The organism is Pseudomonas sp. NFACC56-3 (genome assembly GCF_900100025.1).
Classification (GTDB): Bacteria; Pseudomonadota; Gammaproteobacteria; order Pseudomonadales; family Pseudomonadaceae; genus Aquipseudomonas; species Aquipseudomonas fluorescens_AA.
Genome location: NZ_FMTK01000001.1, coordinates 340,335 through 398,005 on the forward strand (window position 1 = coordinate 340,335; position 57,671 = coordinate 398,005).

General features: G+C 62.5%; 42 protein-coding genes (1 of these 42 only partly in view). 27 read left to right on the forward strand and 15 right to left on the reverse strand.

What is annotated here, in order from left to right; genetic code table 11:
- Positions 1-42 precede the first annotated feature (42 nt).
- From BLO80_RS01405 to BLO80_RS01420, 4 genes are all read left to right on the forward strand, one after another.
- Positions 43-924, forward strand: a complete 882-nt coding sequence (locus tag BLO80_RS01405; RefSeq protein WP_072410122.1) for a branched-chain amino acid ABC transporter permease — start codon at positions 43-45, stop codon at positions 922-924.
- Positions 925-936: 12 nt separating this feature from the next.
- A complete protein-coding gene (locus BLO80_RS01410; RefSeq protein ID WP_092326270.1) occupies positions 937-2,004 on the forward strand; it encodes a branched-chain amino acid ABC transporter permease in 1,068 nt (355 codons plus the stop codon).
- Between the two features lie 72 nt (positions 2,005-2,076).
- Positions 2,077-3,402 carry an ABC transporter substrate-binding protein gene (locus BLO80_RS01415; protein WP_060742660.1) on the forward strand — a complete coding sequence of 442 codons (1,326 nt, stop codon included), beginning with the start codon at positions 2,077-2,079 and terminating at the stop codon, positions 3,400-3,402.
- Between the two features lie 56 nt (positions 3,403-3,458).
- A complete protein-coding gene (locus BLO80_RS01420) occupies positions 3,459-4,256 on the forward strand; it encodes an ABC transporter ATP-binding protein (RefSeq protein ID WP_092326272.1) in 798 nt (265 codons plus the stop codon).
- Here BLO80_RS01420 and BLO80_RS01425 read toward each other — a convergent pair.
- The gene (locus BLO80_RS01425; protein WP_092326274.1) at positions 4,248-5,351 is read right to left on the reverse strand and encodes a sigma-54 interaction domain-containing protein; all 1,104 of its coding nucleotides are present in this window, start codon (positions 5,349-5,351) and stop codon (positions 4,248-4,250) included. The two genes, BLO80_RS01420 and BLO80_RS01425, sit on opposite strands and share 9 nt — an antisense overlap.
- 317 nt (positions 5,352-5,668) lie before the next feature.
- Between BLO80_RS01425 and BLO80_RS01430 the strand changes: the two genes are divergently transcribed.
- The 3 genes from BLO80_RS01430 (at position 5,669) to BLO80_RS01440 (ending at position 9,527) form a co-directional block, all read left to right on the forward strand.
- Positions 5,669-6,931 (forward strand): serine hydrolase domain-containing protein, encoded by a 1,263-nt coding sequence (locus tag BLO80_RS01430; protein ID WP_092326275.1) that lies wholly within the window; start codon positions 5,669-5,671, stop codon positions 6,929-6,931.
- 115 nt (positions 6,932-7,046) lie between these two features.
- Positions 7,047-8,384, forward strand: coding sequence for an alginate export family protein (locus BLO80_RS01435; protein WP_092326277.1), 1,338 nt, complete (start codon positions 7,047-7,049; stop codon positions 8,382-8,384).
- 39 nt (positions 8,385-8,423) lie between these two features.
- On the forward strand, positions 8,424-9,527 hold the full coding sequence (locus BLO80_RS01440; RefSeq protein WP_092326278.1) for a polyamine ABC transporter substrate-binding protein: 1,104 nt from the start codon (positions 8,424-8,426) through the stop codon (positions 9,525-9,527).
- A gap of 51 nt (positions 9,528-9,578) precedes the next feature.
- Here BLO80_RS01440 and BLO80_RS01445 read toward each other — a convergent pair whose 3' ends face one another.
- Positions 9,579-10,190: a TetR/AcrR family transcriptional regulator gene (locus BLO80_RS01445; protein WP_072410139.1), complete on the reverse strand. Its 612-nt coding sequence runs from the start codon at positions 10,188-10,190 to the stop codon at positions 9,579-9,581.
- A gap of 504 nt (positions 10,191-10,694) precedes the next feature.
- On the opposite strand from BLO80_RS01445, the gene gabP reads away from it, so the two are divergent.
- From gabP to BLO80_RS01465, 4 genes are all read left to right on the forward strand, one after another.
- The gene (gabP, locus tag BLO80_RS01450) at positions 10,695-12,095 is read left to right on the forward strand and encodes a GABA permease (RefSeq protein ID WP_092258975.1); all 1,401 of its coding nucleotides are present in this window, start codon (positions 10,695-10,697) and stop codon (positions 12,093-12,095) included.
- A gap of 307 nt (positions 12,096-12,402) precedes the next feature.
- Positions 12,403-14,124, forward strand: coding sequence for a type I secretion system permease/ATPase (locus BLO80_RS01455; RefSeq protein ID WP_092326280.1), 1,722 nt, complete (start codon positions 12,403-12,405; stop codon positions 14,122-14,124).
- Positions 14,117-15,487, forward strand: coding sequence for an HlyD family type I secretion periplasmic adaptor subunit (locus tag BLO80_RS01460; protein WP_092326281.1), 1,371 nt, complete (start codon positions 14,117-14,119; stop codon positions 15,485-15,487). The genes BLO80_RS01455 and BLO80_RS01460 overlap by 8 nt, the downstream gene beginning before the upstream one ends.
- A 2-nt stretch (positions 15,488-15,489) precedes the next feature.
- Complete coding sequence (locus tag BLO80_RS01465; protein WP_092326283.1) at positions 15,490-16,839, forward strand: TolC family outer membrane protein; 1,350 nt, start codon at positions 15,490-15,492, stop codon at positions 16,837-16,839.
- Positions 16,840-17,046: 207 nt separating this feature from the next.
- On the opposite strand, the gene BLO80_RS01470 is transcribed toward BLO80_RS01465, so the two are convergent.
- Positions 17,047-22,659: a putative Ig domain-containing protein gene (locus tag BLO80_RS01470; RefSeq protein ID WP_092326284.1), complete on the reverse strand. Its 5,613-nt coding sequence runs from the start codon at positions 22,657-22,659 to the stop codon at positions 17,047-17,049.
- 612 nt (positions 22,660-23,271) lie between these two features.
- Between BLO80_RS01470 and BLO80_RS01475 the strand changes: the two genes are divergently transcribed.
- Positions 23,272-23,871, forward strand: coding sequence for a LysE family translocator (locus BLO80_RS01475; protein WP_092326286.1), 600 nt, complete (start codon positions 23,272-23,274; stop codon positions 23,869-23,871).
- Between the two features lie 60 nt (positions 23,872-23,931).
- On the opposite strand, the gene BLO80_RS01480 is transcribed toward BLO80_RS01475, so the two are convergent.
- Positions 23,932-26,589: an excinuclease ABC subunit UvrA gene (locus tag BLO80_RS01480; protein WP_092326287.1), complete on the reverse strand. Its 2,658-nt coding sequence runs from the start codon at positions 26,587-26,589 to the stop codon at positions 23,932-23,934.
- Between the two features lie 449 nt (positions 26,590-27,038).
- Here BLO80_RS01480 and nosP point away from each other — a divergent pair, with 449 nt between their 5' ends.
- A complete protein-coding gene (gene nosP / locus BLO80_RS01485; RefSeq protein ID WP_092326289.1) occupies positions 27,039-28,202 on the forward strand; it encodes a nitric oxide-sensing protein NosP in 1,164 nt (387 codons plus the stop codon).
- Entirely contained in the window at positions 28,132-30,771 is a 2,640-nt protein-coding gene (nahK, locus tag BLO80_RS01490; RefSeq protein ID WP_092326290.1) for a hybrid sensor histidine kinase/response regulator NahK/ErcS', read from the forward strand. Before nosP ends, nahK begins: the two co-directional genes overlap by 71 nt.
- Before the next feature lie 163 nt (positions 30,772-30,934).
- Here the strand turns inward: nahK and BLO80_RS01495 are convergent, their stop codons facing one another.
- The 6 genes from BLO80_RS01495 to BLO80_RS01520 form a co-directional block, all read right to left on the reverse strand.
- Entirely contained in the window at positions 30,935-31,600 is a 666-nt protein-coding gene (locus BLO80_RS01495) for a response regulator transcription factor (protein ID WP_072405723.1), read from the reverse strand.
- 60 nt (positions 31,601-31,660) lie between these two features.
- On the reverse strand, positions 31,661-32,194 hold the full coding sequence (locus BLO80_RS01500) for a PQQ-dependent catabolism-associated CXXCW motif protein (protein ID WP_092326292.1): 534 nt from the start codon (positions 32,192-32,194) through the stop codon (positions 31,661-31,663).
- A gap of 251 nt (positions 32,195-32,445) precedes the next feature.
- Positions 32,446-33,237, reverse strand: a complete 792-nt coding sequence (locus tag BLO80_RS01505) for an ABC transporter permease (protein WP_092326293.1) — start codon at positions 33,235-33,237, stop codon at positions 32,446-32,448.
- The gene (locus BLO80_RS01510) at positions 33,234-33,965 is read right to left on the reverse strand and encodes an ABC transporter ATP-binding protein (protein WP_092326295.1); all 732 of its coding nucleotides are present in this window, start codon (positions 33,963-33,965) and stop codon (positions 33,234-33,236) included. The genes BLO80_RS01505 and BLO80_RS01510 overlap by 4 nt, the downstream gene beginning before the upstream one ends.
- Complete coding sequence (locus BLO80_RS01515) at positions 33,962-34,951, reverse strand: YVTN family beta-propeller repeat protein (protein WP_092326296.1); 990 nt, start codon at positions 34,949-34,951, stop codon at positions 33,962-33,964. The genes BLO80_RS01510 and BLO80_RS01515 overlap by 4 nt, the downstream gene beginning before the upstream one ends.
- Before the next feature lie 27 nt (positions 34,952-34,978).
- On the reverse strand, positions 34,979-36,145 hold the full coding sequence (locus BLO80_RS01520) for an ABC transporter substrate-binding protein (protein WP_092326298.1): 1,167 nt from the start codon (positions 36,143-36,145) through the stop codon (positions 34,979-34,981).
- A 377-nt stretch (positions 36,146-36,522) separates the two neighbouring features.
- Between BLO80_RS01520 and BLO80_RS01530 the strand changes: the two genes are divergently transcribed.
- On the forward strand, positions 36,523-37,797 hold the full coding sequence (locus BLO80_RS01530) for a HAMP domain-containing sensor histidine kinase (RefSeq protein ID WP_092326300.1): 1,275 nt from the start codon (positions 36,523-36,525) through the stop codon (positions 37,795-37,797).
- A complete protein-coding gene (locus BLO80_RS01535) occupies positions 37,775-38,413 on the forward strand; it encodes a response regulator (protein WP_092326302.1) in 639 nt (212 codons plus the stop codon). Before BLO80_RS01530 ends, BLO80_RS01535 begins: the two co-directional genes overlap by 23 nt.
- 162 nt (positions 38,414-38,575) lie before the next feature.
- On the opposite strand, the gene BLO80_RS01540 is transcribed toward BLO80_RS01535, so the two are convergent.
- Together BLO80_RS01540 and exaA are read right to left on the reverse strand one after the other, a co-directional pair.
- The gene (locus BLO80_RS01540; RefSeq protein WP_092326303.1) at positions 38,576-39,220 is read right to left on the reverse strand and encodes a pentapeptide repeat-containing protein; all 645 of its coding nucleotides are present in this window, start codon (positions 39,218-39,220) and stop codon (positions 38,576-38,578) included.
- Positions 39,221-39,367: 147 nt separating this feature from the next.
- Positions 39,368-41,233, reverse strand: a complete 1,866-nt coding sequence (gene exaA / locus BLO80_RS01545; RefSeq protein WP_092326305.1) for a quinoprotein ethanol dehydrogenase — start codon at positions 41,231-41,233, stop codon at positions 39,368-39,370.
- A 253-nt stretch (positions 41,234-41,486) separates the two neighbouring features.
- Between exaA and pedF the strand changes: the two genes are divergently transcribed.
- The 10 genes from pedF to mqo all read left to right on the forward strand — a co-directional run bounded on the left by pedF (position 41,487) and on the right by mqo (position 53,449).
- Complete coding sequence (gene pedF / locus BLO80_RS01550) at positions 41,487-41,948, forward strand: cytochrome c-550 PedF (RefSeq protein WP_092326306.1); 462 nt, start codon at positions 41,487-41,489, stop codon at positions 41,946-41,948.
- 5 nt (positions 41,949-41,953) lie between these two features.
- Entirely contained in the window at positions 41,954-42,829 is an 876-nt protein-coding gene (locus BLO80_RS01555; protein ID WP_092326308.1) for a substrate-binding periplasmic protein, read from the forward strand.
- 10 nt (positions 42,830-42,839) lie between these two features.
- Positions 42,840-43,610 carry a quinoprotein dehydrogenase-associated SoxYZ-like carrier gene (locus tag BLO80_RS01560; protein WP_092326309.1) on the forward strand — a complete coding sequence of 257 codons (771 nt, stop codon included), beginning with the start codon at positions 42,840-42,842 and terminating at the stop codon, positions 43,608-43,610.
- A gap of 16 nt (positions 43,611-43,626) precedes the next feature.
- On the forward strand, positions 43,627-44,562 hold the full coding sequence (locus tag BLO80_RS01565) for a quinoprotein relay system zinc metallohydrolase 1 (protein WP_092326311.1): 936 nt from the start codon (positions 43,627-43,629) through the stop codon (positions 44,560-44,562).
- A 290-nt stretch (positions 44,563-44,852) separates the two neighbouring features.
- The gene (locus BLO80_RS01570; RefSeq protein ID WP_092326312.1) at positions 44,853-46,628 is read left to right on the forward strand and encodes a PQQ-dependent methanol/ethanol family dehydrogenase; all 1,776 of its coding nucleotides are present in this window, start codon (positions 44,853-44,855) and stop codon (positions 46,626-46,628) included.
- Positions 46,629-46,896: 268 nt separating this feature from the next.
- Entirely contained in the window at positions 46,897-48,417 is a 1,521-nt protein-coding gene (locus tag BLO80_RS01575; protein WP_092326314.1) for an acetaldehyde dehydrogenase ExaC, read from the forward strand.
- Between the two features lie 247 nt (positions 48,418-48,664).
- Positions 48,665-48,736: a pyrroloquinoline quinone precursor peptide PqqA gene (gene pqqA / locus BLO80_RS01580; protein WP_003243383.1), complete on the forward strand. Its 72-nt coding sequence runs from the start codon at positions 48,665-48,667 to the stop codon at positions 48,734-48,736.
- A 132-nt stretch (positions 48,737-48,868) separates the two neighbouring features.
- Positions 48,869-50,026 (forward strand): alcohol dehydrogenase-like regulatory protein ErcA, encoded by a 1,158-nt coding sequence (gene ercA, locus BLO80_RS01585; RefSeq protein WP_092164851.1) that lies wholly within the window; start codon positions 48,869-48,871, stop codon positions 50,024-50,026.
- Entirely contained in the window at positions 50,010-51,401 is a 1,392-nt protein-coding gene (locus tag BLO80_RS01590; RefSeq protein ID WP_092326315.1) for a hybrid sensor histidine kinase/response regulator, read from the forward strand. The genes ercA and BLO80_RS01590 overlap by 17 nt, the downstream gene beginning before the upstream one ends.
- A gap of 404 nt (positions 51,402-51,805) precedes the next feature.
- Complete coding sequence (gene mqo / locus BLO80_RS01595) at positions 51,806-53,449, forward strand: malate dehydrogenase (quinone) (RefSeq protein WP_092326317.1); 1,644 nt, start codon at positions 51,806-51,808, stop codon at positions 53,447-53,449.
- A 240-nt stretch (positions 53,450-53,689) separates the two neighbouring features.
- Here the strand turns inward: mqo and BLO80_RS01600 are convergent, their stop codons facing one another.
- Positions 53,690-54,541: a CAP domain-containing protein gene (locus BLO80_RS01600; RefSeq protein WP_092326318.1), complete on the reverse strand. Its 852-nt coding sequence runs from the start codon at positions 54,539-54,541 to the stop codon at positions 53,690-53,692.
- A 194-nt stretch (positions 54,542-54,735) separates the two neighbouring features.
- A complete protein-coding gene (locus BLO80_RS01605) occupies positions 54,736-55,509 on the reverse strand; it encodes an L-iditol 2-dehydrogenase (RefSeq protein WP_092326320.1) in 774 nt (257 codons plus the stop codon).
- 254 nt (positions 55,510-55,763) lie between these two features.
- Here BLO80_RS01605 and BLO80_RS01610 point away from each other — a divergent pair, with 254 nt between their 5' ends.
- The gene (locus BLO80_RS01610) at positions 55,764-56,684 is read left to right on the forward strand and encodes an AraC family transcriptional regulator (protein ID WP_092326322.1); all 921 of its coding nucleotides are present in this window, start codon (positions 55,764-55,766) and stop codon (positions 56,682-56,684) included.
- A 609-nt stretch (positions 56,685-57,293) separates the two neighbouring features.
- On the opposite strand, the gene BLO80_RS01620 is transcribed toward BLO80_RS01610, so the two are convergent.
- On the reverse strand, positions 57,294-57,671 hold the 3' portion of the coding sequence (locus tag BLO80_RS01620) for a sigma-54-dependent Fis family transcriptional regulator (protein ID WP_092326325.1). It continues 1,398 nt past the right edge of the window; only the last 378 of its 1,776 coding nucleotides appear in the window; its start codon lies off the right edge, out of view — the gene reads right to left on this strand; its stop codon occupies positions 57,294-57,296.

Here is a 57,671-nt window from a genome sequence, read left to right on the forward strand (position 1 = left end):
CAGGGAGGGCAGGCCAGTTGCGTCCGCAGAATAGGAGCGGCGATGGAATTTTTCTTTGAAGTATTGATTGGCGGGTTGTTGGCGGGGGTGATGTACGCCTTGGTGGCCATCGGTTTCGTGCTGATCTACAAGGCCTCCGGGGTGTTCAATTTTGCTCAGGGCGCGATGGTGCTGTTCTCGGCGCTGACCTTCGTCAGCCTGGTGGAGCGCGGTGTGCCGTTCTGGCTGGCGTTCGTCATCAGCCTGGCGGCCATGGTGCTGATCGCCGTGGCGGTGGAGCGGGTGGTGCTGCGGCCCTTGGTCAACCGTTCGCCGATCACGCTGTTCATGGCCACCCTCGGGCTGTCCTACGTCATCGAAGGTTTCGCCCAGGCACTGTGGGGCGCCCAGGTGCATGGCCTGGAACTGGGTATCAGCGATGAGCCGCTGGAGTTGGGCGGGATGTTGTTGTCGCAGTTCGACATTTTTGCCGCAGTGACCGCGGCGTTCCTGGTGCTGCTGTTGTCCTGGCTGTTCAACAAGACCCGGCTCGGATTGTCGTTGCGGGCGGTGGCCGATGACCCGCTGGCGGCGTTGGCCGTGGGCATTCGTTTGCAGCGGGTCTGGGTGGTGGTGTGGGCAGTGGCGGGGTTTGTCGGGCTGGTCGCCGGCCTGCTCTGGGGCGCGCGCCTGGGCGTGCAGTTCTCGCTTTCGCTGGTGGTGCTCAAGGCCTTGCCGGTGCTGATCATCGGTGGGTTCACCTCCATCAGCGGGGCGATTGTCGGTGGCCTGATCATCGGGGCTTCGGAGAAGCTGGCGGAGGTTTACCTCGGGCCCTTCATCGGCAGTGGCATCGAGAACTGGTTTCCCTACGTGCTGGCGCTGTTGTTTCTGCTGGTGCGTCCGGCGGGGTTGTTTGGCGAACGGGCCATCGAACGGGTTTAGGGGGGAACACTCATGTTTTATCGAGAAGCAGGCCAGTTCAACACCCGCTATGCCCAGGACCGGCGGGTCTTCGCCCTGCGCCAGGACCGTCACGGGCTGGCCGCCTTGTTGCTGTTCGCCTTCGTCGTGGTGCCCTGGCTGGGCAACGACTACTGGTTCAGCGCGATCCTGATTCCGTTCCTGGTGCTGTCCCTGGCCGGGTTGGGGCTCAATTTGCTCACCGGTTATGCCGGGCAACTGTCCCTCGGTTCGGCGGCGTTCATGGCGGTGGGAGCCTTCGCCACCTACAACCTTGAAATACGGGTCGCCGGCTTGCCGTTGTTGGTCAGTATCGCCCTGGGCGGGTTGACGGCGGCGCTGGTGGCGGTGCTGTTCGGCTTGCCGAGCCTGCGCATCAAAGGCTTCTACCTGCTGGTCTCGACCCTGGCGGCGCAGTTCTTCGTGACTTGGGCATTGACCCGGTTCAGTTGGTTTTCCAACAACAGCGCCTCGGGCGTGATCAGTGCGCCACGCCTGGAGGTCTTCGGGGTGAACCTCGACGCGCCGGCCGGCCGCTATCTATTGACCCTGAGCGTGGTGGTAGCGCTGTTCTGGCTGGGCAAGAACCTGGTGCGCAGTGAGTTGGGGCGCAACTGGATGGCGGTGCGCGACATGGACACCGCCGCTGCGATCATCGGTATTCCCCTGGCGAAGACCAAGCTGCTGGCGTTCGCCATCAGTGGATTTTTCCTCGGCGTGGCCGGTGCCCTGTGGGCCTTCGCTTACCTGGGCACCGTGGAGCCCCACGGCTTCGATCTGAACCGGTCGTTCCAGATCCTGTTCATCATCATTATCGGCGGCCTCGGCAGCCTGCTGGGCAACTTCCTCGGCGCGGCTTTCATCGTGCTGTTTCCGGTGTTGCTTTCGAACCTGGTGTCGCTGCTGCCCGGCGGGCTGGTGGACGCCGGCCAGGTGGAGAACCTGCAGAAGATGATATTCGGCGCCCTGATCATCCTGTTCCTGATCAAGGAGCCAGAGGGCCTTGCGCGCCTCTGGCAGAGATTTCGCCAGCGCGCACGGCTGTGGCCGTTGCGCTACTGAGCGAACCGCACAACGCGGGTTTGCAGTTCCATTTTGTTGGCTTATCCATGGCTTCATAACAAGGAAAACTCGATGTTCAAACGATCATTCGCCAGCAGCCTGGCACTGGCCCTGAGCCTCACCGCCGCGGCGTTCACCGTCCAGGCGGACAACGAGCAATACTTCCCGCTGCAAAGCTATCGCGTCGGCCCGTATGCAGCCGGCGGCACCGGTTTTTTCGGCGGCTTCATCGACTACCTCAAGTACGTCAACGCCAATGGCGGCGTGAACGGCGTCAAGCTGACCTGGAGCGAGTGTGAGACCGAATACGTGGTCGAGAAAGGCGTGGAGTGCTACGAACGCCTGAAGAAAGGCTTGAACGGCGCGCCGGCGGCTGCCACCAATCCGCTGTCGGTGGGCATCGCCTACGCCACGCTGGAGCGCTCGACGGCCGACAAACTGCCGCTGATCACCATCAACCATGGGCGCACGGATTCCACCGATGGCAGCGTGTTCCCCTACGTTTTCCCGTTGCAGTTGAACCCGTATTCCGAGGTCTCGGCGATCATCAATTACATCGGCCAGCGCGCCGGCGGGTTGGACAAGCTCAAGGGCTTGAAGATCGTCACCCTGTATCACGGTTCGCCCTATGGCAAGGAAACCAATGAGGTCCTGCAAACCCTGGCCGACAAATACGGTTTTGCGTTGACCTTGCTGGAGGTGCCGCACCCAGGCAACGAGCAGCAGTCGCAGTGGCTGAATATCCGCCGGGAAAAACCCGATTGGGTGATCCTGCGCGGTTGGGGGGTGATGAACCCGGTGGCGCTGAAAACCGCGCAGAAAGTCGGTTTCCCGGCCGACCACATCATCGGCAACATCTGGAGCAACTCCGAAGATGATGCCGCGCCGGCCGGTGCCGCGGCCAAGGGCTTCATCGCCATCACCACGCACCCTTCAGGTACTGATTTCCCGGTGTTGCAGGGCATCAAGCAGCAAGTGGTCGACGCTGGCCATGGCGACCTGGCCGATCCCAAGCGGTTCGGCACCGTGTACTACAACCTCGGCGTGGTCAACGGCATCCTCAACGTAGAAGCGCTGCGCATTGCCCAGCAGAAATTCGGCAAGCAACCCCTGACGGGTGAGCAGGTGCGTTGGGGCTTCGAGAACCTCAAGCTCGACGACGCCCGGCTCAAGGAACTGGGGGCGTTGGGCCTGGTGCAGCCGTTGCAATTGTCCTGCTCGGACCATGAAGGCGGCGGTGCGGTGCGTTTCCAGCAATGGGACGGTACCCAGTGGAAGCTGATCAGTGACTGGGTGCAGGCCGACCGCGCCCTGTTGCGGCCGATCATCGAAGCGTCTTCGCACCAGTACGCCCGGGAAAAAGGCATTACCCCGCGTGATTGCAGCAAGGAATCCTGAGGCTTCGCGGCAACCGGGCGCACGCGTCCGGTCGCTGTCTGAAAAGGCGAAACAGCATGGCGACGAACGTGCCGATCCTGCAGATCGACGATATTGAAGTGTTCTACGAACAGACCATCCTGGCGGTGCGCAGTGTGTCGCTGGAGGTGGAAAAAGGGCAGGTCGTGGTGCTGCTGGGCGCCAATGGCGCGGGTAAAAGCACCACGCTGAAGGCGGCCTCCAACCTGGTGCGCGCCGAACGGGGCGAGGTAGTGCGGGGGCGGATTGTCTACCAGGGGCAAGACGTGACCCGCAGCGCGCCTCACACCTTGGCGGCGAGCGGCCTGGTGCAAGTGCTGGAAGGTCGGCATTGCTTTGCCCAGTTGACCGTGGAGGAAAACCTGCTAGCCGGTGCCCTAGCGCGCCAGGTGCCGCGGCGCCAATTGCTGGCTGACCTGGAATTGGTCTATGGCCATTTCCCCCGGCTGAAACTGCGGCGCAAAAGCCTGGCCGGCTACACCTCGGGCGGTGAGCAACAGATGATCGCGATAGGCCGCGCGCTGATGGCCAGGCCGCAACTGGTCTTGCTGGACGAACCGTCGATGGGCCTGGCGCCGCAGATCGTCGAGGAAATCTTCGAGATCGTCCGGCAACTCAATCAGCGTGATGGTGTGAGCTTCTTGATCGCCGAGCAGAACATCAATGTCGCCCTGCGTTACGCCCACCATGGCTACGTGTTGGAAAGCGGTCGGGTGGTCAGCGAAGGCAGCGCCGAACAACTGGCGGCCCGCAGCGATCTCCAGGACTTCTACCTGGGTGCGCGGGCCGGGGCGAGGGCTGAGGAGCCCTTGAGCGTCGGGGCGCGATCAAGTTGAAAGATTGACCACCTGGCCGTCCCGCGTGCTGAGCGTGGGACGGCGTTTGTTGACCACCAGTTCGCCAATCCTGATTAGCAACGTGCGGGTGACGTTGCGACTCAGGCCCAGCAGGCTGGCGGTGTGAACCTGATTGCAATTGGCGTATCGGTAGGCGGTGCGTAACAACTCGGCCTCGACCTTTTCATACACATCGCCATGCTCCTGCTCGAGCAGTTTCTCGAAGGCTTTCTGCAAGAGTTCCTCCGCACTTTGAGGGGCTGCTGGCGGTGGGTTGTCCTGGCGCTCGATACGAAAGTTCGACAGGTGCAGGTCCTGCACACCAATCACTTTGTCGCGGCAAATCAGCAGCGTGTGGTGGATGACGTTTTCCAGTTCGCGGATGTTCCCCGGCCAGGAATAGTCGAGCAACTTGCGTTGCGCCTGAGCATCCAGCGTCACCTCGCCGTGGCCGAGCCTGTGGCTGTACTGCGCGATGAAGTGGCGTATCAGCGGCAGGATGTCGCCGGGACGTTCGCGCAGCGGCTTGAGCGCCAGGCTGACCACGTTCAGGCGGTAATAGAGGTCTTCGCGAAAGTGCCCGGCATTGATGGCTTTTTCCAGCTGTACGTTGGTGGCCGCCAATACACGCACATCGATCTTGATGCTCTTGCGCGAACCGAGTCGAACCACTTCCCGCTCCTGCAATACCCGGAGCAACTTGACCTGGATCGGCAGCGGCAAATCACCGATTTCATCGAGGAACAGGGTGCCGCCATCGGCTTCCTCGAACCAGCCGGCCTTGGCCGTCAACGCGCCGGTAAAGGCGCCTTTTTCATGGCCGAACAGCTCGGCCTCCACCAGGGTCTCGGAAAACGCCCCGCAGTTGACCGCAACGAACGGCTTGTGGCGACGGGCGCTGAGGTTGTGCACGTGGCGCGCCACCAGTTCCTTGCCGGTGCCGGTCTGGCCGATGATCAATACGCTGGCATCACTGGGCGCTACTTGTTGCAGGTGTTCCAGCAAGGCGCGGGAGGTGGGGTCTTCGAAGACCTGGGCCGTGGCACGAATCGAGGTGGCCAGGCCGGGGGAGGGAGGTAGCGTTAGAAGCTGCATGACGGTGGCCCGTTAATGAGATTGCCGTGACGGAAGGTGGGTGAGCGCCAACGCTCCTTGATGGCATCACCGCGGGAAGCCATTGGGCTTAAGACTTAATCTAAATGATCTAAAAAAATGATAATAAATAACTTTAAGTTATTTGCTTAGGACTGGGCCGACGGTAAGAGCCAAGCCTGCTCCCACGGGCACGGCGGGTCAGGACATTCAGATCGGCAAGCAATGTCGGTAAAAAGTTTTATTGACTAAAAAATTACATCGAGTAATTATTCTCCTGCATCTGCTTCCACGCAGAGTCATTTCGCAGGGGCAACCCAATGAATCAGAACACCGTGCCTTCACTGGCCAGTCTCTACGTCGAGACTCACGAGTCGCCCTCCGACGCACGCCTGGCGCCTTCACTCATGCAAGGCTTTCCCGCCGAACCCCAGCGCCGCGTCACCTGGCACAACTGGATGAGCCCGCCGTACAGCCAATGGGGCTTTCGCAACCTGGCGCGCTTGCGTCCTTCCATCGATGTGCGGGCCGGGGCCGGGCCGGTCAGCGCGTTCAAGCAGGCACTCCAGCCGCTGGATGAGCTGCACTTCGACAGCGAGTGTGGCTTGAGCATCAGTGTGATCGACCACCTGATCGCCAGCCAGACCGATGGGTTTCTGGTCCTCAAGGGCGACACCGTGCTGTTCGAGCGCTACTTCAATGGCCAGTGCCCCCAGGACCGGCACATCATGTTTTCGGTGACCAAGTCGCTGATCGGTGCCCTGGGCGAGCAACTGGTTTGCGAAGGCCTGTTGGACCCGACGCTGCCGGCCGCCCATTACGTACCGGAACTGACGGGCAGCGCGTTCGGCGATGCGACCGTGCGCCAGCTGTTCGACATGGCCGTGGCCGTCGATTACAGCGAGGTCTATGAGGACCCGGATTCAGAGAGTTCCCAATACGGCTACGCCTGCGGTTTCCAGCCGGCGCCAGCGCAGTACACGACGTTCGAATCCCTGTACCAGTACTTGCCGTCATTGAGAAAACGCGGCAATCACGGCGGTTTTTTCCATTACGTGACGGCCACCACCGAGGCGCTGGCCTGGGTCATGGAGCGGGCGTCTGGCAAGGCCTGTCATCAATTGCTGCAGGAGGTCTGGAGCCAGTTGGGCTGTGAACGTGACGGCTACTTTCTGGCCGATCCCTGGGGCCGCAGCGTGGCCGGTGCCGGGTTCAGCGCGACCTTGCGTGACATGGCGCGCTTCGGCCGCCTGCTGGCCAACGATGGCCGCCAGCAGGGGAGGCAGTTGCTCTCGGCCGAGGCGCTCGCCGGCATCGCCGCTGGAGCCGACCCCGCCATCTATGCCGCCTGCGCCGACTTTTCGAGCTGGACCCCTGGCGCGTCCTACCGCAGCCAGTGGTATGTCTTCAACGACCACAGCCAGGCGCTCATGGCCGGTGGCATCCATGGCCAATACCTGTTCATCGACAAACCGTCCGGCGTGGTGATCGTCAAGCAGTCGTCCCTGGGCGACGCCGTCAGCCCCTTCGACGGCGACAGCGTGCGCATGCTGCGTGCCATCGCGGCGCAACTGACGCCCTGACTTCATCCGATAACCACAAGAGTTTCGTTCCGCTCACCCGGCCCAGCCAGGTGTTGGCGCGGGTTTGCGCCGCCATTCACTGCCCTGTAACAACAATAATCAACAGGAGCTCCATATGGTTTCCATGATGCGTTTGTCCCGAACGTTCCTCGTGCTCGGGTTACCCTTGACCGCCCAGGCTGCCTGGGCGGGCTACACCTTCGAGGAGGGCAATCTCAAGGGCGAGGTCAACTTAACGGCCGGTGGCGCGGTCCTGTCCACCCGCAACGTCAATTTTGGCGGCGGCGTGGTGGACATGCGCAGCGGCAAGAATCGCGGCACGAAAATCGACTGGCAGGAGTTCTACGTCAAGCCGGGCGTCAAGTTGGAGTATGCCGTGCAGCCGGATTTCAGCCTGCTGGCCGGCGGCTCCCTGGTGGGGGCGACCACCTTCGGTGATGGCGATGCCGGTGGCTTCACCCGCAGTTCCGACGGCAAGGTGTCGACCGAAGAGTTCTATGGCGGTTTCCGCGCCGGGGAGTGGACGGTCACGGGCGGTCGCCAGAACTACATGATCGGCAACGGTTTCATCGTGATGGATGGCAACCTCGACCAGTTGAACGACGGCGCCTATTGGCTCGCCCCACGCACCGCCTTCAAGGATTCGGCGGTGGTCGCCTGGGACCATGGCGCATTGAAGGTCCAGGGCTTCAGCCTGGGGACCGACAGCGACCTGGGGGACTTCCGCATGAGCGGGGTGAACCTGGACTACAACCTCGACGACCAGGTGACGCTGGGCGCCACCGCATTGAAGGTCAAGGCCATGGGCCCCAAGGGCAGTACCTTGCCGCGGCGCCGTGATGGCATGTTGGTGTATAACGTCAGGGCCTTGAACGCCAGGCATCCGGCTATCCCGGACCTGACCCTCAATGCCGAATATGCCCTGGAACGGGGTAGCGGCGAAGGCGTGGACTACGATGCCAAGGCCTGGTATGGCCAGGCGGACTACACCTTCAGCACGCTGCCGTTGACCCCGGTGATCGGCTACCGTTATGCGAGTTTTTCCGGCGACGACAACCTCACCGACAACCGACAGAAAGCCTGGGATCCGTTGAGCAAGGGCTTCGTCGACTGGAGCACCTGGCTGATCGGCGATGTCGTCGGCAACTACCTGATGTTCAACAGCAACGAAAACGTCCAGCAGTTCTCCCTCAAGACCCACCTCAACGAAACCCTCACCCTCGGTGCGATCCACTATCAGTTCTGGCTCGACGAAAAAAACTACATGGGCACCGCCGTCAGCGACCGGCGTTTTGCCGACGAGAGTGTCGTCTTCCTGGATTGGGCGCCGTCGAAGTCGTTGTCCACCTCGCTGTCGTATAACTGGGTCAAGCCCATGGCGGCGGCCAAACAGGTCTTCGGCGACGACCGGAAATTCAGCGCGCTGGAACTCTACTTCACCTACCGCTATTAAGTGCCGCGAGCCTTCGCGGCCGCGCTGGAGTGTTTGATCATGAACATGCTTTTGCGCAACACCTTGCTGGGCGCTGTCGTTTCGATGCTGGTCAGTGGCGCGAGCCTGGCCGAAGAGCGGACAGTGCGGATCTACAACTGGATCGAGTACCTGCCGCCTGAAATCCTCAAGAGTTTCGAAGAGGAAACCGGCATCCGTCCCATCTATGACGTCTTCGACAGTGTCGAGACATTGGAGTCCAAGCTGCTGACCGGCAACTCCGGGTATGACGTGGTCTACCCGAGCAGCACCAACGTCAGTCACCTGATTGCCGCCGGCGCCGTCGAACCCCTGGACCGCAGCCAGTTGTCGAACTGGCAGCACCTGGACCCCGAGTTCATGAAGTCCCTGGAGGCGGTGGGCGATCCGGGCAACCGCTATGCAGCGCCGTACCTGTGGGGCACGACCCTGATCGGCTACAACGTCGACAAGGTGCGCCAGGTATTGGGTGCCGATGTGCAGATGAACACCTGGGATATCCTTTTCAAGGAAGAGAACATGGCCAAGCTGGCCAGTTGTGGCGTCGGTCTGCTGGACGCCGCCAACGAGATCGTGCCCATTGCCTTGCACTACGAAGGGCTGGACCCCAACAGCCAGAAACGTGAGGACTACGCAAAGGCGCAGGCGGCCATGCTCAAGGTCCGGCCTTACATCACCTACTTCAATTCGTCACGCTATGGCATGGACCTGGCCAACGGTGAGATCTGCGTAGGGGTGGGTTGGTCCGGTGGGGTGGCCCTGGCCAAGCGACTGGCCGAAGACGCAGGGAAGGGGGTCAAGGTGGAAATGGTGCTGCCCAAGGAAGGTGCGCCGATGTGGTCGGACGTGATGATGGTCCCCGCCAACGCCCCTCATGCCAAGGAAGCCTACGCATTCATCAATTACATCTTGCGTCCGGATGTCATCGCGCGGATCAGCAACAAGATCGGTTATCCCAACCCGAACAAGGACGCCACGGCGTTGGTCAATGCCGACATTCGCAACAACCCCGCCATGTATGTGCCGGACGAGGCGCGCAAGACCCTGTTCGCCCTGGAGCCGGTGCCGGCCGCCGTGGAGCGGATCCGCACCCGCACCTGGATCGGCATCAAGACCCATCACTGATCAGCGTGACCCGGCGCTGCGGCGCCGGGTTCGTATCAGTGGGGGCCTCCCTCAGGCGCGCATGCCCAGGAAGAGCAATTCGGTGATTCGCCGGACCTGGGTGGAGTGTGCCTCGATATCCGGTTGTTCCTGGTTGACCAGCCTGAACAGCTGCAAGTGCGAATAGTCGTTCAACAGGAACGCGGCGAGGTCGACGTCCAGGTCGGCGCGTAATTTGCCGGCCTGTTGCAATTCCCTGATCAGCCCACTGATTTCGGCCCTGAGCGCATCGTTCATGGCGCGATACCCCTCGGGCAGCCCGTTATCGCCACCAAACAGGATCAGCGGCAGCAACTCGCGCCACAGGCTCGGGTGCATGACCTCCAGTGCGTAACCGGTCAACAGCCGCTCCAGATAACACAGCGCTTGGACCGGGTCCTCGATTTCAGGCATCCGGCTGCGGGTGTCCGTGAGCGCGCGCTGGTCGGCGTCGTGCAGGATTTCCAGGATGATCTCCTGCTTGTTGCCGAAGTACTTGAACACCGTGGGAGCCGATACGCCGGCCTGGCTGGCGATCTGTTCGATGGTGGTGTTCTGGAAACCCTGGCGCTCGAACAGTTCGACCGCCGCCTTGCTGATGGCTTGCCGGCGTTCGGCTTTTTGACGTTCACGCAGTCCGCTCACGGGAGGGGTCCTTGTCGTAAAGAAGAGGTTGAAGACCTCGGCGCACCAATCCTGTGGGAGCGAGCTTGCTCGCGATAGCAGTGGATCAGCCGCATTCAAGTCGACTGAAACACCGCCATCGCGAGCAAGCTCGCTCCCACAGGTTTGCGGTTAGCGACAGGCCGGGCATAGGCATGCAAAATACTTAACCCAGTAAAGTTTTTAAAGGGTTTATTTCGTTGCCGCTCCTCGGCGACTTAGCTGAATGCCACGGTCCAGACGCCTGGCAAGAGGCAAAACGCCATGCCTCCACGTGGCGAAATCAGGCACAGAGATGGCGCGTTCAGGTAGCTGACTCGAGAGGGAAGGCAGGTAACGTGGCGCGACTTTTCACCGCGAGTGCGCACGTTCGCCCAAGGTGGATCAACACAGCCAAACGGTGCCGCTTCCAGGAGGGGCGGGAAAACCAGCACCACCGACTTTCCCTGCGCGCGTCTCAATGTTCGATCACAAGAGAATAAGAAAATGACCAGCCCCAGCTTCAAGGACTCGAACGGCCATCTGGCACAGGGCTTCAAGCCTCGTCACGTCACCATGCTGTCCATCGCCGGAATCATCGGCGCGGGTCTGTTCGTGGGATCGGGCCACGCCATTGCCGCCGCCGGCCCGGCCGTCATGCTGGCCTATCTGTTTTCCGGGCTGTTGGTGGTCCTGGTCATGCGCATGCTGGGTGAGATGGCGGTCGCCAATCCGGACACCGGCTCCTTCTCCACCTATGCCGATCAGGCCATCGGGCGCTGGGCAGGCTTCACCATCGGTTGGCTCTACTGGTGGTTCTGGGTGCTGGTGATTCCCATCGAAGCGTTGGCCGCCGGTCATGTACTCAACCAATGGTTTCCCGCCGTCGATGCCTGGCTGTTTGCCTCGGTGTCGATCGTTCTGCTGGCCGTGACGAATCTGTTCAGCGTGTCGAAATACGGTGAGTTCGAGTTCTGGTTCGCCATGGCCAAGGTCGTGGCGATCATTGGCTTCATCTCCCTGGGTTTCGCGGTGCTGATGGGCTGGATTCCCGAGCGCGAGGCCAGCGGCCTGAGTCGGTTGATGGAGGAGCATGGCGGGTTCGCCCCCAACGGCCTGTCGGCGGTGGTGGGCGCGTTCATCACCATCATGTTCAGCTTCATCGGTACGGAGGCGGTGACGATCGCTGCCGCCGAATCCGATAACCCTGCGCAGAACATCGCCAAGGCCACTCGTTCGGTGATCTGGCGTATCGGTGTGTTCTACCTGCTGTCGATCTTCGTGGTCATTTCCGTGGTGCCTTGGAACGATCCGCTCCTGGCTTCAGTCGGTTCCTACCAGCGTGCCCTGGAGCTGATGAACATCCCCCACGCCAAATTCCTGGTGGACGTGGTGGTGCTGATCGCCGTGGCCAGTTGCATGAATTCTTCGATCTACATCGCCTCGCGGATGTTGTATTCCCTGGGGCGCCGTGGCGATGCGCCAAAGGCCTTGAAGGTCACGTCCTCGGCCGGTGTGCCACGGTCGGCGGTGATTGCCAGCACCGTGTTGGGCGCGGGTGTCACTTTATTCAGCTATTTCATGCCCGCCGGCCTGTTCCAATTCCTGCTCGCCAGCTCCGGCGCCATCGCCTTGCTGGTGTACCTGGTGATCGCCATCTCGCAACTGCGCATGCGCCGAATGATGCAACGGCAGAACATCGAGCTGCCTTTTCGCATGTGGCTGTTCCCTTGGCTGACCTGGTTGGTCATCGTGTTCATCTCGGCGGCGCTGGCGGTCATGATGATCACCCCCGAGCACCGCAGCGAAGTCAGCACCACCCTGGGTCTGGCACTGGTCATTTCCTTCATCGGTCTGGCGACATCGCGGCATTCGCCGCAGCCTGAGCGTGTCGCCTCCCTCGGCTAGTCCCGCGTTTTTGCCCTGTTGACGCCACGTTACTGGCGTCAACAAAACCGCCTTTCCAGCCCATTCAAGACGCAAAAACCTCCGTCTTGAAGCGCGGCCCTTCCGCCTGTCACCCACTTGCAAATCCAGCCTGGCGAACCGGCACTAACCCGCGGTCGCGTTGTCAGTAATTGGCGCCTGTAGGGATGAGGATCGTCCCTGGTATCGGCACATCAGCTAGATAGTTTTTTCTCGAGCTCTCTCGATGAAAAGAGCCTCGCGATGGATTGCGTCCTAGACCGACAATTTCTTTTGCAGGCAATTTCCCATGGGGTTTCTACTCGATCCGCGTCATGACATCGATGCTGCCTTACTGAGCTACCGCCGGGTGTTCTGGGCGCTGGCGTTGTTCAGTGGCGTGATCAATCTGCTGGTGCTGGTGCCGTCGCTGTACATGATGCAGGTCTACGACCGGGTCCTGACCAGCCGCAACGAAACCACCTTGTTCATGCTCACCTTGATGGCCCTGGGACTGTTCATGTTCAGTGCCTTGATCGAGTGGGTGCGCGGTGAGGTGATGATCCGTATGAGCGCGGGGCTGGACGATGCCTTGGGCGAGCGGGTCTTCGACGCGGCTTTCGCCCGCAGCCTGCGCGAACACAACGCCAACCCGGCGCAGGTGCTCAGCGACCTGGCGACGTTGCGCCAGTTGATCACCGGGCAAGGTTTGATCGCGTTGCTCGACGCCCCCTGGCTGCCGATCTTCCTGCTGGTGGCGTTCATCTTTCACCCCTGGTTCGGCGTGCTGACGCTGGTGCTTGCCCTGGTGCTGATCGGCTTGGCGCTGTGGGGCGAACTGGCCACGCGCACGCGCCTGGGCGAAGCCAATCGCTTGGGGGTGCAGTCGTCGATCTATGTCAACAGCACGCTGCACAACGCTGAAGTCATCCAGGCCCTGGGCATGCTCGGGCCGTTGCGCCAGCGCTGGAGCCTGTTGCAGCAACGCATCATTGCCGCCCAGGCCCATGCCAGCGACCGCGGCGCGCGCATCACTTCGGCGACGCGTTTCGTGCGGATCTCCGGGCAGTCCCTGGCCTTGGGGTTGGGGGCCTTGCTGGTGCTCGAAGGCCAACTGTCGGCGGGCATGATGATTGCGATGTCGCTGTTGCTGGGGCGAGCCCTGGCGCCCGTGGAAATCGCCATCGGTTCGTGGAAGCAATTCAACGCCGGGCGCCAGAGCTATCAGCGCCTGAGCCAATTGCTGGCCCAGCACCCGCGTGAACGCCTGCGCATGCCGTTGCCACCGCCCAGCGGCGCGGTGCGCCTGGAACAGTTGTATGTCGGCCCGCCGGGGGCTACGCAGCCGATCCTGCGCGGGATCAATTTCAGCCTCGCCAAGGGCGACGTGCTGGCCGTGGTCGGGCCAAGCGCCAGCGGCAAATCGACGCTGGCCCGGGCCCTGGTCGGGGTCTGGCCGGCCATGGGCGGGTCGGTGCGCCTGGACGATGCCGAGATCAGCCAGTGGTCCCACGACGCCCTGGGGCCGCACCTTGGCTACTTGCCCCAGGACATCGAGTTGTTCGACGGCACGGTCGCCGACAACATCGCCCGTTTCGGTGAGCAGGACGCCGACAAAATCATCGCCGCCGGACGGCATGCCGGCATCCACGAAATGATCCTGAGGTTTCCCAAGGGCTACGACACGCCGCTGGGCCCTGGCGGACTTGGCTTGTCCGGTGGGCAAAAACAACGCTTGGGCCTGGCTCGCGCGCTCTATGGGCGGCCGTCGCTGATCGTGCTCGATGAGCCCAACTCCAATCTCGATGACGCCGGCGAGGCGGCGCTGGTCCAGGCGATCAGTGCGCTCAAGGCGGCCGGCAGCACCGTGGTGTTGATCACTCACCGGCCCAGTGTGCTGGCGGTGGTCGATCACATCCTAGTGCTCAAGGACGGGACTCAACAGGCGTTCGGCCCTCGGGACCGAGTGCTCAAGGCATTGATGCCGGGGCCGCGACCGGCCACGGTCAGGGAGGCTGGCAAAGATGCGTGATCTGATCCCAGAGACACACGCTTACAGCGATCAGGGGCTGAGCGTGCGCAACACCTTGGCGCTGCCCAGCGCCAGGACCGATGCCGGGAGTGCGGCGCGTTATGGTGTGGGGTTCCTGGTCCTGACGCTGGGTGCTTTCCTGCTTTGGGCCTGCCTGGCGCCACTCGACCAGGGCGTGGTGGGCAGCGGCACCGTGGTGGTCGCGGGGGAGCGCAAGGCGGTGCAGTCGCTGGTCGGCGGGGTGGTGGAAAAGCTGCTGGTCAGCGATGGCGACCGCGTCACTCAGGGGCAATTGCTCGTGCAACTCAACACGGTGCAGGCGCAGTCGCAACTGGACGTGACCCTGGGCAAGCTGCTCAATGATCGCAGCATCGAGGCGCGCTTGATTGCCGAGCGCCTGGGCAGCGCCGAGATCCAATGGCCCGCGGAGCTGCTGGCGCGTGCCGACGAGCCACGGGTCAAGGCGGCCATGGCGTTGCAGAGCCAGTTGTTCATCACCCGCCGTGCGGAGCTGGGCAGCCGCTTGCAGATCATCGAGCACGAAGCTGCGGCATTGCAGCAACAACTGCTTGGCTACGAAGGCGTCAAGCGCAACTACGACGCGCAGATGCGCTTCCAGCAGCAAGAGCTTGAAGGCCTGCGTGACCTGGCCCGGGAAGGCTACGTTCCGCGCAACAAACTGTTCGAGGCCGAGCGCAATGCGGCCCAGTTGGCGGGGCAGATCGCTTCTGGGGTGGGCGATGTCGGCAGGACCCGGCAGGCAATCAACGAAAGCCGGCTCAAGGCCTTGCAGGCGCAGCAGGAGTTTCGCCGCGATGCCGAAACCCAGCTCAGCGAAGTCTCGGCCGAGGCGGCCGGTTATGCCGATCAGATCCGGGCCTTGCAGTTTGAAGTCGACAACGGTGCGATCCGCGCGCCCGTGGCCGGGCAGGTCATGGACGTGAGCATTCATACGGTCGGCGGCGTTGCGCAGGCCGGCCAGACCCTGATGCAGGTGGTGCCGCTGGATGCGCCGATGGCGATCACCGCCCGCTTCGAGCCGCTGATGGCCAACAAACTGCGCCCGGGCCTGCCGGTCCATGTGCATTTCACCGCGCTGCAACGGGTGGATACACCGACGGTCACCGGCACGGTGACGACGGTGTCGGCGGATCAGTTGATCAATGAGCAGACGCACCAACCGTACTTCTCCGCCAAGGTCGAGATTCCCGCCGAGACCGTCGTCGCGTTGCAGAGCGCCGGCCTGCTGGTGCGCCCCGGCATGCTCGCCGATGTCACGGTGGTGACCGGCGAACGCACCTTGATGAATTACCTGATGAAGCCTTTGCGCGAACGCTTGCTGGCAGCCTTCAAGGAGGAATGAGCATGGTCGACCGTTGTCGCTACCGTTGCCGTGTGTTGCTGGGCCTGTATACCGGTTGGGCGGTGATCAATCCGCTGTGGGCCGCCGAGGGTGGCCTGAGCCTCACCGCCGCCTACGATGCCTCGCGCCTCAACGATCCGACCGTGCAGTCGGCGGCTCACGCTTTTGAAGCTTCGCGCCATGAAGAGGACATCGGTCGTGGTGGTCTCTACCCGCAAGTGTCGCTGACCTCACGCTACGGCTACGGCGGACGTACCGACGGCGGTGACGACAGCACTTACGTCAACAGCAACGATTATCAGGCGAACAACGTCACCCTGGCGGCGCAACAGCCGCTCTATGACAAGGCCCGCTGGGCGGCGTACCAGGAAGGCAAGGCGCGGGGGCAACTGGGTATCCAGGTGTTCGATGTGGCCGGTCAGACCTTGTATGACCGGGTGGCGAAGGGGTATTTCGACGTCGCCCGGGCCGAGAACGAGATCAAGCTGATCCAGCAGCAAAAGGCGGCCATCCATGGCTTGGTCATCCAGAGCAAAAAACTGTACGAGGGTGGCCAGGGCGCGATCACCGATATCGATGAGGCTCAGGCGAGGCTCGACCTGGTGCAAGCCCAGGAGGCTGAAGCCCAGGCGCGCCGCGTGGCCGCCTTGCGAGCCTTGTCCGGGCGGGCCAGCGTGCCCATCGATGACATCCTGCCGATGCGCGAAGAACTGGCCGCCGGTAGCCCGATCCCGCCGGAGCAGGACTTGCCGTACTGGACGGCGATTGCGCGCCAGGCCAGCCCCGAGCTGGCCGCCCGGCTGGCGGCGGTGAAAGTCGCCGAAGCCCAGGCCGACAGTCAACGCGCCGGGCATTACCCAACCCTGTCGTTGACCACTCAATTGACCCGCCGGGAAACCCGTCAATACCAGGAACTCGACCCGCGCCAGGACACCTATTACGTGGGCGTGCAGTTGGACATTCCGCTGTATCGCGGCGGGGCGGTACGGGCCTCGGTGGCCAAGGCCGAAGCACAACTGGCGGGCGCCCAGTCCGACTACGACGTGCAGCGCCAACAACTGGCCGAGGACATCGAGGCTGATTACCTGGGCGTCGTCGCCGGGTTCACCAAGAGCAAGGCCATGCAGCGGGCGGTAGAGTCCAACCAGCGAGCACTGGCGTCGACGGAAAAAGGTTTCCAGGGTGGCGTGCGTTCCACGGTGGATATTCTTGATGCGCAGCAGCGGTTGTTCCAGGCCCGCCGGGACCTGCTCAATACCAAGCTCGACATGCTGCAAAGCTATGTGAGCCTGCACACTCACACTGGTCAGATGAACCGCGCGGTGCTGGAACAGGTGCAAAGCTTGTTCTAGACAGTCCAGGGTTCAAGTTCGCCAAAAAGCTGTCCAGGCCTTGTGCTTGCCTTCAAGTTTTCAGGCTCAGCAGGAGCCTTGTGGGAGCGAGCTTGCTCGCGATAGCGGTGGATCAGTCAACATCCATGCTGGATGTGCTGCCGTCATCGCGAGCAAGCTCGCTCCCACAGTTTGATCTGGGCTCAAGCCCCCTTGTGGGGGCTTGATTCAGGCGGTGAAGTCGCTGGCGTGCAGCTCCTTGACACCCACCAGTTCGAATTCGAACTCGGGAGTGGCGTCGGCGTTGGTACTGCCGGAGAGGATGCCATCGACGAAGCGCAACTGGCCGGTGGCGTTGGTGGCGTCGAAGGCATTGCTGCCGATGAAGGTGAAGGCATCGACAGTGGCGGTCGCCGGGTTGGCGTCCAGGCCGGTGAGGTCCAACTTGTCGAACTCCGCGCTCTTGAAACCGTTGATCACATCGCGCAAAGCCCCGACGCCCATGTCCGACAGCGCACCAAACGCGTAGGTGTCCGCGCCCGTGCCACCGGTGAGGTTGTCGGTGCCCGCGCCGCCGATCAACCGGTCATCGCCCGAACCGCCCACCAACGTATCGTTGCCTGCACCGCCATCCAGGATGTTTCCCGCACTGTTACCGGACAGACTGTCGGCATAGGCGCTTCCCGTCAGGTTCTCGATGAATTTCAAGGTATCGAGCCCGGAACCCACCGTGTTTTGTTGCGCAGACGTCGAGAGGTTCACGGTAACGCCGGCCAAGGCTCGCTCGAACGACACCGTATCGCTGCCATCGCGCCCGTCCAGGATGTTGTTGCCGGCGCCGGCGAACAGCGTGTTGTCCAGCGCGTTGCCCGTGCCATTGGCGGTGCCAGTGCTGTCGATATACAGGTTTTCGACATTGTTACCCAAGGTATAGGCGGCCAGGCTGCTGTGCACACTGTCGACGCCTCCCGTCACCGCATTGCTGTTGGTCTCGATCACGCTGTCGTCGGCATTGTCGACAAAGTAACTGTCGTTGCCGTCACCACCACTCATGCTGTCGGCCCCGGCGGCGCCATCGAGCACGTTATGGGCGGCGTTGCCGGTGATGAAGTTACGCCGCTCGTTACCGGTGCCGTCGATCTCCGATATGCCGGTGAGTACCAGGTTTTCGAGGTTGGCGCCCAGGGTCCAACTGACCGAAGCCTGCACGGTGTCGATCTGCGAGGCCGAGGTGTTGGTTTCCACCACACTGTCGAACGCGTTGTCGACCACGTAGATGTCGTTGCCATCGCCGCCGGTCATGGTGTCGGCGCCCAGGTCGCCATTGATCGTGTCGTTGCCCGAGCTGCCCACCAGGGTATCGTCCTGGTCGGTGCCGGAAATGTGTCCGCCCTGGTTCTGGGCGTTGTCGAAAATGTCCTGCACGCTGTTGTTGTCGTTGGGATTGCCGTGGAAGCCCAGGTCATCGGCGATGTAGTCGGCCAGGCGCTGGCCGACGATTTCCGCCGATTCTTCGTGCAGGTGCCAGACGTCGTCGGGATACACCAGCGGATCGACTTCGTAGCGCAAGGGCAGGTCGGTGTAGTCCACCGCCAGCTTGACGTCGGCGCGTTCGGCGGCCATGGCCTCCTGGGCGGCGCGGACATAACCGACGCCTTCGACGATGGAGGCAATCTTTTCTTCCGAGTAACCCCGGGCCCGCGCCGCGTCCTGCTCGTAGTGCCCGGTCTCCATCATGTACACACTGAAGTTGCCGAACTGGGCGTGCAGGTAATCGAACACTTTCAAGGTTGCAGCCTTGTAGGCCGCTGCCGCCGCGGCCTTGTCCGTGGCGCGGGCGATTTCCTGGGCGGCTTCCTCGCCCTGGCCCCAGATGATACCCATGGTGACGTTGTCGATCGACTGCAGTTCGGTGCGCTGGTCGCGCAGCAACGTCACCGCCCGCAACAGTGCCGGCCCGGGTTGGTTGGTGTCCGTCAGCCACCAGCACAGTTGGAGTTCCTCGGGGCTGAGTGTGGACAGGCCGTTGACCGTGCTGCCGCCGACCGCGATGTCGATACCGTTGCCATCGGCATCGGTGAACTGGCTGCGCACGTCGTAGGTGGTGTAGCGGTTCAAGTCATTGACCAGCATCGAGGTGCCGGATTGGTCGTCGTCCTCGGTCATGCGCAGCAGGCGCGCATTGGATTGGCCGAGGGTGGGCAGGTAGAGAATGTCCTGCTGGGCACGTTCGCCGAAGACGAAGTCGTTGGCGGTGAGGGTGTTGAGGTAGTTGCCGTTGAGGGCGATCTCGAAGCGATTGCCATCGGCGTCGGCCTCGGCGGACTTGACGTAGGTCTTGTCGCCGGCCGCGTTCAGGGTCATGTACAACGTGCCGTTGCTGCCATCGCCTAGGCCGAGAAAGCCCAGCCCCGAGACGTCGATTTTGTCGACGCCAACGGTGAAGTCATAAATCGTGTCGGTGGCCGTGACACCACCGGTGTCGTAGTCGCGGTAGCTGTCGGACAGGTTGCTGTAGCGAAACGTGTCGGCGCCATCGCCACCGTACAACGAGTCCCGTCCGGCACCGCCGTCGACGATGTCCGCGCCTGTGCCGGCCTTGATCGTATCGTTGCCGCCGAGGCCGAGGATCAGGTCCGCCCCTGTCGTGCCGTTGAGGGTTTCGGCATTGTTGGTGCCGGTAATGGTGTTGGCGGGTGCATCGGCCACCACCAGGCTGAAGTTGTCGCTGACCGAGGCGCCCGAGGGATCGGTGGCCTTGACCAGTATGTCGTAGTTGCCCGCAGCGGTGCTGGTTGGCGTGCCGCTGAAGGTCAGGCTGGTGGCATTGAAGCTCAGCCAGGCGGGCAGGGCGTTGCCGTTGGCGAGGGTCGCGGTATAGGTCAGCACATCCTGGTTGGCGTCGGTGAAACTGTTGCTCGCCACGGTGTATTTGAAGGGCGTGCTTTCACTGGCGTTCTGGTCCAGGAGGGGGGTGGCCACGACCGGGGCCACGTTGCTGGGGTTGGTCTGGTCGGCGAAGACGAAGTGATTGGCGGTCAGGCTGCTGACGAAGTTGCCCGCCATCGAGATCTCGAACCGGTTGCCGTTGGCGTCGACCGTGAGGTCCTTGAGGTAGGTGCGGTTGGTCGACGAACTGTAAGTGACTTGCAGAGTGCCGTTGAGCCCGTTGCCCAGGCCGGTATAGCCGAGGGCCGACACATCGATCTTGTCGGCGGCCACGTCGAAGTCGAGGATCTGGTCACTGGCGCTGGTGGAGCTCGTGCGGTAGCTATCGAGTTTCGAGGTGTAGCGGAACACATCGGCTCCGGTGCCACCGGTAAGCTTGTCGACCCCGGTGCCACCGACCAGGATGTCGTTGCCGGCGCCGCCATTGAGGGTGTCGTTGCCCGCGCCACCGAACAGTTGCTCATTGGCCGCGGTGCCGGTCAGGGTGTCGTTGTTCGGCGTGCCATTGATCACAATGGCTGTAGGGACGTCCTGCACGGCGAGCGTAAAACTGTCACTGACGGTGGCGTTGCTGCCATCGGTGGCCGTGACCTGGATCGAGTAGGTGCCCGACGCGGTGTCGGGAGGCGTGCCGTTGAAGGTGCGAGTGGCGGCATCGAAGGTCAGCCAACTGGGCAGGGGGTCGCCGTTGGCGAGCTTGGCGGTGTAGCTCAGGCTGTCGTTATCCGGATCGGTGAAGCTGGTGGCCGGCACCACGTAGCTGAACGGGGTGTTTTCGGTGGCGTTCTGATCCACCAGCGGCGTAGCCAGCACGGGCGCCTGGTTGGTCGGCGACGTGGTGGCGAAGACGAAGTTGGCGCTGGTCAGGGTGTTGAGGTAATTACCGTCCAGTGCCACTTCGAAGCGGTTGCCATTGGCGTCGGCTTCCAGGGATTTGATGTAGGTCTTGGTGCCGGCGCTGTTGAGCACCAGGTACACGGTGTTGTTCTTGCCATCCCCCAGGCCGGTGAAACCCATGGCCGAGAGGTCGATCTTGTCGGCGCTGACGTTGAAGTCGGTGATCAGGTCGCCCAGGTTGGCGCCGCCGGTGTTGTAGTTGCGGTAGCTGTCTAAGCGATTGGCGAACACAAAGGTATCCGCCCCAGCGCCACCGGTGAGGGTGTCCATGCCGGCACCGCCGTCGAGCTTGTCATCGCCAGCGCCGCCACTGAGGCTGTCATTGCCCGCCAGGCCGAGCAAGGTGTCGGCCGCATCGCTGCCCAACAGCGAGTCGCTGCCGCTGGTGCCGGTGATCACCCGGTTGAAGATGAAGTTGCTGGCGGTCAGGGTACTGGCGAGGTTGCCCGAGAGGATCAGCTCGAAACGATTGCCGCTGGCATCGGCGTCGAAGTCCTTGATGTAGGTGCGGTCGCTGCTGGCGTTGTAGCTGACTTGCAAGGTGCCGCCACGGCCGTTGCCCAGGCCGGTGAAACCGAGGCCGGCGAGGTCGATCTTGTCCTGGGTGACGTCGAAGTCGGTGATGGTGTCATCGAAGCTGGTGGTCGCGTTGCGGTAACTGTCGGACTGGGCGACGAACCGGAACGTATCGGCGCCGGTGCCGCCGGTGAGTTTGTCGACGCCCGCGCCACCGACGAGGATATCGCCACCGGCCGCGCCATTGATGGTGTCGTTGCCCGCGCCGCCATAGAAAATCTCGCTGGCGGCGCTGCCGAGCAGGGTGTCGTTGCCGGGCGTGCCTTGTACGGTGGTCATGGGTACGGTGGCGCTGACGTAGCTGCCGTCGCCATAGACCAGCGTGGCACCCTTGCTGGTGTGGCTGATGGTGTTGGCGATGATGGCGTTGCGGTCGGTGCCGTCTTCATTGCGCTCTGCAACACCGTAAGTCGACAGGTCGCTGCCGCTGATGATGTTGCCCTGGATGAGGTTATCGCTGCCGTTGAAGTACTTGCCGGACACGCCCAGGGTGTCGTCATAGGACTGGATGATGATTTCCGGTACGGCACTGCCCAGGGCGTTGTTGTTGAGGGTGTTATCGATGACGTCGACGTGGTTGCTGCCGTAGATGCGGATCCCGGCGCTGGTGTTGTCATGGATGTCGACGCCCGTGACGGTCACTTCGCTGGAGAGCTTGATCAGCACCCCTTCGGCACCGTTGCCGTACACCTCGCCGCCGGTGATGGTGATGTTGCTGGGCGAGGGAATGTCCTCGCTGCCGCGCTGGACCACGATGCCATTGCCGCCGTTGTCGTAGGCGACGTTATTGGTCAGGGTGAAATCGTGGGTGCTGGTGACGACGTTGAAACCGTGGCGGTCGTTGTTGTAGGCGATGTTGTTTTCGAAGGTGCTGTCGCTGAGGAAGTCGGCGACGAAGCCGTCCAGGCCGTTGCCGTGGGACACGCTGTTCTTGATGACCATGTTGACGGTTTGCTCGTGGGGGTCGAAACCGTACCCGGAGCAATCCTTGATCTCGACGCTGTCGAGGGTCACGTTGGAGTCGTAGCCTTCTTCGCCGGGAATATAGCCGTTGAACCAGCCGTCGACCTTGCCGGTGGTGCTGTCGCGGTTGCCGTCGATGGTGAGGTTGCTCACGCCGAAATCGTGGGTTTCCTCGCCATAGGCCGAGCGGATGATGCCGGTGATCTTGGTGTCGGACCCATCGGCCAGCTTGACCGTGGTGTCGCCCATGCCATCGCCGTACAGGTAGACGTTGCTCTTGAGCATCAGGCAGCCATCGGAAGGTTCTTCACCACCGGAAACGATGTAGGTGCCGGTGGGCATGTACACCTGCCCACCGCCGGCCGCAGCCGCTGCATCGATCGCACTCTGGATAGCTGCCGTGTCGTCTGTGATGCCATCTCCTTTGGCGCCAAAATTTTGTACGTTGAAAATCATGAGCTTATCTCCGTATCAGGCTTAAACCTCGGTAGACGTCAACATTCCATCGACGACCTTCGTGTTATGACCCAACGGAGCGCAAAAGTTGTGACCGCATATCGGGGAAAGTGTCAAAAAGCCGGACTAACTGATCAGCGGTTGTGTGGAGTGTGCGCAAGAGCAACGTTTCGTTGACGCTTTCTCACGCCCGACGCCGCCTACTGTGGGAGCGAGCTTGCTCGCGATAGCGGTGTGTCAGTCCACCTCAATGCAACTGATCCGACGCTATCGCGAGCGAGCTCGCTCCCACAGGGGGTCGTTGGTGTGGCGGACATGCGGTTTCCTTAATTTGGCATCAACCCCCACTCCCGGGGCCGCGGGATGCTGTTCAGCGCGGGCGGCGGCATGTCCCAGGGCCAATTGATGATGCGCAACGTGGCCATGGCGTTCGACGCATACCTGGGGGGCGGACCAGACGGTTCAGTATTCGCGTACGGTCTGAAGCCATACACATAGCGCTCTACGGAAAAGTGAATCCGTTATTAGCCGCACTTGATGTCATGTGGGAAGATGATGGATCGGTCTTGCCTTGAAGGTCAGTCATAGAGGCTTAAGTTATGGATGAATGCTATGAATTATGTTGTGCTTTCGTTGTTGACCGTGTTGTTGGTGCCGGGGCCGACGAACTCATTGCTGTTTCAAGTCGGTATGAGCAGGGGGCTCAACACGCTCTCGATGCGCTTCGTGGCAGCCGAATGGTTGGCATACGTTATTCAGATGACGATGTGGGGAGTGTTCATTGACCTGCTGATTACCGATCACTCCTGGGTGGTGATCGCTACCAAGATTTTTGCTGTGTGTTTCTTGTTTTATATTTCCTTGAAGCTTTGGTTTTCGGTAAAAGACCATGCACCAGTCGCAATGACGGGTGTTGCCGTTGCGGATCTGTTCGTGGCAACGCTGACCAATCCTAAAGGGTTGTTTTTTGTTTCCTTCGTTGCGCCGGTGGGCACATTTCTGTCGCTGGATAACTGGCTGTCATTCATTTCGCTATTCTCAGCCATTATTTTCCCGGTAGGGCTTGTATGGATCGCGGCTGGCGCTTTTTGCGGCCGGAAATTTCATGCGCTCGTATCTGGACGATTCTTAAATCGAGGCATTTCTTTGGTCATCGGGCTGTTCGCCTGCGGCATGCTGTTCAATATCGTGGCCCAGGTGGATTTCACCTGACTGCGCTCTGAGGTCTACTGCAAAGCGTTATTCATATGAGGTCCAACTGCGCGCTTACCTCTATTTTTTAAGCGACAACGCCCTTTTCAGGAACGCTGCCGTTCGACTCTCCCGGCATTTCGTCACCGTCGCCGGAGCCCCGCAAACCACCACGTTTCCGCCCTGGGTTCCAGCCCCCGGACCGATATCGATGACCCAGTCACTCTGCGCCACCACCCGCATGTCATGTTCCACCACAACCACCGTATGACCTTCCTCCACCAGGCGATTCAACTGCACCAGCAAGCGATCCACGTCCTGGGGATGCAGCCCATTGGTCGGCTCATCCAACACATATAAGGTTGCGCCCCGGGCCTTGCGCTGCAGTTCTGTCGCCAACTTGATCCGCTGGGCTTCGCCGCCGGACAGCTCCGTGGCCGGTTGGCCCAGGCGCAGGTAGCCCAGTCCGATATCTTGCAGCACTTGCAACGAACGCCTGGCCGCCGCTTGTTCGGCAAATACCTCGAGTGCCTGGTTCACGGTCAGCTGCAACACCTGGGAAATGTCCAGGCCCTGCCAGCGAACTTCCAGGGTCTGTGGGTTGTAGCGGGCGCCGTGGCAGGTGGGGCAAGGGGCGTACACGCTGGGCATGAACAACAACTCCACGCTGACGAAGCCTTCACCTTCGCAGGTTTCGCAACGCCCCTTGGCGACGTTGAAGGAAAACCGCCCGGCATCGAATCCCAGTGCCTGCGCCTGTTCCGTGGCGGCAAACAGTTTGCGCACGTGGTCGAACAACCCGGTGTAAGTGGCGAGGTTGGAGCGCGGGGTACGGCCGATGGGTTTCTGGTCCACCTGGACCAGGCGCTTGATCGCATCGAGCCCGGCGACAACGCGCCCGGCGCTGGTTTGCACGGGTTCGTCTTCCAGGCTTTGCTCGTCGGGTTCGGTGCTGGGGCTGGCCTGGCCCAGGTGGGCGCCGACCAGATCCAGCAGGGCCTGGCTGACGAGGCTGGATTTGCCTGAGCCAGAGATACCGGTCACGGCGGTGAAGCAGCCCAACGGGAAGGCCGCGTTCAGGTTGTCGAGGTTGTTGCGGGTGATGCCTTCCAGCCGCAGCCAATCCTTGGGTGCTCGTGGGCTGCGTGTCGCAGTGTGTTCTTCGTCAAAAAGGTAGGCACGGGTGCGTGATTCAGGCACTTGGCCAAGGCCTGCCGGCGGACCGCTGTAGAGGACTTTGCCGCCTTGTTCGCCAGCGTCCGGGCCCACGTCGATGAGCCAGTCGGCGCGGCGCATGGTATCGAGGTCATGTTCGACCACAAACACCGAGTTGCCCGCTGCCTTGAGGCGTTGCAGGGCGCCAAACAGGGCTTCGCTATCGGCCGGATGCAGGCCGGCGGAGGGCTCGTCCAGCACATAGATCACGCCGAACAACTGGGAATTGAGTTGGGTCGCCAGGCGCAGGCGTTGCAGTTCGCCGGACGAAAGCGTCGGCGTGCTGCGTTCCAGGGCGAGGTAGCCCAGGCCCAGGTCGATCAGCGTGACGATCCGTTCCAGCAGCTCGGCGGCGATGCGTTGGGCGGCCAGGCGTTTCTCCAGGGAGAGGTTGGGTGTGTGGCGGGCGTCGGGCCCGCCCGCATGGGGATTGTCGCCCCTGGCGGCGCGTTGCTCACGGGCCTCGCGGGTTTGCCGGTGACTGAGGACGTCTCCCGTTTCTTCGGCCTGTGCAAGGTAGTCGGGCGCCAAGACCTGCTTGAGCACCTCGGCCAGCTCGAGCAGCGGCAGGTGCGACAGCTCGGCGATGTCCAGGCCGGCAAAGGTCACGGTCAGCGCCTGGCGTTTGAGGCGTTTGCCCTCGCACACCGGGCACGGGCTGGCGCGCATGTATTGCGCCACGCGTTTGCGCATCTGGGCACTTTGGGAATGCATGAAGGTGTGCAGCAGGTAGCGCCGGGCACCGCTGAACGTACCTTGGTAACTGGGTTCGAGCTTGCGCTTGAGGGCGGCGCGGGTCTGGGCCGGCGTCAGTCCGGCGTAGACGGGAACGGTAGGGGTTTCTTCGGTGAAGAGAATCCAGTCCCGTTGCTTTTTCGGCAGGTCGCGCCACGGGATGTCGACGTCATACCCCAGGGTCACCAGAATGTCCCGCAGGTTCTGGCCTTGCCAAGCCATGGGCCAGGCAGCCACGGCGCGTTCGCGGATGGTCAGCGATGGGTCTGGCACCATGGAGGCTTCGGTCACTTCATAGACCCGGCCCAGGCCGTGGCATTCCTGGCAGGCGCCCTGGGGCGTGTTGGGCGAGAAGTCCTCGGCGTAGAGCATGGGCTGGTCGGCCGGGTAGCTGCCGGCGCGGGAGTAAAGCATGCGAATCAGGCTCGACAGGGTGGTGACGCTGCCCACTGATGAACGTGCACTGGGGGTGCCGCGTTGTTGCTGCAAGGCGACTGCCGGCGGCAGGCCCTCGATGCTGTCCACGTCCGGTACGCCCACCTGGTCGATCAGGCGCCGCGCATAAGGCGCGACGGATTCGAAGTAACGACGCTGGGCTTCGGCATAGAGCGTGGAGAAGGCCAGCGACGACTTGCCGGAGCCCGACACGCCAGTGAATACCACCAGGGCATCGCGAGGGATGTCCACGTCGACATTCTTGAGGTTGTGTTCGCGGGCGCCACGCACCCGGACGAAACCGGTGGCGTGCGGCAATGAAGAGGCGGTGGCGGGGCCGGAGCTTGCGGGCATGGGGCGTTCCTTGTGGGCGTCTGCTTAATGCGTTGGGGCTTTCAGGCGAAACGGCGTCACGCAGAGCATGGAGCCTGGGTCATGACGTTGACAATTATGTATGCGACCGGGTTCGTTCATTCTTGTGCAATTAAAATTTACGCCGGACAAAAGACCCGAGAACAGTTTCGCAGTTTTCCCCGAACTACGGACCTCCCGACGCCTCGTTCAAACGGCTCTCTGGATTATTTGTCGCGCTGCTGGCCGGCGCGACGCTTTGTTGGGCGGTGATTTGGCGCCGATGGGCCACTGATGTTGCCTGTGTACCAAATCGCTCTTTTGGTGGCGAGGGAGTTTGTGGAAGCGATCTCATCCCATGGAAGCGTCCACCCGCTACCCAAGTAGCATTCGTGGAGCCGGCGCGGCTTCGTACACTCAGGGCTCCTATCACGCACCCGCCGGAGGCGACGATGCAGCAGGCCCAGAGCGAAGGTGTGGTGAGCGCCATGTCCCAGGCGAGCGACGTCCAGCAGGTGGCCCAGGCGCTGGCGCGGCAGTTGTTGCACCCGCACCTGGGGTTCGTGCTGTTTTTCTGTTCCGCCGAATACGACTTGCCGGCCCTCGGCCAGGCGCTGTCCCAGAGTTTCGGCGGGATTCGCCTGGTGGGCTGCACCAGCGCCGGGGAAATCACCCCCGAGGGTTACGGTCGCAACTGTGTGACGGCGGTGGGTTTCGATCATCGGCACTTTTCCATTGCCGCCGAGCTGATCGGGGAAATGGAACACTTCAGCCTGATCGACGCCCAGCAAATGGTCGAGCGCCTGGCCAGCGGTTGTCGCAGCAACGCCTTGGCGCCGATCAAGGGCCATAGTTTCGCCTTGACCCTGCTCGATGGCCTGTCCAGCCGCGAGGAGATGGTGCTGGCGGCCTTGAGCGCCGCCCTGGGGGACATCCCGCATTTCGGCGGTTCGGCCGGCGATGACAACTACCTGACCCACACCCATGTCTACTTCGAAGGCCAGTTCCACAGTGGCGCGGCTGTGGTGGTGCTGATCAACACTTGGCTGGAATTCGAAGTCTTCACCACCCATCACATCCTGCCTCGACAAGAGAAGCTGGTGGTGACCGGTGCCGACAGCGCCTCGCGACGGGTCTATGAACTCAACGCCGAACCCGCTGCCGAGGAGTATGCCCGGCACATCGGCGTGCCGGTGAGCGCGCTCGACTACCGGGTCTTCGCCGCCCATCCCCTGGCGGTGCGCATCAATGACCAGTACTACGTGCGGGCGATTCAACAGGTGCACCCGGACTTGAGCCTGAGTTTCTACTGTGCGGTGGAGAACGGCATTGTTCTCACCGCGATGACTCCCGGTCCCTTGCTGCACAACCTGCAAACGCTGTTCGACGGTTTGCAGGCGCGCCTCGGCGACTTGTTGCTGACCATCGGCTGCGATTGCTTCCTCCGGCGCCTGGAGTTGGAAGATCGTGGCGGCCTGGAGCAGATCGGCCAGTTCCTGCGCGAACAACGGGTGATGGGGTTCAACACCTATGGAGAACAGTTCAATGGCATGCACATCAACCAGACGTTCACCGGAGTTGCCATTGCCCGACATCGCGTCCCCGGCCATCGCTGACCTACAGGCCCAGCTCGCCAGCCTGCTGCATGAAAACCGCAAGTTGCGGCGCATCAACGAAGCGCTGATCGAGCGGGTGGAATCCGGCGTCACCCGGGGCAACGACCCCTACGCGGCGTTCCAACACTCGGTGGTACTGGCCGAGCAGGTGCGTGAGCGCACCGATGCCCTGAACCAGGCCATGGCCGAACTCAAGGCCGGCAATCACTTGCTGGGCGAGGCGCGGCTGCGGGCGGAAACCGCCCATCGACACCTGATCGACGCCATCGAAAGCATCTCCGACGCGTTTGTGCTGTTCGACGAGCAACAACGCATCGTCCTGTTCAACAGCCGCTTCAAGGCCTTCTGGGCCAATAGCCGGGTGCGCATCGTCGCCGGCATGCGTCTGTCGGAGGTGAAGCGCCTGATGACCGCCAACGGGCTGTTCAGCGAGGAACCCCGAGGCCAGGCCGACGAGCATGTGTTGTATCGCTTGCAGAACGGGCGTTGGCTGCAAGTCAGCGAGCGGCCGACCCAGGAAGGCGGGCGGGTGATCCTGTTTACCGACATCACCGACGTCAAGCTCAGCGAAACCGTGCGCCGCGAGCAGGCCATCGCGCAGAAATCCCATCTGTTGCAGCGGGCGGTGGACAACCTGTCCCAGGGCGTGGCGATGGTCAATGCCCAAGGTGTGCTGGAGCTGTGGAACCGGCGCTTCCTCGAACTCAGCGGCCTGGCGCCGGTGGCGGCCCACCGACCGTTCAACGAAGTGATTGCCGACAGTGAGTTGCAACTGCTGACCCCGGCCAGCCGCGACAGCAATGGCCGGCTGATCCACGAATGCGAGCAGCGCCTGTGCGATGGTCGGGTGCTGGAGATCCGCACGCATCCGTTGCCCACCGGCGGCTACGTCAACACCTTCACCGACATCACCGAGCGCTACCAGCACGCCGAGGCACTGAGCGAAAGCGAGCGCTGGATCCGCCTGATCACCGACCATGTGCCGGCGCTGATCGCTTACCTCAACGCCGACCTGGTCTACGAGTTCACCAATAAGGTCTACGAGCAATGGTATTGCTGGCCCCGTGGCGTGATGCTCGGCCAGAGCCTGCGCGAAGCCCATAGCGAGCAGCATTACCAGCGCCTGGAAACCTACGTGGCCCGGGCGTTGGCGGGTGAGAGCGTGACGTTCGAATTCGCCGAGACCAACATCAACAACCAGGAGCGCTACATGCTGCGCTCCTACGTGCCGAACCGTTTGGCCAATGGCGAAGTGGTCGGGATTTTCGTGCTGATCCGCGACATCACTGAACGCCGCCGCACTGCCGAAGCCTTGCACCAGGCTTACCAGAACCTGGAACAGCGGGTCCAGGAACGCACCGCCGAACTGACCACGCTCAATGACCAGTTGCTGCGCGAAATCGACGAGCGCAGCCGGGTGGAATTGCGCTTGCGCGAAGCCAAGCGCGAGGCCGAGCAGGCCAACCTGTCCAAAACCAAATTCCTCGCGGCGGTCAGCCATGACCTGCTGCAACCGCTCAACGCTGCCCGGTTGTTCACCAGTGCCTTGCTTGAGCGCCGCGAGCCGATGGCCAACGCGCAACTGGTGCGCAACGTCAGCAATTCGCTGCAGGACGTGGAGAACCTGTTGGGCACCCTGGTGGACATCTCCAAGCTGGACGCCGGGGTGATCAAGGCCGATGTCGCGCCGTTCGGCCTCAGTGAGTTGCTGGACAACCTGGCCGCCGAATACGCCCAGATCGCCCGCAGCGAAGGGTTGGAGCTGCACTTTGTCGGCTGTTCGGTGCTGGTGCGTAGCGACATGCAATTGCTCGCGCGGATCCTGCGTAACCTGCTGAGCAATGCCATTCGCTACACCCCCAGCGGGCGGGTGGTGCTGGGCTGCCGCCGACATCGCCAGCGGGTGTCGATCCAGGTCTGGGACAGCGGCATCGGCATCGCCGAGAACCGCCTGGAGGAAATTTTCCAGGAGTTCAAGCGCGGCGACGTGCAGCGGCCGAACCAGGACCGTGGGTTGGGCCTGGGCCTGGCGATTGTCGAGAAAATTGCCGGGATCCTCGGACACCGGATCCAGGTGCGTTCCTGGCCGGGCAAGGGCTCGATGTTCGCCATCGACGTGCCGCTGAGCGCCACCGCGCCCAAGCCGTTGCCGTGCCTGGACATGAGCGAGCCAATGCTCGAACGACTGCGCGGGGCACGGGTCTGGGTGCTGGATAACGATGCGGCGATCTGCGCCGGCATGCGCACCTTGCTGGAAGGCTGGGGGTGTCGGGTGGTGACCGCGCTGTCGGAACAGGACCTGGCCCGCCAGGTGGATAACTACCACGCCGAGGCGGACCTGCTGATCGCCGACTATCACCTGGACCACGATCAGAACGGCGTCGATGCCGTGGCCCGGATCAACGCCCGCCGGGCCTCACCGATCCCGGCCATGATGATCACCGCCAACTACAGCAACGAACTCAAGCAGCAGATCCGCGAGCGCGGGCACACCCTGATGCACAAGCCGGTGCGGCCGATGAAGCTCAAGATCGCGATGAGTCACCTGTTGGGTCCCTCCCGATCTTGAGCCGAACACTGTTGTGGCGAGGGAGCTTGCTCCCGCTGGGCTGCGAAGCAGCCCCAAAAGCCCGGCACCTCAGTGTGTCAGGCTCATTGAGTCGACCTGATCGGGGCTGCTGTGCAGCCCAGCGGGAGCAAGCTCCCTCGCCACAGGGATTCATGGCGCCTGTTCAACGCCGCAAATAAGCCCCGAAATCAATATCCCCGGCACTGAGGATCGCCTGCACCCGGTTGTGCACATTGAGCTTGCGCAGGATCGCCGAGACGTGGGCCTTGACCGTGGTTTCGGCGATGTCCAGGGTGTAGGCGATCTGCTTGTTCGACTCGCCCTTGGTCATGCGTTCGAGCACCAGCAGTTGCTTGCGGGTCAAGGCCTGGAGCAGTTCCGGCGGGAACGCCGGGGTTTCGTTCAGGCGCCGGCCCACCGGGCTCTTTTGCGTGCGGATGATGTCCGGCGGCAGGTACACGTTGCCGTTGAGGATCTGCTCGATGGCGTCGGTCATCTGCGAGCGCGGCGAGGATTTGGTGATAAAGCCCACCGCGCCATAGGTGATGGCCTGCAGCACCACTTGCTTGTCCTGTTCGGCGGAGACGATGACCACGGGAATGGTCGGTGCCTCGTTGCGCAGGTTGATCAGGCCATTGAGCCCGTGCATGCCGGGCATGTTCAGGTCCAGCAGGATCAGGTCCAGGTCGTCGTGCTCGGCGGTCAAGGCCAGGGCACTGTCCAGGTCGGCGGTTTCCATGACTTCGCTGCCAGGAAAACCGTCGCTGATGACGTTGTGGATGGCTTCGCGAAACAGTGGGTGATCGTCGGCTATCAGGATTTTATACATGGCCATTCACCTCGTTATTGTCGTATGGGGCAGGGCAGTTGCGCGCATTTCTTTGCAAAATCAGGGAAAGGGTTCGGGGTGGGCGGCCTGCAGGGGCAGATTGGCCGCCTCCCAGGCATCGAGGCCATCGCGATACCAGTACACTTGCTTATAGCCCATGGCAGCGGCGCGTTTTACCGCGTTCCAGCTCAACCAGCAATCGGAGCGACAATAAAAGACCAGTGGTCGATCCGTCTGCCCGGCGGTGGCCTTGCGCAAGTGATAGGCGAAATAGTCTTGCCAGGCCGGCGAGAGGTCGCCGTCGCCGGTATTGGCCAGCCACAGGCTGCCTGGAAGGTTGGCATGGGGTTCGTTGTCGATGAACTGCCCCTGGACCCAGGGCCGGCGGTACACGTCAATCAGCAGCGCAGGCGACGCTTGCCCGAGCAGCCGTTGCAACGCCTGGGTGTCCAGGGTTTGTGCACCGTCGACGGTGGCGGGCGTCGGGCTGCGGTATTGGGCGATGCGGTAGCCCTGCGCTGAAAACAGCGCGGTCTCGGCCTGGGCGACATTCAGCGCCAGACCCAGCAAGAGGATCGCCAGCAAACGGGGCATAGGATTTATCCTTTTTGTTATGCGCCCATTACATGCCAGGGTCGAGGTCTTGTGAATGCGACCATAGACAGGAAAACCGGTACTAAAGTAGTAATTTCAGCCATGGGGCCCTGTTCAGAACCCTTGTGGGAGCGAGCTTGCTCGCGATAGCGGTGTGTCAGTCAACATCATTGCTGAATGATCCGCCGCTATCGCGAGCAAGCTCGCTCCCACAGGGTTTCCACCCATAGGGATATTGGGATAGGGCAGGATCAACTGGCCTTGCGCAACGCCGCATGCTGCGGATTGAATGTCCACACCGCCAAGAATGTGAACACCAGGGTCAAGCCCAGGCACACCGCCATCGCCAGCAGATTGAACTGCTCATACAGCGCAAAACGCACCAACTCCACGCCATGGGTGAACGGGCTCACCGCGCAGAGCCAGTACAGCCAGGGGCTGGCTTCCTGCATTTTCCACAGTGGGTACAGCGCCGAGGACAGAAAGAACATCGGGAAGATCACGAAATTCATCACCCCGGCAAAGTTCTCCAGTTGCCGGATGGCGTTGGACAGCAACAAGCCCAGGGCGCTGAGCATCAGGGCCACCAGCAGCAAGGCCGGCAAGGCCAGCAGCAGGCCCATGGTCGGTGGCTGGATGCCGTACAGCCAGGCGATGGCGAGAAAGGCATAGACCTGTAGCAGCGAGATCAGCGAGGTCGCCAGCAACTTGCTCGCCAGCAGGAAAGCCCGGGGCAGGGGGCTGGTGAGCAGCACGCGCATGCTGCCCATTTCCCGGTCGTAGACCATCGACAGCGAGCCCTGCATGCCGTTGAACAACAGGATCATGCAGGCCAGCCCCGGCACGATGTATACCTCGTAGGGAATGTAGGTGTCATAGGGCGCGATGATGGCGATGCCCAGGGCCGCGCGAAAGCCGGCGGCGAACACCAGCAGCCACAGCAGTGGCCGGACCAGGGCGCTGAGCAGCCGGGTGCGTTGCAGCACGAAGCGCAGCCATTCGCGCACCACGATGCCGCTGAAACAGTGCCAATACGCGTTCATGGCCGGGCTCCCGAGGCGGTCAAATGGCTGAAGGCCGAACCGAGGGAGCCACCGTGTTCCAGGCTCACCGCGTCGGCCTGGCCGCTGGCGACCAGGCGGCCCTGGTGCACGATCAACAGGTCGTCGCTGGGTTGCACTTCGTCCAGCAGGTGAGTGGTCCAGAGCACGCTGATGCCCTGTTCGCTGCACAGTTGCCGAATGTGCAGGCCGAGGGCAAGGCGGCTGGCCGGATCGAGGCCGACGCTGGGTTCGTCCAGCAACAACAGGCGCGGCTCATGGAGCAGGGCGCGGGCGATTTCAACCCGGCGCCGGTGGCCGCCATTGAGGTCGCGTACCCGCTCGTGGCGGCGCTCGGTCAGGTGCTGGCGGGTCAGTTCGGCATCGATGCGGGCGCTGCCTTGGCGTCGCGAAAAACCATGCAGCGCCAGGTGATAGCGCAGGTTCTGTTCGATGCTCAGGTCCAGGTCCAGGGTGCTTTGTTGGAACACCACGCCCAACTGGCGCAAGGCCGGTCGTGGCGACTTGTGCAGGGAGTGGCCGCCGACGCGGATGTCGCCGCGTTGCAGGTCATACAGGCGCGTGAGCAGGGCGATCAGCGTCGACTTGCCGGCGCCGTTGGGCCCCAGCAGCGCGGCGAAACGGCCGACGGGCAGGCTGAAATTCATCTGCTTGAGGGCTTCGCGCGCGCCATAGGCAAAGCTCAGGTCACTGACTTCCAGGGCGTTCATGGCGTGACCACCACGCCCCAAGGGTAGCGCCCGACTTTCACCGACTTCAGGACTTTGCGGCTCTCTACATCGATCACCGAGACATCGCCACTCACACCATTGGTCGCCAGCAGTCGCTTCTGGTCCGGGGTGAACGCCAGTTGCCAGACCCGGCGGCCCACCAGCAGGTAATCCAGCACTTCGAAGGTCTTGGCGTCGATCACCGCCACATGGTTGGCCGGGCCCAGGGCGACGAACGCCAGCTTGCCGTCGGCGCTGAGCTTGATGCCCACCGGCTGTACCTTGTCCGGGTGCACGCCCTTGATCTGGAACGTCAGGGTCTTGAGCACCTGGCGCGTGGCGACGTCGAGCACGGTCAGGGTGCCGCCGATCTCCGCCGAGGCCCAGAGCTGCGTTCCGTCGCGATTGAACTCGACGAAACGTGGCCGTTGGTCCACCAGGGTGTTGTCGGCCAGGGTCTGGGTGCTGGTGTCGATCCAGTGCAGCATGTTCGTGGTTTCACTGGTGTTGACCGCCCACTTGCCGTCGGGGCTGACGGCCATGCCTTCGGGTTCGACACCCACGCCGATCTGGCCCAGCACTTCGGAGGTCTGGGTGTCGATCACCGTGACTAGGGCATCGTCTTCGTTGGAGACATACAGCCAGCGGTCGTTGGGGTGCAGGGCGAACTGCTCCGGGTCCTTGCCGGAGGGTAGCTCCTTGATGATCTTGCGGGTGGCGACGTCCATCACCTGGACCCGGTCCGAGTCGCTGGCGCAGATGTAGAGCAGGCGATTGTCATGGGACAGCAACAGGCCGCGGGGGCGTTGGCCCACGGGCAAGGTCTCGATGACTTCCAGGCTCTGCATGTCGATCAGGCTCAGGCTGTTGTCTTTTTCGTTGGAGACCCAGGCGATGCTGGCAGCGGCGGGGCCGGCAGCCAGCAGAACAGCACCCAGGGCAAGGACTTGGCAGAGCAGGGCCGGTTTGAACAGCGGGCGGCGCATGGCGGTTTTCCTTATTGTTGTTATCGATCAGGGGTAACGGCAGCTCACTTCGGGCCGGTCATAGCCCAGGCTGTCCATTTCATTGGAGGGGTGCAGAAAACCGTCCTGGGGCGAGGTGCTGACCAGTGCACGGGGCTGGACCAGGGGAATCGGTTGGCGTAGTTGGCCATTCCACGGTCGGTAGCTGAGCTTGCGGCCCTTGAAGCCGTCCAGGGGCAATTGGTCGCTGAGGGCCAGTTGGCGGATGGCGAACGGGTCGGTCTGACGCAGTTTGCTCACCGCGCTGGCGATGCTGCGCACGGCGATCCAGGCTGCGAAGTCACGGTCGTTCATCCAGCGCCCGGCGAGGGCTTCGAAGCGCTTTTGCAATTGCGCCGCGCCATAGGTTTCCACGGTCTTGTGCCAGCCGGTGGGCGTCAGTCCCTGGGTGCCGGCCACCGGGCGTGGGTACCAGGTCTGGTAGGGCAGGTATTCGCCGAAGTCGCCGCGCTCGTCGGCCACCAGCACCACGTCGTACTCGGCGGTCTGGGTGAACAGCGGCATGTCGGCCTGGGCGCTGCGGCGCTGGTCGTTGTCGAACTGCCAGGCTTTCTCGGCGACGATCTTCATGCCGAAGCGTTTCATGGCCCGGCGCAATGCGGCGGCATAGGCTTGGTCCTCGGGTGTCTGGCCGACGATCAGCAGGGCCCGTTGCCATTTGCGCACCACGCTGAACTGCACCAGGGCATCGGCGAGCATGGCGCGGTCGGGCAGGCTGTGCAGCACGTTGCCCAGGCAGTCGGTGGTGCGCAGGCTGTCGTCGGGGCTGCCGGCGTTGAACAGCAGACTGTCGGGCAGGGCGGCGCTGAGATCGCGCAGGCTGGTGGCCGGTGCATTGATCACGAACAGCCGCAGGCCTTGGTCGTGTTGGGCGCGGGCGGCCTGGAGCAGGGCTTCGGGACTGTCGACGCTGGCGCTTTCCAGGCGATAGTCGTGCTGGAGGAAACGCCCGGTGCTGTTGCTGTCGACGATCGCCAGCTCAGCGCCGCGCAACCCGGCATCGGCCGGTTCGGCAATGACGTTGGACAGCAGCGGGCCCGGGTCTGGGCGGTAACCCAGGTAGCCGATGCGCACTTGCAGCGGCGTGGCGTCGCCCGCGTGAGCGGTCGCCGCTGCCAGCAGAAAAACCAGGGCGTAACTGACGAGCCGGCGCATGACGTCCTCCATTGCGGGTAGCGCCAGCATAGGAAGGCTGTGGCCCTGGGGAAATATGCAGAAAGTACCGCCGGGGCAGTACCAAGGTAGTAACTCGCGTTGGAAGCCGGGGTTTTAGGATGCAAGGCATCGTCATTGCCCAGGATGGGACAGACCATGCGGACTCTCAAGACCCTGCTGTTGACGTTGCTGCTGATCCTGAGTTTGATCGGGGTGAATCGTCCCCAAGCCTGGAACTCTCCAAGCCCTCCAGTGGGAGCGAGCTTGCTCGCGATAGCGGTGGTTCAGTCGGCCTCGGTATCGGCTGTGCCGCCGTCATCGCGAGCAAGCTCGCTCCCACAGGGTGTGGGTGGCTATTCAGGGTTGGAACGCTAGCCATGTCAGCCCTCTGGCGCATCAACCTTTGGGTGTCAGCTTTCTTCGCCCTGGTCACTGTGGCCTGTGCCATCCTGCTGTTGCACCAGGCCATGGCCGATGTGAAGCGAGAGTTGCAATCGGCCGAGTCGGTGGTGCATTACCTGCGTGAAACCGCCGAGCGCGACCCGGCCAGTCTCCAGCCGCGGTTGACCGGCAGCCTGCGTCATGTGCGGGTCCGTTGGCTGGCCCCTGGGGAACGGTTCCCTGCGGATGAAAAGGGGATGAAAGCCTGGCTCGGCCGCCAGCTACTGGACGACAGCCCCGCAGCCCAGGTGGTGGAATTGCCTGACGGTCGACGGGCCTGGATTGCCGTCGATCCGCGGGACGAAATCGACGAGATTCTCGATTCGTTGGTGCAACTGTTGTACGTCTGTGCCTTGGCGCTGTCGCTCAGCCTGTTGGTGATCCGCTGGGCGGTACGCCGGGGCATGGGTTTGCTCGATGAGTTGCTCCAGGCACTGCGTCAGGTGTCTGCCGGGAACCTGCAGGTGCGCCTGGGCATTGAAGGTGTGCCGGAGGCGCAGCAACTGGCGGGGCATTTCAATCGCATGACCGCCGCCCTGGCCGAGGCCCAGGCCGATAATGCCCGGCTCACCCAGGCGTTGCTGGCCGTGCAGGAGCAGGAGCGCACCCGGCTGGCCCAGACCCTGCACGACGACTTGGGCCAATACGTGGCCGGCATTCGTGCCCGCGCCTGCCTGTTGCGCCTGGTGATGGATCAGCCGCCGGCGCTGGAGCAGACCGTCAGCCAGCTCGAAGACCATTGCGAGCATTTGCAACAGGGTTTCCGGGCGCTGGTGCATGACTTGTACCCGGTGGTGTTGCAGCACTTGCCGTTATGCGAGGCCATCGGGCTATTGGCCGGGCAATGGCAGGCCAGCCAGGGCATCGCCTGTCAGCTTCGGATCGACGAAGCCTTGCCGCCCATGTCCGGATCGGACAAGACCCACCTGTATCGCTTGTTGCAGGAAGCACTCACCAACGTTGCCCGGCATGCCGGTGCCACGCAGGTAAGGATTCGTCTGCAACATCGTGCCGGACGCCTGCGTTTGCTGGTGCGCGACAACGGCCGCGGTGCGATGCAACCATTGCGCGCCGGTGTGGGCTTGCACTCGATGTCTGAACGGGCGCGCAGCCTGGGTGGGGCGTTGCGCATTATCAGCCAGCCTGGCGCCGGTTGGGCGCTGGCCTTGAATATGCCCTGGAGGCGTGATGAACATTTTGTTGGTGGATGACCATGCGGTGGTTCGGCAGGGCTATGCCAGCCTGCTACGGGCGCTGATGCCGGACCTGCTGGTCCGCGAAGCGGCGATGGGTGAAGAGGCGCTGAGCCTGGTGCAGGAGCAGGTGCCGCACCTGGTGATCATGGACTTCGGCCTGCCCGGTATCAGTGGTCTGGAAACCACCCGCCGGTTGCGCCAGCGCCTGCCACAATTGCGGGTGTTGTTCTTCAGCATGCACGACGAATTGCCGCTGGTGCGCCAGGCATTGGACGCCGGTGCCGCGGGCTACCTGACCAAGAACTCGGCGCCTCAGGTGCTGGTGGAAGCGGTACGCCGGGTGCTGGCCGGCCATGCCTACATCGAACAGTCCCTGGCCACGCAACTGGCCTGCGCCAGCTCCCGGCACGACACCGACCCACGCCTGCAATGCATGACCCAGCGGGAGCTGGAGATCTTCGTCATGCTCGCCAAGGGCACACCGGCGCGCACCATTGCCGAACAGCTATGCATCAGCGCCAAGACCGTGTCCAACCACCTGACATTGCTCAAGAGCAAGTTGCAGGTCAGCTCCCATGCCGAGCTGGTGCACTTGGGGATCGACCTTGGGGTGGTGCGGGTGGCGGGGTGAATCCCAGGTTCATTGTGGCGAGGGAGCTTGCTCCCGCTGGGGCGCGAAGCGGCCCCGAAAAAAGGCACCTCGGTAGGACGGATTGATTGGTGGGCCGGGGAGAGGGCTGCTGCGCAGCCCAGCGGGAGCAAGCTCCCTCGCCACAGGGTTTTGTGGCAATCCTTACTGATCCCAAGACGTCGGGCAGCCGGTGCAGCCTTCCATATTCGCATCCTGGAAATTTCCATAGTGCTGGCGGGAACCGCTCAGGTTGGCCTGTTCCAGGTTGCTTTCGCCGAGCTTGGCCTCCTGCAGGTTGGCGTCGCGCAGGTCGGCGCCCTTGAGGTCGGCCTTGCTCAGCCAGGCCATTTCCAGGTCAGCGGCCTGCAGGTTGGCACCCTGCAGCCGCGCGCCGGACAAGCGGGCGAACTGAAGGTAGGCGGCGGTCAGGTCGGCACGTTGGAACTGCGTGCCTTGGGCGAACAGCCCCCAGCCTTGGATCGCCTTGAGCGTGGCGCCGCTGAAGTCCGCCAGGCGCAGGTTGCTTTGTTGCAGGCTGGCGCGGGTCAGGTTGGCGCCCTGTAGCTGGGCTTTCTCAAGGTTGGCCAGGTCCAGCCGCGCGTGCCGCAGATCGGCGTCGCGCAGGTCGGCACCGCTGAGGTTCATTTTGCGCAGGTCCTGGTTCGCCAGTTTTGCACCACGCAGGTTGGCGCCGGGGCATTGGCTGGCTTCGGCGATGACGCAGCCGTTGAGGGTGAGCGGGGTGTCGAGGTCGTCGGCGTTGGCAAAGGCGCCAACGAATAGAAGCAGCAATGACAAGCATCTCATGACATGAACTCGGGCAATTGTGGGAGCGAGCTTGCTCGCGATAGCGCAATATCAGTCAACATGAATGCCGGCTGAACGACCGCCATCGCGAGCAAGCTCGCTCCCACAGGGGGTTGTGGTGTGTGTCAGGACCCAGGTGGGATCGGGCTATTTCTGCGCGGTCGCCTTGTCCCAACTCGGAATCTTGAACACCCAGAACGACCCGCCCTGGGCCACGGGCTTGGTCAGTTCGGCCATGTCGCCGCCCCACAACGGTACGGCGCCGCCATAACCGACGGTCACGCCGATGTACTGCTCGCCGTCCTGTTCCCAGGTGATGGGCGGGGAGACGATGCCGCTGCCGGTCTGGAACTTCCACAGCTCCTTACCGGTTTTCGCATCAAAGGCCTTGAAGAATCCGTCGCCAGTGCCGGTGAACACCAGGTTGCCCTTGGTCGCCAGCACGCCGGCCCACAGCGGCAGCGCTTCCTTGTGCTCCCAGACCACCTTGCCGGTGGTGGGGTTCATCGCCCGCAGGCTGCCGACATGATCGTCGTACATGCGCTTGATGCGGAAACCCATGCCCAGGTAGGCCGAGCCTTTCTTGTAGTTCACTTCTTCGGTCCAGTACTCCTCTTTCCACTGGTTGCCGGGGACGTAGAACAGGCCGGTGTCCTGGCTGTAGGCCATGGGGTTCCAGTTCTTGCCGCCGAGGAACGGAGGCGAGACTTCCACCGGCTTGCCCTTGGTTTCGCCGGGCAGTGGCTTGGCCGGACGCTGACCAGGGTTTTCCACCGGGCGGCCGGTCTTCAGGTCGATGTGGCTGGCCCAGGTGATGTTGTCGACGAAGGGAAAGGCGTTCTGCAGCTTGCCGTTGTTGCGGTCCACCACGTAGAAGAAGCCGTTGCGGTCGGCGTGGGCGGTGGCCTTGACCACCTTGCCATCCTTGTCCTTGTAGTCGAACAGCACCAGCTCGTTGTTGCCGGAGAAGTCCCAGGCGTCATTGGGCGTGTGTTGGTAGAACCACTTCACTTCGCCCGTGCTTGGGTCGACACCGACCTGGCCCGAGGTGTAGAGGCTGTCGTAATCGTGGGGGTTGCCGTCCTTGGCTGTGCGCGCCCAGGTGTTCCAAGGGCCGGGGTTGCCCGCGCCGACGATGATGGTGTTGGTCTCGGCGTCGAAACTGGCGCTCTGCCAAGGTGCGCCGCCGCCATGACTCCAGGCTTCGACCTTGCCGGTTTCGGTGGTCTTGTCGTCGGGCCAGGAGGGCGCCTTGACGTCGCCGGTCGGGGTGCTGTCCTTGCCGTTGAGGCGGCCCATGTGGCCTTCGACGAACGGGCGCATCCAGACTTCTTCGCCGGTTTCCGGGTCGCGGGCGAACAATTGCCCGACCACACCGAACTCGTCGCCGGAGCTGCCGTGGATCAGCAGCACCTTGCCGCTGGTCTTGTCTTTGATCAGCACCGGAGCGCCGGTCATGGTGTAGCCGCCGGCGTGGTCGCCGAACTTCTTGTTCCACACCACCTTGCCGGTGTTCTTGTCCAGGGCGACTACCCGCGCATCCAGGGTGCCGAAGTAGATCTTGTCGCCATAGATCGCCGCGCCGCGGTTGACCACATCGCAGCATGGGCGAATGTTGTCCGGCAGCCGGTGGTTGTAGGTCCACAGGCGCTTGCCGGTCCTGGCGTCGAGGGCGAATACCCGCGAATACGAGCCGGTGACGTAGACCACGCCGTCGCTGACGATGGCCTGGGATTCCTGGCCGCGCTGCTTTTCGTCACCGAATGAGTAGGACCAGGCCGGGGTCAGCTTGAAGACGTTCTTGTCGTTGACCTGGGCCAGCGGGCTCCAGCGTTGGGCGTTGGTGCCCATGCCATATTGCAGCACGTCCTGGGTGGTCAGGTGGTCGTTGGCAATGTCTTCCCAACTGACCCCTGGCGTCGCGGCGTTGGCCAAGGGGCTCAGCGACAGACTGCCGGCCAGCAGCAAGGCGACAGTCAGGGCGGAGAGGGCGGGTAGCGTTTTTATTCTCATGGTGGCAGTTCCCAGTGAAGGTTTTGGCCTGACTAGGTTGGGTCGCGCCGGTGCCTGGCCGATACGGAAAAAGTCCCGCCCTTGCCGGGAAGACTTCCCGAACCGCCTGTCTTTGCGACTTGCGTCGGATGGCCTGCTACCAAGGGACTAGACCGCGGCCACCAAAGCAGCATTCGGCTGGCGCCCCAGGGTTCCTAAGATGACGGCACGGCTTCTTCACAGAGGTCTTGCGTGCAATCCAGAGGGCATAACAATGACAACAAAATGCAACGCCATCATCGCTACCGCACTGCTGATGGGGCTGATCGGCGCAGGCTCCGCGTGGGCCCACGGCAACGTAGTGCCCCAGGCAGTGGAAACCAAGGGGCTGACCCCAATCAAGGACAGCAACTTGCCATTGGACGCTGATGGGTGGGCTGCCCAGAACCCGTATCGCAATTCTCCCGAGCGTGAAAAAGCCGTGGAAATCGGCGCCTCGGCCTACAACCAGAACTGCGCCGCGTGCCACGGCCTGGAAGCCAAGTCCGGCGGGATCGCCCCGGACCTGCGCATGTTGGACGCCGCCGAAGCCGGAGACGAATGGTTCGTCGAGCGCGTACGCCATGGCGCGGTGCGCGACGGTCGGGTCTACATGCCGAAAATGGCTGATTATCTGAGCCAGGAAGCCTTGTGGGCGGTGCGCACTTATCTTGACAGCGTGCACGTCGAGGAGTGATCGCCATGCGCTGGTTCGCCTGGGTCATCTGCTGCGTGTTGCTGGGTGCCCAGGCGGTTCAGGCCCAGGTGCGCAGTTACGACCAGATGATTGCCGCCGGGGAACTGAAGGTGGCGGTCTACAAGGACTTCGCTCCCTACAGCTTCGAAGACCAGGGCCAGCCCAGGGGCGTCGACGTCGAACTGGCCCAGGCCTTGGCCAAGGCCCTGGGCGTGCGCCTGAAGCTGATGTGGGCACCGCCCGGCGAGAAGCTCGATGACGATCTGCGTGATTACATCTGGCGCAGCAGCCCGCTGCATGACCGGCAATTGGCCGACTTGATGATGCGTGTGCCGTACGATCACGACTACGTGCAAAAGCGCAACGACGTCGGTGAGCTGGAAAACGCCCAGGTGGTGATGTTCGGGCCCTATCAGCAGGAGTGCTGGCAGGTGGCGTATGACCGCCGCCGACTGGATTCGGTGGGCAGCGTCGCGGTGTTCCAGCAGCACCCTATCGGGGTGGAAATCGACAGCGTGCCGTCGTTCTACCTGACCTCGGTGTTCAACGGCATGCTCAGCGCCAAGACCCGCCATTACCCTGGTGTCAGCCAGGCCTTCAAGGCCATGCAGGCTGGCGAGGTCGACGCGGTCATGGCCATGCGCGGGGAAATCGACTGGCAAGTGCATGAGGCGGCCGATCCGCAACTGGCACTGGCGGAGAATGCCTATCCGAACATGGGCAAGCAACGCTGGGAAATCGGCATGGCGGTGCATGAAAGCAACCGTCAGTTGGCCTATGCGGTGGAAGAGGCGCTGGAAGGCTTGATCCGCGATGGCAGCGTCAAGGCTGTCTACGCCCATTACGGCCTGCGCTACGAAGTGCCCGAGATGTACCAATAGGAGCACAGGGATGAAATGGCGTGCTTATCGCTTGGGCTGTTGCCTGCTGTGGTGCGGCCTGTCGTTGATGGCCCAGGCGGCGGTCGAGCCCGGCAAGGATCCGGTGCCCTCGGTGATGTGGGCTTTCTACCACAAGCAACTGTTGGGTGATGCGCCATTCGTGTTCGATGACCGGGTGCGGTTGCTGGCGCCGCCCTTCGCCGAGGATGCGCGCCAGGTGCCGCTGGAAATCGATGCCCGGGCCTTCGTCGGCGACGTCGTGCGGGTGTTGGCCTGGGCCGAATTGAATCCGTTGCCGAAAATCGTCGACTTCCAACCGGGGCAGCGGGTGCTGCCCTGGCTGTCGATCCGCATTCGTATCGAACAGGCCACGCCGTTACGGGCCGCCGTGCAGACCCGGGACGGTCTGTGGCACGTCGGCTCGACCCTGATCGACGCGGCCGGGGGTGGCTGTACCGCGCCCAGCGTGGTGCGCACCCAGCCAGGCTGGGAAGAGCACCTTGGCGAAGTCCTGGGGCGGCGTTTTCCCCGTGGTGACACCAGCCGCCTGCGCGTTCAGGTGGCCCATCCGATGGATAACGGCCTGGTGAGCGGCATCCCCGAATTCTTCCTCAACCAGGCCCAACTGCTGGACGCTGACGGCCAGGTGCTGGCGCGCCTGGAGCTGTTTCCGGCGGTCAGTGAAAACCCCAACCTGGGCTTCGATATCCAAGGCCCCGGACAGACCCGCCTGGTGCTGCGCGACAATAGCGGCAACGCGTTCGAGGCGGCGATTCCCTGACCACAAGGAGCGCGCCATGCGTTGGTTGCTGCTGATTGTCATGTGCCTGAACTGGCCAGCCTGGGCCGGTACGGACTACTCACTCAAGCCCCGGCAGATCGCCGAAGGCACCTGGCTGCTGGAAGGCAGCACCGAGAACTTCGCCAAGGCCAACGGCGGCAACATCGTCAATACCGGCTTCATCGTCACCGATGCCGGTGTGGTGGTGATCGACACCGGGCCGTCGAAACGCTACGGCGAGGCGCTGCGCCAGGCCATTGCGACGACCACCGACAAGCCGGTCATCCAGGTCCTGCTGACCCACCATCACCCCGACCACGTACTGGGCAACCAGGCTTTCAGCGACGTGCCCATCGGTGCCTTGGCCGGGACCACGGACTTGCTGCGGCAGCAGGGCGATGCCATGGCGGAAAACATGTACCGCCTGGTGGGCGACTGGATGCGCGGCACCGAGGTGGTGCTGCCCAGCCAAGTATTGACGCCCGGTGTGCTCAAGGTGGGCAATCACGCGTTGCGATTGCTGCAACTGGCCGGGCATACCGGGGCCGACCTGGCAATCCTCGACGAAACCACCGGTGTATTGTTCGCCGGCGACCTGGTGTTCTACGAACGGGCCCTGACCACCCCTAACAGCCCAGGGCTGGAGGTCTGGCTCAACGACCTGGAGACCTTGCAGGCGTTGCCCTGGAAGCAGATCGTGCCCGGCCATGGCCCGGTTGCGATCAACGCCGGGCCTTTCTTGCAGATGCGCGATTACCTGGGCTGGCTCGATCAACTGATGCGCGACGGCGCGGCCCGGGGCGAGGACATGGCCGAGATGATCCGCAGCCCCATCCCCGAGCGCTTCGCCGGGATCAGCCTGAGTCGGTATGAGTTGATCCGTAGTGTCAGCCATCTCTTCCCACGTTATGAGCGGGCGGTGATGACGCGGGTGGATGCCAGGCCGCAATAGCCTTGGTCGTATGAGGTCCCTGTGGCGAGGGAGCTTGCTCCCGCTGGGGCGCGCAGCGGCCCTAAAAAGTCTGCAACAACACCGATAATCAGGGTAGCGCGCGAAGGGGGCCGCTTCGCAGCCCAGCGGGAGCAAGCTCCCTCGCCACGGATGTGTGCAAGACCCACATGTACCAAGGAACTAGAAAACTCAACACAGCGGGCAATTGTTGCCAGCGGCCCCGAGCCTAAGAATCTGCGACAGACCGGGAAAATTTCCCGGGTATAACAAAAACCGCAGAGGTAGCCGTCATGAGTCATCCCGCACGTCGCCAACCCTTCGCCGTGAGCCTGCTGCTCAGTGCCATGCTGCTGTCCGGTTCGGCCCTTGCAGCCGTGACCGATCAGGAAATTCTCCAGGATCCGAAGAACCCCGAGCAGATTGTGACCAATGGCCTGGGCGTCCAGGGCCAGCGCTACAGCCCGCTCGACACGCTCAACGTCAGCAACGTCAAGGACCTGCGTCCGGTCTGGGCGTTCTCCTTCGGCGGTGAAAAGCAGCGCGGCCAGCAGGCCCAGCCGATGATCAAGGACGGGGTGATGTACCTCACCGGTTCCTACTCGCGGGTGTTTGCCGTGGATGCGCGCACCGGTAAGAAACTGTGGCAATACGACGCCCGCTTGCCCGATGACATCCGTCCTTGCTGTGACGTGATCAACCGTGGCGTAGCGCTGTATGGCGACCTGGTGTTCTTCGGCACCCTCGACGCCAAGCTGGTGGCCTTGAACAAGGACACCGGCAAAGTGGTGTGGAGCAAGAGGGTCGCCGACCACAAGGAAGGCTATTCCATCAGTGCCGCTCCGCTGATCGTCAACGGCAAGCTGATCACCGGCGTGGCCGGTGGCGAGTTCGGCGTGGTGGGCCAGATCAGTGCCTATGATCCGAAGAATGGCGAACTGCTGTGGACCCGTCCGACCGTGGAAGGCCACATGGGCTATGTCTACAAGGATGGCAAGGCGGTCGAGAACGGTATCTCCGGCGGCGAGGCGGGCAAGACCTGGCCGGGCGATCTGTGGAAAACCGGCGGCGCGGCGCCTTGGCTGGGCGGCTACTACGACCCGGAAACCAACCTGTTGCTGTTCGGCACCGGCAACCCGGCGCCGTGGAACTCCCACCTGCGTCCTGGCGATAACCTCTATTCTTCGTCGCGCCTGGCCCTGAACCCGGACGACGGCACCATCAAATGGCACTTCCAGAGCACGCCGCACGATGGCTGGGACTATGACGGCGTCAATGAGCTGATCTCGTTCAACTATAAGGAAGGCGGCAAGGACATCAAGGCCGCGGCCACCGCCGACCGTAACGGCTTCTTCTACGTGCTCGACCGCACCAACGGTAAATTCATCCGCGGCTTCCCGTTTGTCGACAAGATTACCTGGGCCAGCGGCCTGGACAAGGACGGCCGGCCGATCTACAACGAGGCCAGCCGTCCGGGTGCGCCAGGCAGCGAAGCCAAGGGCAGCTCGGTGTTCGTGGCACCGGCGTTCCTCGGCGCGAAAAACTGGATGCCCATGGCCTACAACCAGGACACTGGCCTGTTCTACGTGCCGTCCAACGAATGGGGCATGGACATCTGGAACGAAGGCATCGCCTACAAGAAAGGCGCGGCGTTCCTCGGTGCTGGCTTTACCATCAAGCCGCTGAACGAGGATTACATCGGCGTGCTGCGGGCCATCGATCCGAAGACCGGCAAGGAAGTCTGGCGCCACAAGAACTATGCGCCACTGTGGGGCGGGGTCCTGACCACCAAGGGCAATCTGGTGTTCACCGGCACGCCTGAGGGCTTCCTGCAGGCCTTCAACGCCAAGACCGGGGAAAAAGTCTGGGAGTTCCAGACCGGCTCCGGTGTGCTTGGCTCGCCTATCACCTGGGAAATGGACGGCGAGCAATATGTCTCCGTGGTGTCCGGTTGGGGCGGCGCGGTGCCGCTGTGGGGCGGCGAAGTGGCCAAGCGTGTGAAAGACTTCAACCAGGGCGGCATGCTCTGGACCTTCAAGTTGCCCAAAGAACTTGTCGCCAAGCGCTGAGCCAACCTTGGCAAATAGCGAACCTGTGGGAGCGAGCTTGCTCGCGATAGCGGTCAATCGGGCACCCTCCATGCTGGAGATGCCGACCTTATCGCGAGCAAGCTCGCTCCCACAAAAAAGCCCGGCTCATCCTCGGATCGCAGCAAAACCTACGACCAAATAACGAGAGTCCCCCCTGCCAACGACGCATTCGTCCGGCCGGCGGGGCTCTCTACCATCGGCCTATCGCTTGTCCCGTGACAGGCATCGACCAGGCAGAGGCCCCATCATGATCTATGCACAACCCGGAACCCCAGGCGCCGTCGTTTCCTTCAAGCCGCGCTATGGCAATTTCATCGGCGGCGAGTTCGTCGCGCCGGTCAACGGCGAGTACTTCACCAACACGTCCCCGGTCAATGGCGAAGTCATTGCCGAATTCCCGCGCTCCAGCGCCGCCGACATCGACAAGGCCCTGGATGCTGCCCATGCCGCCGCCGACGCCTGGGGCAAGACCTCGGTGCAGGACCGCTCCCTGGTGCTGTTGAAAATCGCCGACCGCATCGAGCAATACCTGGACGTACTCGCCGTTGCAGAAACCTGGGACAACGGCAAGGCTGTACGCGAAACCCTCAATGCCGACGTGCCGCTGTCGGCCGACCATTTCCGTTACTTCGCCGGCTGCATTCGCGCCCAGGAGGGCGGGGCCGCCGAGATCAACGAACTGACCACGGCCTATCACTTCCATGAACCGCTGGGCGTGGTCGGGCAGATCATCCCGTGGAACTTCCCGCTGCTGATGGCCGCCTGGAAACTCGCCCCGGCCCTGGCCGCCGGTAACTGCATCGTGCTCAAGCCGGCGGAGCAGACGCCGTTGTCGATCACCGTGTTCATCGAACTGATCGCTGATCTGCTGCCGGCCGGTGTGTTGAACATCGTCCATGGTTTCGGTCGCGAAGCCGGCGAAGCCCTGGCCACCAGCAAGCGCATCGCCAAGATCGCCTTCACCGGTTCCACCCCGGTGGGCTCGCACATCATGAAATGCGCCGCCGAAAACATCATCCCGTCCACCGTGGAACTGGGCGGCAAGTCGCCGAACATCTTCTTCGAGGACATCATGCAGGCCGAGCCGGCCTTCATCGAAAAGGCCGCCGAAGGCCTGGTACTGGCGTTCTTCAACCAGGGCGAAGTCTGCACCTGCCCGTCCCGGGCACTGGTGCAGGAGTCGATCTATGTGCCATTCATGGCCGAGGTGATGAAGAAAATCGCCAAGATCAAGCGTGGCAACCCACTGGATACCGAGACCATGGTCGGTGCCCAGGCTTCGCAGCAGCAATACGACAAGATCCTTTCCTACCTGGAGATCGCCCGGGAAGAGGGGGCCGAGTTGCTGACCGGTGGTGCGGCCGAGCACCTGGAGGGTGACTTGTCGAGCGGCTACTACATCCAGCCGACCCTGCTCAAGGGCCACAACAAAATGCGCGTATTCCAGGAGGAAATCTTCGGCCCGGTGGTGGGTGTGACCACCTTCAAGGACGAAGCCGAAGCCCTGGCGATCGCCAACGACACCGAGTTCGGCCTCGGCGCCGGCCTGTGGACCCGCGACATCAACCGCGCCTACCGCATGGGCCGGGCGATCAAGGCCGGTCGCGTCTGGACCAACTGCTACCACCTGTACCCGGCCCATGCCGCGTTCGGTGGCTACAAGAAATCCGGTGTAGGGCGTGAAACCCACAAGATGATGCTCGACCACTATCAGCAGACCAAGAACCTGCTGGTGAGCTACGACATCAATCCGTTGGGGTTCTTCTAACCCGATAACACAGCTACATCCTGTGGGAGCGAGCTTGCTCGCGATGGCGGCCGATCAGTCAATCAGTGTTTGAATGCCCCAACCTCATCGCGAGCAAGCTCGCTCCCACAAGGGTTATGCAATGACATGTCATCCACCCCATACCAACGCACCCCACCCACCGCTTCGAAAGTAGCATTCGAGCCCCAGGCGTGGCGTGCATTAATGATCTTGCCGGAATGGCCCGGTACAAGAAGAGGAAAGACCCATGTGGACTAAACCTGCGTACACCGACCTGCGTATCGGCTTTGAAGTGACGATGTACTTCGCCAACCGATGAGTGCTGGCCCGGCCTGGAACATTCAGGCCGGGCTACCCATTGGTCTGATTGCATTCACAGCGGGATGCTTTAGGCTCAAGGTATCCCCTGACAATAACAACAGGCTTACCGATGAGCCACGTAACTGAAAAGATGAGCCTCAGCCCGCTGCGCAAGTTCGTTTCTCCTGAAATCATGTTCGGTGCCGGTTGTCGGCACAATGTCGGCAACTACGCCAAGACCTTCGGGGCACGCAAAGTGCTGATCGTCACCGATCCCGGGGTCATCGCCGCCGGTTGGGTGGCGGACGTCGAAGCCAGTCTCCAGGCCCAAGGTATCGATTACTGCCTCTACAGCGCGGTCTCGCCCAATCCACGGGTCGAGGAAGTGATGCTCGGGGCCGACCTGTACCGGGAAAACCATTGCGATGTCATCGTCGCGGTGGGCGGTGGCAGCCCGATGGATTGCGGCAAAGGCATCGGCATTGTCGTTGCTCACGGCCGCAATATCCTCGAGTTCGAAGGCGTCGACACCCTGAACGTGCCCAGCCCGCCGCTGATCCTGATCCCCACCACGGCGGGGACGTCGGCTGATGTGTCGCAATTCGTGATCATCTCCAACCAGCAAGAACGCATGAAGTTCTCCATTGTCAGCAAGGCGGCGGTACCGGACGTGTCGCTGATCGACCCGGAAACCACCCTGAGCATGGACCCGTTCCTGTCCGCCTGTACCGGCATCGATGCGCTGGTGCATGCCATCGAGGCGTTCGTGTCCACCGGTCACGGCCCGTTGACCGACCCCCATGCCCTGGAAGCCATGCGCCTGATCAATGGCAACCTGGTGCAGATGATCGCCAACCCGGCGGACATCGCCCTGCGGGAAAAAATCATGCTGGGCAGCATGCAGGCCGGGCTGGCGTTCTCCAACGCGATCCTCGGGGCCGTGCACGCGATGTCCCACAGCCTGGGCGGGTTCCTCGATTTGCCCCATGGCCTGTGCAACGCGGTATTGGTGGAGCACGTGGTGGCGTTCAACTACAACTCGGCACCGGAGCGTTTCAAGGTGATTGCCGAGACCCTGGGCATCGATTGCCGGGGGCTCAACCACCGGCAGATCCGCACCCGCCTCGTGGAGCACCTGATTGCCCTCAAGCACACCATCGGTTTCCACGAGACCCTGGGCCTGCACGGGGTGAGCACCTCGGACATCCCCTTCCTGTCGCAACATGCGATGCACGACCCGTGCATCCTCACCAATCCTCGGGAATCGAGCCAGCGGGATGTCGAGGTCGTCTATGGCGAAGCCCTCTGACGAGCAGCAAAAAGCCTTGGAGGGGCTGCTGGGACTGGGCAATCACTCGACGCGCAAGAGTCATTATCCGGAACTGACGGCACGCCTCGACGAGCTGGAACAGGCCCGGCGACACCTGCAACAGCTCAACGACCAACTGGAGCAGCGGGTGGCCGAGCGCACCGATGCGCTGTTGGAGGCCAACCACAACCTGCAGCAGCAGATTGCCCAGCGCGAACGGGTAGAACAGCAATTGCGCGATGCCCGGGACGTCGCCCAGGCCGCCAACCGCAGCAAGGACAAATACCTGGCCGCCGCCAGCCATGATCTGTTGCAGCCACTCAACGCGGCTCGCTTGCTGATCGCCACGTTGCGTGAACGCGAACTGCCTGCCGCCGAGCACGTGCTGGTCGAACGCACCCACCAGGCACTCGAAGGCGCCGAAGACCTGCTCACCGACCTGCTGGACATTTCCCGGCTGGATCAGGCCGCCGTCAAACCCGACCTGGCGCCGTATCGGCTGGATGAGTTGCTGGGGCCGCTGGTGTCGGAGTTTCAATCGGTGGCCGATGCCGCCGGGCTGGAGCTGCGAGTGCGGTTTGGCGACGAAGCGGTGCTGACCGACCTGCGATTGATCAGCCGTATCCTGCGCAACCTGCTGAGCAACGCCTGCCGCTACACCGACCAAGGCGGCATTCTCCTGGCGGCCCGACGCCGGGGAGGGCGCCTGAGCCTGGAAGTCTGGGACACGGGGCGGGGGATCGCCGCCGATTGCCTGGAGTCGATTTTCCTCGAATTCAACCAACTGGACGTCGGCCGGGCGGCGGATCGCAAAGGCGTGGGCCTGGGGTTGGCGATTGTCGAACGCATCGCCCATATCCTCGGCTACCGGGTGCAGGTGCGTTCGCGGCCGGGACGCGGCTCGGTGTTCAGTATCGAAGTGCCGCTGTCCAGTGAAAAACCACTGCCCGTGTCGCTGGCCCCGGTACAGCCGGTCGCCGGCAACCCGCTGCCGGGGCGGCGCTTGTTGGTGATCGACAATGAGCTGAGCATCCTGCAAAGCATGGCCGCGCTGTTGGGACAATGGGGCTGCGACGTATTGACCGCCACCGACGAGGCGGGCGCCCTTGACGTGCTGCAAGGCCGGGCGCCGGAGCTGATCCTGGCGGATTTCCACCTGGATCATGGTGTCGTGGGCTGTGAAGTGGTCAAGCACCTGCGCGAGCATTTCCGCCAGGCGATTCCGGCGGTGATCATCACCGCCGACCGCAGCGACCAATGCCGCCGTGCCTTGCGCAAGCTGGATGCACCGTTGCTGAACAAACCGGTCAAGCCGGGCAAGTTGCGGGCGGTGTTGAGTCAGATGCTTGGGGAGCGATCTCCATCGGCCTCCTGAAATATCTCTGAACAGCCAGGTGGCTGTGGCTCCGTTGCCGGTTAAACGTCAGGCGGAGCCATCAAAATGCCCTTGTTTACCCAGTGTTTTTGTCAGGAATGTAAAAAAGGGGCTTCGGTCTAGTTATTTCATTATGTAAACTCCCCCCGCTGCGACAATCGGGCACGGCCACGCCAGGCCCGATGACGACCGTTTTGCAGTGTCCCTCACCCAGCTGAAGCCAAGACCTACAAGAAGTCAGCGCCGGAGAGACATAAATGTGAGGCCGACGTATTGCTCGGCCCTGTAGGTCCATCCTCCGGTTTTTCTCGATAACCACCGTGCTGGCGTCGCTGGCCATGGGCGTGGTTTATCCTTGAATAGAACCGGAGGGCGGAATGGCGTTCCATCCTAGGGATACACACATGTTGAAGAAAACACACACGGCGCTACTGGGCCTGGCGATGGCGATGGGTCTTGCGACCACGCACGCCGCCGAGCCAAAAAAAGTGGATGTCTTGCTCATCGGTGGGGGCATCATGAGCTCGACACTCGGCGTCTGGCTCAATGAGCTGGAGCCGGGCTGGACCATGGAAATGGTCGAGCGCCTGGACGGTGTTGCCGAAGAGAGTTCCAACGGCTGGAACAATGCCGGTACCGGTCACTCTGCGCTGGCTGAACTGAACTACACGCCGGAAGACAAGAACGGCAAGGTCGATATCTCCAAGGCCATCGAAATCAACGAAGCCTTCCAGATCTCCCGCCAGTTCTGGTCCTGGCAGGTCAAGAACGGTGTGCTGAAGAACCCGCGCTCGTTCATCAACTCCACGCCGCACATGAGCTTTTTGTGGGGCGACGAGAACATCGCGTTCCTGAAGAAGCGCTACGAAGCCCTCCAGGCCAGCCCGTTGTTCGCCGGCATGCAGTATTCCGAAGATCGCGAGCAGATCAGCAAGTGGGTTCCGCTGATGATGCAAGGGCGTGATCCGAGCCAGAAAGTCGCGGCCACCTGGAGTCCCCTGGGTACTGACGTGAACTTCGGCGAAATCACTCGTCAATTCGCGGCTTACCTGCAAACCAAGCCGAACTTCTCCCTCAAGCTGTCCAGCGAAGTGGAAGAGATCACCCGCAACGAAGACGGCACCTGGCGCGTTTCGTACAAGAACCTGAAAGACGGTACCGAAACCGAGACCGATGCCAAGTTCGTGTTCATCGGCGCCGGTGGCGGTGCGTTGCACCTGCTGCAGAAGTCCGACATCCCGGAAGCCCGTGAATACGCAGGTTTCCCGGTGGGTGGTTCGTTCCTGGTCACCGAAAACCCGACCGTTGCCCAGCTGCACTTGGCGAAGGCTTACGGCAAGGCTTCGGTGGGTGCACCGCCGATGTCGGTTCCACACCTGGACACCCGTGTGCTCGATGGCAAGCGCGTGATCCTGTTTGGCCCGTTCGCAACGTTCTCCACCAAGTTCCTGAAGAACGGCTCGTACTTCGACCTGCTGACCAGCACCACCACCCACAACATGTGGCCGATGACCAAGGTCGGTATCGAACAGTATCCACTGGTCGAATACCTGGCTGGCCAGCTGATGCTGTCGGATGAAGATCGCTTCAACGCCCTGAAAGAATACTTCCCGGAAGCCAAGCAGGAAGACTGGCGCCTGTGGCAGGCCGGCCAGCGCGTGCAGGTCATCAAGCGTGACGAAGAGAAGGGCGGCGTCCTGAAGCTCGGCACCGAAGTGGTTGCCTCCCAGGACGGCAGCATCGCCGGCCTGCTGGGTGCTTCGCCTGGCGCCTCGACCGCTGCACCGATCATGCTGAGCGTGCTTGAGAAGGTCTTCAAGGACAAGGTCGCCAGCCCGGCCTGGCAGGAAAAACTGCGCCAGATCGTGCCGAGTTACGGCACCAAGCTCAACGATAGCCCAGAGCGTGTCGCCCAGGAATGGGCCTACACCAGCGAGGTCCTGCAACTGGACCCGCCACCGGCGATCGGCAAGCCAGGCGCCCCTGCGGCACCGGCCAAGCCAGCTGAGGTCCGTGAGGCCAACCCAGCGGCAGACATGGCGCTGTAAGCCGGGCACTGTCTGGTGAGGCAAAAAAACGCCGCTCATTTTGAGCGGCGTTTTTTTTGGGGCTCGGTTAACCCTGTGGGAGCGAGCTTGCTCGCGATGGCGATTTACCTGAACAGAAAATGTTGAATGTGCCACCGCTAATCGCGAGCAAGCTCGCTCCCACATAGGCCATCATTGATCGAAAATGTTGTATTCGCCGCATCGCTTGTGGGAGCGAGCCTGCTCGCGATGGCGCCGGTACTACTGGGTGCCAAACATCGCCGTCCAATAGATCCCCGCATCGCTTTTCGGATCGGTCGCATACCCGGCGCCCAATTCGCGGAACTGCGGGTTCATCAGGTTGGCGCAGTGCCCCGGGCTGGCCAGCCAGCCGTCCACGACCTTGAGCGCGGTGTCTTGTCCGGCCGCGATGTTCTCGCCGATCAATTGGCCCTGATAACCCGCCAGTTCAGCGCGGTCGCCCGGCATGCGGTTGTCACGATCCTTATGGTCGAAGAAATTGTTGTTGGCCATGGCCCGGGTGTGAGTGACGGCGGCCAGGGCCAAGGTGGCGTTCCAGGCCAGGGGCGTGGTGGCGGCGAAGGCTTCGGTGCCGCAGCGACGTGGTTGGGCGCGGGCGCTGTTGATCAGTTTCAGCAGTTTCTGGCCTTCGGCTTGCCAATCACCCAGGCGCGCCGACAACAACGGGCGCGCCAGCACGATGCGCCATTCGCGATCCAGGCGGCTGACGCCGATGTCGACGAACTGCGGGTCGAGCACCACCTGGCAGAAGCTTTCCTGCACGGCTTTCATGGCCGATTGCGCATCGCGCGGCCCGGACAGGCTGATGGCTTGCACATTGACCATGGGATAGGCCGCCCGCGCCAGCGCCTGTTGCAGATCGCCGATGCCATTGGCCGACAGGATCAGCCGGGAGTCCATGGCCAGCGGCGGCAACTCCAGCGAGGCCTGGCCGGCACAGCTTTGGGATTGGCTGCGGTAAAGATTGATGGACTCGACCAGTTGCGTCTCTTCGGTGGCCGTGGCGCTGGTAGCGAAGACCAGGCCCAGCGACAGCACGACAAGACCCATGACGGATGAAATGGCACGCATGTAAATCTCCCTTGAGCGGACGGCGCCTATGATGCGCAATTTTTGCCCCGCTGGGGCAACGGTATTCACGCTCTCTTGAAATCCCTTGGAACGGCACCGTCGGGTACCGTTCGGGACAATCCTCAAGTAGTGGGATCAATTTTCAAGCGAATAGGTCCATTTGCGTCGTTTCAAGGCCATAAAAACCCGGATTATTAGCTCATCCAGTTACCGCCATCGACGTTATACGTCTGCGCCACCACGTATTCGCTCTCCGCCGAAGCCAAGAAAATCGCCATTCCGGTGAGGTCCTGCGCAGTGCCCATCCGGCCATAGGGCACCTGCTGCCCGACCTGGCGCTTCTTTTCCCCCGGCGGCAGGTTTTCGTGATGGGCGAACAGCGCGTCCACGCCATCCCAATGCTCGCCGTCCACCACGCCGGGGGCGATGGCGTTGACGTTGATCCGATGCTTGATCAGATCCAGCCCGGCGGACTGGGTCAGGCTGATCACCGCTGCCTTGGTGGCGCAATAGACCGCCACCAGGGCCTCGCCACGCCGGCCGGCCTGGCTGGCCATGTTGATGATCCGCCCGCCGTGGCCCTGGCGGATCATCTGCCGCGCCGCCGCCTGTAGCGTGAACAGCGTGCCGGCGACATTGATGGAAAACAGCCGCTCGTAGCTCTGACGGGTGATGTCCACGATGGGCGCCAGGTCGAACAGCGCGGCATTGTTGATCAGGATATCCAGCTTGCCCGCCCGGGCCACCACGGCCGCGATGGCCTGATCGATGGACGTTTGGTCGGTTACGTCCATTTTGACCGCGTAGGCGCTGTCGCCCAATTCGGCGGCGGTGGCCTGGGCGCGCTCAAGGTCGATATCGGCAATCGCCACCGTGGCACCTTCGTCGATGTAGGCCTGGGCAAACGCCCTGCCGATACCCCGGGCGGCGCCGGTCACCAGGGCACTTTTTCCTTCCAGTCGTTTCATGGGGCTTGGTCCTTGCTGCAATGGCATCAGAGGGTAATCAGCGTCGCACTCGCCAAATGGCGATGGCAGGTCGATTACAGCAGTGCCGTTGGAAACCGACAAACCCGCGCAGGATGGTGAGGTGGTACTTTTTTAACCTGCGCCGGTGTCTCCAGCCCGGGTTAAAAAAGTATCGGTGGACGGGCGGGCCGAGGCTGGCGAAGCGCTGCGCACTCGGCGTAAGGTGCCCGCTATAACGATAAAAGAGGCGCGACATGCCTGATCACCGAACGCCCCTGTTCGAGCAGCGACCGGCCGAACTGGAAGTCATCCTGCCCGAGCCCGAACACAGTTTTCGCTGGTACGAGCATGACTACCCGTACCCGCTGGCGCGCTGGAACCATCATCCTGAATTTGAAATCCATTTGATCCGCCAGGGCAGCGGCAAACTGTTGGCGGGCGATTACATTGGCCCGTTTGGCCCAGGCCATGTGGCGATGATCGGTCCGGACTTGCCCCATGATTGGATGGGCGACCTGGCGCCGGAAGAGCACTTGGCCGGGCGCGACGTGGTGTTGCAATTCGACGGTGCCACGTTGCTGGCCTTGCGTCGCACCTTGCCTGAACTGGGGGACCTGCAAGGGCTGTTCGAACGCGCTCGCCGTGGCCTGGCCTTCGGTGGCAATACGGCGCAGCAGGCCGCGCACCTGCTGGAAGCCATCGGCCCGGCCCAGGGACTGGCGCGATTGACGCTGTTCCTCGAGCTGCTCCACATCCTCAACCAAGCTCCTGGCGATGAGGCTTTGAGCCTGGCGAGCCCTTGCTATGCGCCGACCCTGGATGCGCGCAGTTCCGAGCGCATCCATAAAGCCTTCGAGTACCTGCAAGCCGAACTCACCGGCGACCTGCGCCTGTCGGTGATCGCTCGCCAATTGGACATGAGCGAGCCGGGCTTCTCGCGGTTCTTCAAGCGCATCACCGGGCACGGTTTCATCGACTTGATGCGCAAGCTGCGGGTCCAGCGCGCCTGCCGTTTGCTGTTGCAGAGTGAGATGCCGGTGACCGACATCTGTTTTGAAGTGGGCTATAACAACCTGTCCAACTTCAACCGGCATTTCCGCATCGAGATGAACCAGACCCCCAGCGAGTATCGACGGGGCGCTTTAGCCCTGCTTGACGGAGCCGCCACCCGGTAATCCCTGTGGGAGCGAGCTTGCTCGCGATGACGTCAACACAGCCAATATCAATGCCAACTGACCCACCGCCATCGCGAGCAAGCTCGCTCCCACAGGGGGATTGACGGTGGACGCGGATGCAAGGAACACCACCGATCCAGTGTGGGAGCCAAGCTTGCTCGCGATGACGACGGCACATTCAACTTCAATGCAGCTGACCCACCGCCATCGCGAGCAAGCTCAGCTCCCACAGGGGGATTGACGGTGGGCGTGGAGCAAGGAACACCACGGATCCTTGTGGGAGCGAGCTTGCTCGCGATGACGACGGCACATTCAACTTCAATGCAGCTGACCCACCGCCATCGCGAGCAAGCTCAGCTCCCACAGGGGGATTGACGGTGGGCGTGGGAGCAAGGAACACCACCGATCCATTGTGGGAGCGAGCTTGCTCGCGATGACGACGGCACATTCAACTTCAATGCAGCTGGCCCACCGCCATCGCGAGCAAGCTCCCACAGGTAATGTCGTTCACTTAAGGCCGGCGACACACCCGTGGCGAGGGAGCTTGCTCCCGCTGGGGCGCGAAGCGGCCCCAAGACCCGCCTTTGCAGCATCTCCCAGGTTCGGTATTTAGCCCGGAACACCTTTTTGATGCTTCTTCAAGCGATACGCGAACTGCGCCCGGCTCAGCCCCAACGAGCGTGCGGCGGCTGCGAGGTTGCCGCTGCTCAGTTGCAGGGCTTCGTTGATCAGGCGTGATTCCAGGCCGTCAATGGAGAAGTCCGAGTCCAGTTGGCTGAGGGACTGGAGCAGCGCCGGTTTTTCCGCGGCATCGTTGGCGGCCAGGCCCATCGGCGAGAGGCCGCCATGGTGGTCCACGGAGTAGGCGTCCACCGGCAATTGCTCATTGCGAAACAGGTGGACCAGATCAATGGCCTGGCCTTCTTCGCTGGCGATCAGGCCCCGTTCGATGAGGTTCTGCAATTCCCGCACGTTGCCCGGAAAGTC

Coding starts and splice junctions, on each gene's coding strand:
- BLO80_RS01405 (WP_072410122.1), top strand. CDS start 43: ATGGAATTTTTCTTTGAAGTATTGATTGGCGGGTTGTTGGCGGGGGTG.
- BLO80_RS01410 (WP_092326270.1), top strand. CDS start 937: ATGTTTTATCGAGAAGCAGGCCAGTTCAACACCCGCTATGCCCAGGAC.
- BLO80_RS01415 (WP_060742660.1), top strand. CDS start 2,077: ATGTTCAAACGATCATTCGCCAGCAGCCTGGCACTGGCCCTGAGCCTC.
- BLO80_RS01420 (WP_092326272.1), top strand. CDS start 3,459: ATGGCGACGAACGTGCCGATCCTGCAGATCGACGATATTGAAGTGTTC.
- BLO80_RS01425 (WP_092326274.1), bottom strand. CDS start 5,351: ATGCAGCTTCTAACGCTACCTCCCTCCCCCGGCCTGGCCACCTCGATT.
- BLO80_RS01430 (WP_092326275.1), top strand. CDS start 5,669: ATGAATCAGAACACCGTGCCTTCACTGGCCAGTCTCTACGTCGAGACT.
- BLO80_RS01435 (WP_092326277.1), top strand. CDS start 7,047: ATGGTTTCCATGATGCGTTTGTCCCGAACGTTCCTCGTGCTCGGGTTA.
- BLO80_RS01440 (WP_092326278.1), top strand. CDS start 8,424: ATGAACATGCTTTTGCGCAACACCTTGCTGGGCGCTGTCGTTTCGATG.
- gabP (WP_092258975.1), top strand. CDS start 10,695: ATGACCAGCCCCAGCTTCAAGGACTCGAACGGCCATCTGGCACAGGGC.
- BLO80_RS01455 (WP_092326280.1), top strand. CDS start 12,403: ATGGGGTTTCTACTCGATCCGCGTCATGACATCGATGCTGCCTTACTG.
- BLO80_RS01460 (WP_092326281.1), top strand. CDS start 14,117: ATGCGTGATCTGATCCCAGAGACACACGCTTACAGCGATCAGGGGCTG.
- BLO80_RS01465 (WP_092326283.1), top strand. CDS start 15,490: ATGGTCGACCGTTGTCGCTACCGTTGCCGTGTGTTGCTGGGCCTGTAT.
- BLO80_RS01470 (WP_092326284.1), bottom strand. CDS start 22,659: ATGATTTTCAACGTACAAAATTTTGGCGCCAAAGGAGATGGCATCACA.
- BLO80_RS01475 (WP_092326286.1), top strand. CDS start 23,272: ATGAATTATGTTGTGCTTTCGTTGTTGACCGTGTTGTTGGTGCCGGGG.
- BLO80_RS01480 (WP_092326287.1), bottom strand. CDS start 26,589: ATGCCCGCAAGCTCCGGCCCCGCCACCGCCTCTTCATTGCCGCACGCC.
- nosP (WP_092326289.1), top strand. CDS start 27,039: ATGCAGCAGGCCCAGAGCGAAGGTGTGGTGAGCGCCATGTCCCAGGCG.
- nahK (WP_092326290.1), top strand. CDS start 28,132: ATGGCATGCACATCAACCAGACGTTCACCGGAGTTGCCATTGCCCGAC.
- BLO80_RS01495 (WP_072405723.1), bottom strand. CDS start 31,600: ATGTATAAAATCCTGATAGCCGACGATCACCCACTGTTTCGCGAAGCC.
- BLO80_RS01500 (WP_092326292.1), bottom strand. CDS start 32,194: ATGCCCCGTTTGCTGGCGATCCTCTTGCTGGGTCTGGCGCTGAATGTC.
- BLO80_RS01505 (WP_092326293.1), bottom strand. CDS start 33,237: ATGAACGCGTATTGGCACTGTTTCAGCGGCATCGTGGTGCGCGAATGG.
- BLO80_RS01510 (WP_092326295.1), bottom strand. CDS start 33,965: ATGAACGCCCTGGAAGTCAGTGACCTGAGCTTTGCCTATGGCGCGCGC.
- BLO80_RS01515 (WP_092326296.1), bottom strand. CDS start 34,951: ATGCGCCGCCCGCTGTTCAAACCGGCCCTGCTCTGCCAAGTCCTTGCC.
- BLO80_RS01520 (WP_092326298.1), bottom strand. CDS start 36,145: ATGCGCCGGCTCGTCAGTTACGCCCTGGTTTTTCTGCTGGCAGCGGCG.
- BLO80_RS01530 (WP_092326300.1), top strand. CDS start 36,523: ATGTCAGCCCTCTGGCGCATCAACCTTTGGGTGTCAGCTTTCTTCGCC.
- BLO80_RS01535 (WP_092326302.1), top strand. CDS start 37,775: ATGAACATTTTGTTGGTGGATGACCATGCGGTGGTTCGGCAGGGCTAT.
- BLO80_RS01540 (WP_092326303.1), bottom strand. CDS start 39,220: ATGAGATGCTTGTCATTGCTGCTTCTATTCGTTGGCGCCTTTGCCAAC.
- exaA (WP_092326305.1), bottom strand. CDS start 41,233: ATGAGAATAAAAACGCTACCCGCCCTCTCCGCCCTGACTGTCGCCTTG.
- pedF (WP_092326306.1), top strand. CDS start 41,487: ATGACAACAAAATGCAACGCCATCATCGCTACCGCACTGCTGATGGGG.
- BLO80_RS01555 (WP_092326308.1), top strand. CDS start 41,954: ATGCGCTGGTTCGCCTGGGTCATCTGCTGCGTGTTGCTGGGTGCCCAG.
- BLO80_RS01560 (WP_092326309.1), top strand. CDS start 42,840: ATGAAATGGCGTGCTTATCGCTTGGGCTGTTGCCTGCTGTGGTGCGGC.
- BLO80_RS01565 (WP_092326311.1), top strand. CDS start 43,627: ATGCGTTGGTTGCTGCTGATTGTCATGTGCCTGAACTGGCCAGCCTGG.
- BLO80_RS01570 (WP_092326312.1), top strand. CDS start 44,853: ATGAGTCATCCCGCACGTCGCCAACCCTTCGCCGTGAGCCTGCTGCTC.
- BLO80_RS01575 (WP_092326314.1), top strand. CDS start 46,897: ATGATCTATGCACAACCCGGAACCCCAGGCGCCGTCGTTTCCTTCAAG.
- ercA (WP_092164851.1), top strand. CDS start 48,869: ATGAGCCTCAGCCCGCTGCGCAAGTTCGTTTCTCCTGAAATCATGTTC.
- BLO80_RS01590 (WP_092326315.1), top strand. CDS start 50,010: ATGGCGAAGCCCTCTGACGAGCAGCAAAAAGCCTTGGAGGGGCTGCTG.
- mqo (WP_092326317.1), top strand. CDS start 51,806: ATGTTGAAGAAAACACACACGGCGCTACTGGGCCTGGCGATGGCGATG.
- BLO80_RS01600 (WP_092326318.1), bottom strand. CDS start 54,541: ATGCGTGCCATTTCATCCGTCATGGGTCTTGTCGTGCTGTCGCTGGGC.
- BLO80_RS01605 (WP_092326320.1), bottom strand. CDS start 55,509: ATGAAACGACTGGAAGGAAAAAGTGCCCTGGTGACCGGCGCCGCCCGG.
- BLO80_RS01610 (WP_092326322.1), top strand. CDS start 55,764: ATGCCTGATCACCGAACGCCCCTGTTCGAGCAGCGACCGGCCGAACTG.